Genomic DNA, 56,686 nt, shown 5'->3' on the forward strand with positions numbered 1-56,686 from the left:
ATGACCGCGGAGTCGGTCGAGTACCACACCCGCGGCTCCGGCGAGGAGGGCCCGGCATGGCCGCGGTGACGGCGGTCCTGCGCTCGGAGTGGACCAAGATCCGTACGGTCTCCTCGACGACCTGGACGCTGATCAGCGCCCTGGTGGTGACGGTGGCCCTGGGCGGTGCGCTGTCGGCGGTGGTGAACTCCCAGTTCGACTCGTTGCCGCCGGCCGAGCGGGCCGCCTTCGACCCGACGTACACCAGCTTCTCCGGGATGGTGCTGGGGCAGCTCGCGATGGTGGTCTTCGGGGTGCTGGTGGTGGGCTCCGAGTACAGCTCGGGGATGATCCGGGGGTCGCTGGCGGCGGTGCCGCGCCGGGGCACCTTCCTCTTCTGCAAGATCGCGGTGGCCGGGGCACTGGCGCTGGTGGTGGGGGTGGTCACCGGCTTCGCCGCGTTCTTCCTCGGGCAGGCGCTGCTGGGGTCCCACGGGACGGGCCTCGGCGAGCCGGGGGTGCTGCGGGCGGTGTTCGGGAGCGGGCTCTACATGGCGCTGATCGCGCTGTTCTCGATGGGGGTCGCCGCGATGCTGCGCAGCTCGGTGCTGTCGCTGGGCATCCTGATGCCGTTCTTCTTCCTGGTCTCGCAGATCCTGGCGGCGGTGCCGGGCACGAAGGCCGTCGCCCGCTACTTCCCGGACCAGGCGGGGCGCCAGATCACCCAGGTGGTGCCGGGCGGCCTCACCGGGGAGGCGGCGCCGTACGGGCCGTGGCAGGGGCTGGGGATCATGGCGCTCTGGGTGGTGGCGGCGCTGGCGGGCGGTTACGCGGTGCTCCGGCGGCGGGACGCGTGACGCGGCGGCGGAAGGCGTGACGCGACGGCGGGACGCGTGACGCGACGGCGGAACGGCTTGGCCGGAACCGTCAGCGGCTGGTTATCCTCCTAACTCCTACGGGGGTTTCTTCATGGGGGTTCGCCGGTCCGTGCCGGGCCACCGCCCCGACCACCTGACCTGTCGATGGGGCTGGAGCATAGGAGCATGATCGAGGCAGTCGGCCTGACGAAGCGCTTCGGCGCCAAGACGGCCGTGGACAACCTTTCCTTCCAGGTGCGGCCGGGCCATGTCACCGGCTTCCTCGGCCCCAACGGCTCCGGCAAGTCGACCACGATGCGGATGATCGTCGGGCTGGACCGCCCGACCAGCGGCACCGTCACGGTCGGCGGCCACCCCTTCCGGCGCCTCCCGAACGCCCCGCGCCAGGTCGGCGCGCTTCTCGACGCCAAGGCCGTGCACGGCGGGCGCAGCGCGCGCAACCACCTCCTGTCGCTCGCCCAGCTCTCCGGGATCCCGGCGGCGCGGGTCGAGGAGGTGCTCGGCGTGGTGGGGCTCCAGGATGTCGCCAAGCACCGTTCCAAGGGGTTCTCGCTGGGGATGGGGCAGCGGCTCGGGATCGCGGCGGCGCTGCTCGGCGATCCGCAGGTGCTCCTCTTCGACGAGCCGGTCAACGGGCTCGACCCGGAGGGGATCCTCTGGGTGCGGAGCCTGATGCGCCAGCTCGCGGCCGAGGGCCGTACGGTCTTCGTCTCCTCGCACCTGATGAGCGAGATGGCGCTCACCGCCGACCATCTCATCGTGATCGGCCGGGGCCGGCTCCTCGCCGACATGAGCGTGCCGGACTTCATCTCGGCCAACTCGGCCGACTTCGCCCGGGTCCGCACCCCGGACGGCGATCCGGCGCAGCGGGAGAAGCTGCACGGGGCGCTGGCCGGGGCGGGCGGCGAGGTGCTCCCGGAGCCGGACGGGGCGCTGCGGGTCACCGGGGTGCCGCTCCCCCGCATCAGCGAGCTGGCGCACGGCGCGGGCGTACGGCTGTGGGAGCTCTCCCCGCATCAGGCGTCGCTGGAGGAGGCGTACATGCGGCTGACGAACAGCGCCGTGGACTACCGCTCCACCGCCGACGAGCTGGCCGGCTTCGTGCCGCCGCCCCCGCCTTCGGGGTACGGGCCGCCCGAGGGGTACGCGGCGGCCCTGGCGGCCCAGCAGGAGGCGGAACGGGCGGAGGGGGCCCCGGTGGGCCCCGAGGTCCCGCAAGGGGGCTGGTTCCCCCCGCCACGGCCCGGCGCGCCCGCCGCCGAGCCGGACCGAAGCGACAGCAGCAGCGAGGACGCCCGATGACCACGCCGTACCAGCAGCCCCGGCACCCGGCCCCGGCACCGGCACCGGGCCCGGCCGCGCCCCGGGCCGCCGGCCCCGGCCGCACGGGGCCCGCCCCCGCGCCGTATGTCTCGCCGATCCCGGTCCGTGACGCACACCTCGGCGACGCCCTCGCCTCGGAGTGGACGAAGCTGCGCTCCCTGCGTTCCACGGTGTGGTCGCTGGGCGTGATGGTGGTCCTGATCGTGGGCCTCGGGGTGCTCTCGGCGGTGGTCCTCGCCCGTGACCGCGAGTCGGCGGGCCGGGTGGACATGGCCCTCCAGCCGGTCGACCCCGCGACCCTGCTCTTCCTCGGGGTCTTCGGGGTGATGATGGGCACCCTCTGTGTGATCACGCTCGGGGTGCTGACGATGTCGTCGGAGCACGGCACCGGGATGATGCGGACGACCCTCACCGCCTGCCCCAGCCGGGGCCGGGTGCTGGCCGCCAAGTCGCTGGTCTACTTCGCCCTGGTCTTCACGCTCACGACCGTGACGACCCTGCTCACCGCCGTGCTCCAGATCGCCCTTCTCGACGCCGCGACCCCCGCCCCGGGCGCGCTACTGCGGGCGACGGTCGGCGTCTCCTACTACGTGGCGATGGTCGGGCTGCTGTCGGTCGCGGTGGGCTCGCTGGTCCGGCACTCGGCGGCGGCGATCACCGTGATGATCGGCGTGGTGCTGCTGCCCCTGGTGATGTCCATGTTCATGGTCACCAAGGGGCTCAACGGCGTCCGGATGTTCCTGCTCTCGTACTCGATCCCGAGCATGATGGTGCCGCTCTACGGCCAGGAGTTCGGGTCCGGCCCCAGGGGCGCGACCCCGCTGTTGATCATCACCGGGATCGTGGCGGTGGCGATGGCGCTCGCGTACGTCCTCCAGGAGCGCCGCGACGTGTGAGCCGGCGGGCGCGGGTGCCGGGTCCGCCCGCGAGCCCTCAGTACCGGGGCGCGTTACGGGACCGCTGCACCCGGGAGGTGCGGCGGTCCTTCGCGTTCCAGCAGGCCTGGTGCCAGTGGCGCCGGTCGTCGACCCCGCCGTACTCGGGCCAGGCGACCACGTGCGGCACGGTGGAGGGGATCTCCTGGTCGCATCCGGGGCAGCGGTACCGCTTGCCCGCAGCACTTGCCCCGGCCACATGGCGAACTGACCAATTCTCGCCCTGCCAGGTTTCCGAGCGCTGGAAGCCGCCGTACCGGTCGCCTGGCTCGGCGGCTCGCTCGTTCGGATTCTCGCCGCCTCGGGGGCGGTTGCGGCGCGGGGACACGGGACACCTCACGGGGCCGACGGCACAGTTCTTTTCCAGCCTACGGCCAGCGCCACCGGGCAGACGCCTTCTGAGGCCCGGGAAAGGCCCCCGGACCCGGGCCGGGGACCGGTTCACGGACCGGCTCACGAACCACCCGGCGACAAAAGGCACTTAACAGACAATCGCATGAATTCTGCCGCTGGCCGTGCCTTTGGCACGTGTCAGGCGTTGTTGCCAGTAGGGGGAGTCGCGTCGGCCGCAAGGAGGCAGAAGGCGATGCGTGTGGGAGCTTTTGTACTGGCCGCCCAATTCCCTGGTCAGGGCCAGGGGGAGGCGCTGCACCGGGCGGTGCGCACGACGGAGCTGGCCGAGGAGTCCGGGCTCGACGCGGTCTGGCTCGCGGAGCACCATTTCGTGCCGTACGGCGTCTGCCCGTCGGCCGTGACGCTCGCCGCGCTGCTGCTCGGCCGGACGCGGCACATCCGGGTGGGTACGGCGGTCAGCGTGTTGCCGAACGTCCATCCGGTGGCCCTCGGGGAGCAGGCCGCGCTGCTCCACCTCCTCTCCGGCGGACGGTTCACCCTGGGGGTGGGGCGCGGCGGCCCCTGGGTCGACCTGGAGGTCTTCGGGACGGGTCTGGGCGCGTACGAGCGGGACTTCCCCGAGGCGCTCGACCTGCTGCTCCGCTGGCTGCACGGGGCACGGGTGGGGTACGCGGGCGACCGCTACGCGTTCCGCGAGGTGACCGTCGTGCCCCGCCCCGACGAGGGTCTGGCACCGGGCGGCAGACCCGAGACGATCATGGCCTGTACGAGCCCCCGGAGCGTCCGGCTGGCGGCCGAGCACGGGCTGCCGATGCTCCTCGGAATGCACTGCGGCGACGAGGAGAAGGCGGAGATGGTGGCGCTGTGGCGGAGCCACGCGCGGGCCGCGGGCCTGGCGGGCCCCCGGATCGAGCACGCCCCGCATGTCTCGGCGGGGGTGGCGCAGATCGCGGACGGGCGGGAGGAGGCGGTGGAGCGCCTGGTCAAGGCGATGCCCGGCTGGCTGCGCCAGGGGCTCGGTGCGCATGTCACGGTGGACGGCCGGGCGCGGCGGATGCGCGATCCGGAGGCGTACACACGGCTGCTCTGCGCCCTGCACCCGGTGGGCCCGCCCCGGCTGGCCGCCGACCGCCTCGCCGCGACGGCCGAGCGCACCGGCATCACCCGGTTCGCGCTGCTGGTGGAGGGGTCCGGGGAGCTGGCGGCGACGGAGGAGAACGTACGGCGGCTGGGGACGGAGGTGCTGCCGCTGCTGGGGTGAGGCCGACCGTCAGGGTGGCTGCCGCCCCGGCACCGAGTTGACCGTACGGCCGGTACGGCGGTACGAGCGGTACGGGGCGCGGTACGGGAGCGACAGCCGCAGGGCGTCAGCAGTCGCGCAGTTCCGGGGACTGGTTGAGCAACTGGGCCCGCACCGAGGTGAAGAGCCCCAGCCGCTCGTCGACCGAGGGGTCGAGCGGGAACACCGCGACGCGGTGGCAGTTCTGGAACGCGAGCCGCACTCCGAAGTGACGCTGGAGCGCACCGCGAATGGCGTCACTCGCGAGCGCGCGCAGCAATTGACCACGTGCCTGCTCGTCCGGCGGAGGCGTCTGGTTGTCGGCGAACTGTCCACCGTCCACCTTCAGCTGAGCCACCAGAGAACTGACCATCTCCCATGCGTAGGGCAGGGAGGTCCGGACGCAGTCGACGAAAGCCGCTTCGTCGACCTCGCCTCGCTCGGCCTGTTCCAACAGTGCCGGTGAGACGTCGAGCGACATGGGTTCTCCTCTCGCGACCCCGCGGGGCACGGGGCCTTACGGGCAGGGAAGGAGGCGGCGACGACGCAGCGTGCACGAGCGGCGACCTCCCGCATACACGTTAGGCGCGCCGCCGGACAGACACCAGGAGAATGGGACCACAACCGGCCAATAACGAACAGGGCTTCCAGGGCGAATCGCGCGCGGCGCCGGCCGTCGAGTAGCGTTGCCGACCATGCGTCTCGTCATCGCCCGCTGCTCCGTCGACTACGCGGGCCGGCTCACCGCCCATCTGCCCTCCGCTCCCCGTCTCATCCTGGTCAAGGCCGACGGCAGTGTCTCCATCCACGCCGACGACAGGGCGTACAAACCGCTCAACTGGATGTCGCCGCCCTGCACGTTGAAGGAGGGGGCGGACGCGGACGCCGGCGTCTGGACGGTCATCAACAAAGCGGGCGAGAAATTGATCATCACGATGGAGGAGGTCCTCCACGACTCCTCCCATGAGCTGGGCGTGGACCCCGGTCTGATCAAGGACGGCGTGGAGGCGCACCTCCAGGAGCTGCTGGCGGACCGCATCGAGACGCTGGGCGAGGGGTACACCCTGATCCGCCGTGAGTACCCGACGGCGATCGGCCCGGTGGACATCCTCTGCCGGGACGCGGACGGCGCCACGGTGGCGGTGGAGATCAAGCGGCGCGGTGAGATCGACGGGGTCGAACAGCTCACCCGCTATCTGGAGCTGCTCAACCGGGACCCGCATCTGGCGCCGGTGAAGGGCGTGTTCGCGGCGCAGGAGATCAAGCCGCAGGCGCGGGTGCTCGCCACGGACCGGGGCATCGGGTGCGTGGTGCTCGACTACGACGGGCTGCGCGGTATCGAGGACGACAAGCTGCGACTGTTCTGATCGCAGTTTCACGGCTGTTTCGATCGCAGACTCAACAGAAACGAACGGAAACGAAAGGGTCCGGCGGGCGCGGGTGCGCCTGCCGGACCCCTTCGTTTCCGTCAGATCTGCGTCGGTGAGGTTTGGTTCGCCGACGGTTCGTTCTCGTCGACCAGGCTCGGGGTCGCGTCGCTGACCGTGGTCTGCGGGGAGGACGGCGGGGTCCCGGTGTCCGCCGGGTCCGAGGGGGACTCCGGCGGGTCGTCCGTGGGCTCGGGGTCCGAGGGGGTGGGGTCCGTCGGCGGGTCCTCCGGGGTGGAGGACGTGGGGCTGCCGGTGGGCTCCGTGGGCCGCCCCGTGCCGGACGGGGAGGTGCCGGGGGAGGTGCTGGTGGAGTCCGACGGCGACTCCGAGGGGGACGGGGACTCGGAGGGGCCGGGGCTCTCCGAACTCTCCGTGGCGCTCGGGGAGGCGGGCGCGGCCGGGGCCCCCGGCTGCCTCGGGGCGGTGCCGGCGGGCTCGTCGGCGGGGAGCGGGGTGCCCTTCTCCGCGTCGTCCGGGCCGGTGGAGTGCCCGGTGCCGGGCCGGTCCGGGAGCGTGCCGTCGCCGCCCGAGGTCGCCCCGAGCGTCACGACCGTACCGAGGACGGCGGCGACGAGGGCGCCCGCGCCGGCGGCGACGAGGTTACGGCGCGCCCCGCCCAGCGGCGGGCGGCGGGCGTGCCCGGGGCCGCCGGGCCGGGGCGCGGCGACCGGGGTGCGCGCGGTCACCTGCGTACGGTACGGGTCCCCGCCCGGGTTGCCGGGCCCCATGGGGGCGGCGGCGGGGACGGCCCGGGTGCCGGTCGGACCGGCCGGGAGGGCCGGCCTGGCCGGCTTCGAGAGTCCGGGCAGCTCGGGCAGCGAGGCGCCCGCGAGCCGGGTCCCGGACTTCTCGTACCGTACGGTCGGCGCGTCGGCGCCCAGCGGCCTCGGTCCGTTCGGCGCCGCCTCGCGGTCGGTGACCAGGGCGAGCGCCCGGCGCCCCGCGACCGTGCCGATCTTGTCGGCGAGGGCGCCGCGCATCCCGATCGACGCCTCCAGCTCGGCGCGGGCCCAGTCGAGGCTGCCGACGCAGAGCGCGAGGACGCCCAGCTCGTGGTGGAAGTACGCCTCTTCGGCGACCTCCCCGGCGACCCTGGCGGCCTCGGAGCCGGTCCGCAGGGCGCGTTCCCAGGCGCCCCAGTGGAGCCCGGCGAGGAAGGCGGGGGCGGCGGAGCGGGCGAGCAGCACGGCGGCGCTGGCGTGGCCCGCCTCCGTGCCGGGCACCAGCGGCCCCATCGCGGCGAGGATGGCGCCCGCCTCGGCGGCGGCGCGCTCCGGGGTGACCGAGGGGTGCCCGGCCCACCAGGCGTAGTGCTGGGCGGCGGTGTGCGCGTGGGCCACCGCGTCCGCCCCGTACCCCTCCGCCTCCAACTGCGCGGCGACACCCGGCGCGAGCCGGTAGCGCCCGCCGACCGGGGTGAGGAGTCCGCAGCTCATCAGCTCGCCGAGGGCGGCGTCCGCGTGGGTGTCGCCGACCAGGGCCGGCAGATGGGCCTGGTGCGGGACCTCGCCGCCGAGCGCGACGGCGAAGCGCAGGGTGGCGCGGGCCGACTCGCTCAGCCGGGCGGCGAGCGGGGCGGCGGGCGCGGCGCCCTCGCCGAGAGTGGGCAGCGGCGGGCCGCCCGCCGTATCCGGGGAGGGTACGGCGGTGGCGAGCGCGCCCCGGGGGCCTTCGGCGGAGACCACCGCGCCGGAGGCTCCGGCGCCCTGCTCCGGCGCGGGCTCGTAGGGGTGCGCGTACGGCTCGAAGTCGCTGAACTCGCCCGCCGCCGCACGCGCCTGGTCGCGCTGGAGCAGCAGCGCGCCGGCCTGGACGAAGCGGAGCGGCAGCCCCTCGGACTCGAACCAGAGGTCGCCCGCCCAGTTCGCCTCCTCGTCGGTGAGCGCCCGTTCGACGACATGCTCCAGCAGCTCCAGCGAGGAGCCCCGGCCGAGCCCGCCGAGGGGGACCTCGGCGAGGAGCGCGCCCTCCGAGGGCGGCGGGGTCTCCGGGGTGGCGGCGCAGAGGTAGGCGCACTCCGGGGTGGCCGCGAGGAGTTCGTCCAGCGCCTCGCCGCCCAGCTCCAGGTCGTCGAGGAGGACGACGGCGCCGATCTCGCGGACCCGTTCGGCGACTTCGGCGCGGCTCGGGCGGACCAGGGGCGAGTGGTACACGGCCGCGTACAGGTCGTACAGCAGCTCGGTGGCGGTGCGGCGGTAGCCGGAGAGCCGTACGACCCCGTCCGGCGCGAGCCCCGCGCACTCCGCGCCGACGGCGGCCAGCAGGGCGGTGCGCCCGGAGCCGGCCGGCCCGGTCAGCCGTACGGAGAGACCGCGCCCCAGCAGCTCCGTCAACTGGGCGCGCTCGTCGCGCCGCTCCAGCAGCGGGAGGGCGGGCGCGGCGGGCCCCGGCGGGACCGGCGGGCGGCCCGCGCGCTGGTACTCGGTGCGCTCCTCGGCGGTGCGGCGGGCGGGCCCGGCGTGCGCGCGGCCCGGCGGGAGGAGTTCGATCTCGCTGCCGTCGACGGGGTTGACGGTGACGAGGAGGTCGCCGGAGACGAGCTGGACGGTACGGACGGGCTGCGCCGGGGTGATGGGGCCCGCGCCCTTGATGTGGGCGACGGCGGCCGGGGGCGAGGCGGGGGGAGGCGCCTCGCCGGGGGTGATCATCACCCGGGGCGGGCGCGGCGGTTCGGCCCGCGCGACGGCGACGGCGCCGTCCCCTTCGTGCACACTGACGCTGACGCCCGCGGGCTCCGCCGCGTACGGGGCGTCGGGGACGCCCGCCGCGCCGTCGGAACCGCTGTCCGTACGGGCGCCTCCGGCCCCGCTGTCACCACCGGCGCCGCGCGTCTCGTCGTCGTCCAGGCCGTGCTCCCGCGGCGCCCGGCTTATCGGGTCCATGCTGAAAAGCCCCCCAGATCATGGCGTGTCGTTGCCCCCGGTCTCACACGCCTCATCCTGTTGCTTCCGGTCCGGTCCGCTCCCCCGGGGTCCCCGTCGCCGCTCTCGGCCGGGTCCTGACCCCTCGCACAGTATCTACGAACAGCCGGGATGGCAGCGCTTCGGCCACATCACGGTCTCGTGAGGATTGTGCGAGCGGTGTGCGCGTGGCCTGGTGGGGCCCGCGCCGCCCCAGGTCAGACCCGGGGAAGCGATTCCGCCGCGATACCGCCCTCGATGGCGAGGATGCGGTGCAGCCGGGTGGCCACCAGCAGACGCTGCATCTGCGGGGGGACACCCCTCAGCACAAGCCTCCGGCCGCACCGCCCCGCGCGTCGGTGGGCTCCCATGATGACGCCGAGTCCGGTGGCGTCCCAGGAGTCCAGTTCGGTCAGGTCCAGCACCAGGTCGCCGGCTCCGTCGTCGACGGCCGAGTGCAGGACCGTACGGGCGTCCGCCGCGCTGCGGACGTCGAGGCGGCCCCCGACGACCAGCTCGGCGTGGTCGCCCCTGATATGCATGTGTACTCCCCGAGAGTTTCCGTGCTCCGGACTGCGTCTGGTCGGCTCTTCCGCTCTTCTGATCCGCCGTTCCGCGCTGCTGTTCTTCTCTTGTTCTTCCATCAACTGACACTCCGGCGGCCCGAGAAGTTGCCGTCCGTTGGCGAACCGATACCGAATTCACCCCGTGGAGTGACCGGTCGGCGCGCGCGTGGTCAGTGCGCGTGCTCCGGGCGGCCGGTCAGTGCGGGTAGAAGCCCTGCCCGCTCTTCCGTCCGATGTCACCGGCGTCCACCATCCGGCGCATCAGCTCCGGGGCGGCGAACTTCTCGTCCTGCGTCTCGGCGTAGATGTTGCCCGCCGCGTGCAGCAGGATGTCGATCCCGGTCAGGTCGGCGGTGGCGAGCGGGCCCATGGCGTGCCCGAACCCCAGCTTGCAGGCGAGGTCGATGTCCTCGGCGGTGGCGACGCCCGACTCCTTGAGCTTCACCGCCTCCACGACGAGCGCGGTGATCAGCCGGGTGGTGACGAACCCGGCGACATCGCGGTTGACGACCACACAGGTCTTGCCGAGCGACTCGGCGAACTCCCGTGCGGTGGCGAGGGTCTCGTCGCTGGTCTTGTAGCCGCGTACCAGCTCGCACAGGGCCATCATCGGCACCGGTGAGAAGAAGTGGGTCCCGACGACGCGCTCCGGACGCCCGGTGGCCGCCGCGATCTTGGTGATCGGGATGGCCGAGGTGTTGGAGGCGAGGACGGTGTCGTCCTTCACGAGCGTGTCGAGGGTGCGGAAGAGTTCGTGCTTGACGTCGAGCTGTTCGAAGACGGCCTCGACGACGATGTCCGCGTCGGCGGCGGCGTCGAGGTCGGTCGTCGTGGTGATACGGGCGAGCGCCGCGTCGGCGTCGGCCTCTTCGAGCCGGCCCTTGGCGACGAACTTCCCGTACGAGCCCCGGATCCGCTCGACGCCCTGGGCCAGCGCCGCCTCCGTGACGTCACGCAGGACGACATCCCAGCCCGACGCGGCCGCGACCTGCGCGATTCCGGCTCCCATGAGTCCGGCTCCGACGACGGCGAGCTTCCTGGCCACAAGGCACCCCACGTTTCCCGTTCGGCTTCTGTTCAGATGTCACGCGTATGTGCTCGCGCTGCCTGTGCGGGAGGTTAGCGGTCGCGGAGCGCCGTGTAACGGTGAAGAGATGCGCGTCACGTCTCACATGACGGACATCACACCGGCACGCCGGGGCGGTTACCCCCGTGACCGCTTTTCACACCTTCACGCCACGGGAACTTTCACCGGAACTTTCGGTGCGCCACAGCCGGGCGTAGGCGCCGCCCTCGGCGAGCAGCCGCTCGGGGGAGCCCTGTTCGACGATGCGGCCGTGGTCGAGGACGACGACCCGGTCGGCGCGGGCGGCGGTGGCCGGCCGGTGGGCGACGACGACGGTGGTACGGCGCGCCCCGGCACCCTCCCCGGCGCGCTCCCCCGCGCGCTCCCCGGCGCGGGCGATGGCCTCCTCGGTGGCCGGGTCGAGCGCCGCGGTGGCCTCGTCGAGCAGGAGCACGGCGGGGGCGACGAGTTCGGCGCGGGCGAGCGCGATGAGCTGGCGCTGCCCCGCGGAGAGCCCCCGGCCGCCCTCGCCGACGGGCTGCCGGAAGCCGTGCGGCTGGGCGGCGACGGCGGTGAGCGCGCCGACCGCGCGGGCCGCCGCCTCCACCTCGGCGTCGGTGGCCTCGGGCCTGCCGTACCGGATGTTGGCGGCGATGTCCCCGGTGAACAGATGGGGCTCCTGCGGTACGTAGCCGAGCAGCCGCCGGTAGCCGGAGACGGGCCAGCGGCGGATGTCCGTACCGTCGGCGAGGACGGTGCCCCGGTCCGGGTCGGCGAACCGGGCGAGCAGTTTGACCAGGGTGGACTTGCCGGCGCCGGTGGTGCCGACGACGGCGACGGTCTCGCCGGGCTCGATCCGCAGGTCGATCTCGCTCAGCGAGGGCCGGTCGGCGCCGGGGTAGGTGAGGGAGGCGCCGCGCAGTTCCAGCGCGCCGCGCAGCCGTCCGGGGAGCGGGTCGGGGTCGGCGGGGGCGGTCACGGAGGGGCGGAAGCCGAAGAGCTGGAGGGTGCGGCGGAGCCCCACCGACGCCTGCTGGTAGGCGTCGAAGGTGAGCGAGAGCTGCTGGACCGGCCCGAAGAACATGCCCAGGTAGAGCAGGAAGGCGACGAGGACACCCGGTGAGAGCCGGCCGTCGGCGACCCGGTGGACGCCGACGAGGAGCACGAGGGCGCGGGAGAGTTCGGCCGCGAGGCTGACGCAGGGGAAGTACACGGAGGCGTACCGCTGGGCGCGCAGCCGGGAGGCGCGGTACGCGTCGGAGAGCCGGCCGAAGTCGTCGGCGGCGCCCTGCTCACGGCCGTGCGCCTGGGCGGTGCGGAGTCCGCTGACGTTCTCCTGGAGCGAGGCGTTGACCTCTCCGATCCGGCGCCGGGCGTCATCGTACGCGGCCGAGGAGAGCCGCCAGAACACCACGGTGGCGCCGAGCACCAGCGGGAGCAGGGCGAGTGCGGCGAGGGCGAGCGGCGGGTGGACGACGGTCATGGCGCAGGCGGCGCCGAGGAGGGTGACCAGGGAGGCGACGGAGGTCAGCAGGCTGTTCTGGAGGAAGGCGGCGAGGGCGTCGATGTCGTTGACGACCCGGGTCATGATCTGGCCGCCGCGTTCGCGCTCGTAGAAGTCGAGGCCGAGCCGCTGGAGCTGGGCGAAGGTGCGGACGCGCAGCCCGTACAGGACCCGCTCGCCGGCCCGGCGGGTGACCCGTATCTGGGTCGTCGTCGCGCTCCAGCTCACCGCGACCGCGAGGGCGGCGAGCGCCACGCAGAGCGCGAGGACGCCGCCCTCCCCGGCGGAGACGCCGGAGTCGAGGCCGTGGCGGACGAGGAGCGGCAGCGCGGTGGCGGCGGCCGTGTCGGCGGCGAGGAGGGCGAGGCCGAGGAGCAGGGGCCCGCGTACGGGGCGGAGCAGCGCGCGCAGCGTGAGCCCGGCGGCGGGCGCGCGCAACTCCCCCTCGTCCAGGCCGGGTTCCTCGTCCAGGACCTCGCCGTCCGGGGCCTTGGCTGGCGCCGGGACGGGCCAGAGCTCCGGGGTGACGCCGGCCGCCGCCTCCCCGGTGGTGACGCGTTCGTCCACACTGCCGCTGGGTCCGGCGAGCAGTTCCCGGAAGAGGGCGCACCGCTCGGTGAGTTCGGCCTCCGTACCGCAGTCGACGAGGCGTCCGCCGTCGAGGACGGCGATCCGGTCGGCGAGGGCGAGGGTGGAGCGGCGGTGGGCGATGACGACGGTGGTGCGCCCGGCGGCGGCCTGGCGCAGGGCGCGCTGGATGACGGCCTCGGTGGCCGGGTCGACGGCGGAGGTGGCGTCGTCCAGGACGAGGATCCGGGGGTCGGTGAGGAGCGCGCGGGCGAGGGCGACGCGCTGGCGCTGGCCGCCGGAGAGCTGGGTGCCCCGCTCCCCCGCCTCGGTGGCGTAGCCGTCGGGGAGGGCGGAGATGAACCCGTGGGCGTCGGCGGCCCGGGCGGCGGCCTCCACCTCGGCGTCGGTGGCGCCGGGGCGGCCGTGGGCGATGTTGTCGCGGAGGGAGCAGGAGAAGAGGAACGGGTCCTCGAAGACGGAGCCGACGGCGGCGCGCAGCGAGTCGAGCCGTACGGTACGGAGGTCGGCGGGGTCGCCGGGGGCGCCGATCCGGACGCTGCCGCGCTGGGGGTCGTAGAAGCGGCTGAGCAGCAGGGAGACGGTGGATTTGCCGGAGCCCGGGGGGCCGACGACGGCGAGGGTCTCGCCGGGCCGCACGGTCAGCGACACCTCGCGGAGCACCGGGTCGCTGGGCGCGTATCCGAAGGTGGCGGCGCGGAGTTCGAGCTCCAGGGGGCCTTCGGGGAGGTCGCGGGCGTGCGGGTGGTCGGTGATGTCGGGGCGCGCGTCGATCAGTTCGAAGACCCGGTCGCAGGCGGCGCGGGCCTGCTGGGCGTTGACGGTGAAGCTCGCGAGGAGCCGGGCGGGCCCGGCGAGCAGCGTCAGATAGCCGGCGAAGGTGAGGAAGGTGCCGATGTCGATGGTGCCGCGCAGGACGAGCCAGCCGCCGAGCGCGAAGAGCGCGACCTGTCCGGCGGCGGGGAGCGCGGACAGGGTGGCGGTGGCGGTGGCCTGGAGGCGGGCGACGACGAGGCGGCGGCCGAAGAGGGTGCGGCAGGCGCGGGCCATCCGGTCGGTCTCGGCGTCCTCCTGGCCGAAGGCCTTGACGACCCGTACGCCGGTGACGGTCTGTTCGACGTGTTCGGCGACGGCCGCCGCCTGGGCCTGTCCGGCCCGGGTCCCGGGCACCAGCCGCTTCCTGCTGCGGGCGGCGGTGTACGCGAGGGCGGGGACGACGGTCAGGGCGACCAGGGTGAGCGGCGCGGAGAGCCAGAGCATGGCGGCGACGGCGACGAGGGACTGGGCGGTCACGCCGATGGGGACGGGGAGCATGCCGAGCATCGTCTGGATCTGCTGGAGGTCGCTGTTGGCGCGGGAGACGACCTGGCCGGTGCGCAACGCGTCCTGGCGGACCCCGTCGTACCGCTGGATCGAGGCGAACACGTCGGTACGGAGCCGGTGCTGGACGGCGAGGGCGAGTTTCCCGGCGACATAGCGGCGGGTGAACTCGGCGCCGAACTGGACGGCGGCGAGGGCGCAGAGGACGGCGGCGAGGACGCCGACCCGGTCCAGCCGGCCGGCCACCGCGTCGTTGACGGCGAGCCCGGTCAGCAGCGGCCCCACGGCTTCGAGGCCGGTGCCGAGGACCGAGCCGAGGACAAGTGCGGTGAGGAGGCCGGGGTGGTGACGGCAGGAGGCCAGGAGCCGTCGCATGCCGCCCGGTTGAGGTCGCGATCCCGTGGACATGAACTTAGCTTAGGCTAACCTAATCTCCCGTTCGGCGGCGCCCGGTCGCCGAGACCGTCAGCGACGAGAAGAGGAGACATGCGCGTCCTGCTTGCCGCCCCGCCGTTCTTCGGCCTCCTGTATCCCCTGATCCCCCTGGCCCACGGCCTCCGGGCGGCGGGGCACGAGGTCCTGGTCGCCACCTCCGGCGCGGCCGTGGGCCACACCGAGCGCGCCGGACTCGTCGCCGTCGACTGCGCGCCGGGGATCGACCCGGACGCGCTCTACGCCGAGATGGAGCGGAACCGGGGGAACCGCAGACCGCCGGCGCCGGGCGAGCGCGGGGCGGCACCGAAGGCACCGGGGAAGGGCGGCGGGTTCTCCTTCTTCGCCGCCGAGATGGCCGACCGTACGGTCGCCGTCGCCGAGGAGTGGCGCCCCGATCTCGTCGTCCACACCCCGCTCGGGGTCGCCGGCCAGGTGGCGGCGGCCCGTCTCCGGGTGCCGTCCGTGCTCCACGCGGTGGGCTTCGGGCACACGGCGGCCCATGTCGGGATGGTGAACGCCACCCTGGCCCCGGTCTACGCCCGGTACGGCCTCGAAGGCCCCGACCCGGTCGCCGCCTGGCTCGATGTCACCCCGCCGAGCATGAGTGTCACGGCGGAGCCGCGCCGCTGGTTCCTGCGGTACGTGCCGTACAACGGCGGCGGCCGGGTCCCCGACTGGCTCACGGCCCCGCGCGAGCGCCCCCGGGTGGCGGTCACCCTCGGTACGGTGCGGCCCGTCGTGGACGGGGTCTCGCCGGTGAAGTGGGTGGTCGAGGCGGCCCGCGAGACGGACGCCGAGTTCGTCCTCGCGCTCGGCGGCGGCGACCTCGCCGACCTGGGCGAACTCCCTGACAACGTACGGACCACGGAGTGGATCCCGCTGAGCCTGCTGCTCGCGCGGAGCGATGCCGTCGTCCACCACGGCGGCGCCGGGACCACCCTGACGGCGCTGGACTCCGGGCTGCCCCAGATCGTCCTCGGCGAGGGCGCCGACCGTCCGGCCAACGCCGCCGCGGTACGGGCCCGGGGGTGCGGCCTGGTCCCCGGGGACCCCGGCGACCTCACCCCCGCCCTGGTCGACCGGCTCCTGACCGACGAGGCCCTGCGCGCGGCGGCCCGGGACGTGGCCCGGGAGATGGCCACGACGCCCAGCCCCGGGGAGACCGTGCCCCGCCTCGTCGAACTCGCCCTCGGCCACGGGCGGCGCGGGCGCCGTAACCTGACCGCATGGTTCATCTGACGCGCATCTACACCCGCACCGGCGACCAGGGCACGACCGCGCTGGGCGATATGAGCCGTACCGCCAAGACCGATGTACGGATCGCCGCCTACGCGGACGCCAACGAGGCCAACGCCGCCATCGGCACGGCGATCGCCCTGGGAGACCTTTCCGAGGAGGTGGTGAAGGTCCTGGTCCGTGTCCAGAACGACCTCTTCGACGTGGGGGCCGACCTCTGCACGCCGGTGGTCGCCGAGCCCGAGTTTCCGCCGCTCCGGGTGGAGCAGGCGTACATCGACAAGCTGGAGGCGGACTGCGACCACTTCCTCGCCGGGCTGGCGAAGCTCCACAGCTTCATCCTGCCCGGCGGCACCCCCGGCGCCGCCCTGCTCCACCAGGCGTGCACGGTGGTGCGGCGGGCGGAGCGCTCGACGTGGGCGGCGCTGGCGGAGCACGGCGACACGATGAACGCGCTGACGGCGACCTATCTCAACCGCCTCTCCGACCTCCTCTTCATCCTGGCCCGCGTGGCCAACAAGGAGGTCGGGGACGTGCTCTGGGTCCCGGGCGGCGAGCGCTGAGGCGGGTACGGGACGGGTACGGGGTCAGCGCCGGGCGGACGCGGCCGTCCCGGCCGCCTCGCCCTGCCCGCCGTCCCGCCCCTTCGGGGGCTTCTTCGGCCAGAGCGTGTACGTCAGGGCGACCGCCCCGTGGACCCCGACGAGCTGGGCCGCGGAGAGCTGCCAGGCGGTGAGCGGCCCGGTGTCGTTCGCGCCGCCCACGTACCAGACGGCGCACTGGAGCAGGGCGACGGCGACGGCCGCCGCGAGGACGGTACGGAGCCAGAGCCTGCCCTCGTGGCGGGCGCGGGCCGCGCCGTACCGAGGGGGCTTCGCGGGGCGCGGGGCGCCCCCGAAGCGGTGGGCGGCGTGCCCGTCGAGCCAGGTCACCGTGGAGTGGCCGTAGGCGACGGTGTAGCCGATGTAGAGCGCCGCGAGGCCGTGCTTCCAGTCGGGCTCGGCGCCGTTCCTGAGGTCCACCGCCGTCGCCACCAGCAGGACCAGCTCCAGCACCGGCTCCATCAGCAGCACGGCGGCGCCCAGCCGCTTCCGCCCCGCGAGGTAGCGGAGCGCGAGCCCGGCGGCCAGCAGCACCCAGAAGCCGGCCTCACAGATGATGACCAGGGTGACGATCACGGCGTTCTCTTCTTCCTTCGTCGTACGAGGGGCGGGCCCCGAGGGGCGGGTACGGCGTCCAGCCTCCCGGCCCCGGGCCCGCGCCGCGTCGTCGCCGGTGAGGAGAGGGCACTGCATCCTTCGATGGAGTGCGGCTCCCCCGGGGTGAGGAGGACGCCGGGCCGCGCACCCTGTTGGATGGAACGGTGACCGCCCGTATCCGCCGGCTCCCCCGCCCGTACGCCGCCCGCCCGTACGCCCTCCGTCCGCACCGCCACGATGTGCTGATCGCGGCGGCCGGGCTCGTCGGCGGCCTCGCGCTCTGGGGCGTCGGGCTGCACATGCGCGGGGCCGCGCCGGCCCCCGGGGCATGGGTGCTGCTGCCGCTCGTGGTGACGGCCGGGACGGAGGTGCTGCGCAGGACGGCGCCGCGTACGGCGCTCACGGTCGCCACGGCCGCGCTGGCGGCGGACCTCTGCACCACGGGCAGTGTGGCCACCGTGCTGATGTTCACGGATGTCGTCTACGCCGCCGTGCTCTACGGAACCCCGGCCGCCGCCCGCCGGATCCCGCGCACCACCGTGTACCTCACGGTCGCGGTGACGGTCGGGTTCACCGCCTGGCTCCAGACCGTGGAGGCGCTGCTGATCGGTGTGGCCACCGCCCTGGTCACCTTCACCCCGGCCGCCACCGGCGCCGTCGTACGGAACCACCGCGACGCGGCCGAGGCGGCGCGGCTGCGGGCCGAGCAGACCGCGCTGCTCGCGGAGGTCGACCGGACCCAGGCGGTCACCGCCGAGCGGGCCCGGATGGCGCGGGAGCTCCACGACATGGTCGCCAACCACCTCTCGGCGATCGCGATCCACTCGACCGCCGCGCTCTCCCTCGACGACCCGGAGACCAGCAGAGAGGCGCTCGCGGTCATCCGGGAGAACAGTGTGGAGGGGCTGGCCGAGATGCGCCGGCTGATCGGGCTGCTGCGGGACGGCGCGGGCGGCACCGAGCGGGAGCCGGCCGCCCGGCCGACCCTGGAGACGGTGGACACGCTGGTGGAGCAGGCCCGTACGAACGGAGCCGCCAGCGGGCTCGGATTCACCCTGACCGGCCTGCCGCTCGGCGCGGACGGAGCACGCGACGGCGGGGCGCGGGAGGGCGGTGGCCCGCTGCCCGCCCCGGTCGAGCTGGCCGCGTACCGGATCGTCCAGGAGTCGCTGACCAACGCGCTCAAGCACGCGGCGCCCGGCACGGTCGCCGTCGACGTGGCGCGCACCGGCCGCGCCCTGACCGTCCGGGTCAGCAGCCCCTTCGGCCCCCGGCCGGGACCGCGCGCCCCCGGCTCCGGCGCGGGTCTGGTGGGGATGCGGGAGCGGGTGGCGCTGCTCGACGGGGAGTTCACCGCGGGCCCGGTCCCCGCGGCGGACGGCACGGGCACGGTGTGGGTGGTACGGGCGGAGCTGCCCGTCGGGGCCACCGGGGCCACCGGGGCATCGGAGACGGCCGGGGAAGGGGACGGTGGGCGATGACGACGGTCCGGGTGCTGGTCGCGGAGGACCAGGCGGCGGTACGGGCGGGACTGGTGCTGATCCTGCGCAGCGCCGCCGGGATCGAGGTGGTCGGGGAGGCCGGGGACGGCGAGCGGGCGGTGGCGCTCGCCCGGGAGCTCCGTCCCGATGTGGTGCTGATGGATGTGCAGATGCCGCGCCTCGACGGGGTGTCGGCGACCCGGCAGGTGGTCGCCGAGGGGCTGGCCGACGTCCTCGTCCTGACCACCTTCGACCTGGACGAGTATGTCTTCGGCGCGCTGCGCGCGGGCGCCAGTGGCTTTCTGCTGAAGAACACCGAGGCCGCCGGGCTGGTCGAGGCGGTACGGACGGTGGCGCGCGGCGAGGGTCTGATCGCCCCGGCGGTCACCCGGCGGCTGATCGCGGAGTTCGCCTCCGTACGCCCCGGACGGGCGGCCGGCGGGCGCGATCTCTCGGTGCTGGACGGGCTGACCCGCCGGGAGCGCGAGGTGCTCTCGTGTCTGGGCGAAGGGCTGTCGAACGCGGAGATCGCGGGCCGGCTCGCCATGGCGGAGGCGACCGTGAAGACCCATGTGAGCCGGGTGCTCGGCAAGCTCGGTCTGCGCAGCAGGGTCCAGGCGGCCGTACTCGCCCAGGAGTTGGGCATCTGACCGGCAGGCTCCCGGGACGGCCCGGCGCCACCCTCCAGCTTTGGTCTGGACCTATTGACGACTGGTCCAGACCTTCCTACTCTCACCGCACACACTGCGGTGAGCCTCGCAGCGTGAACTCACCACCGGTACGTACCCACCAGGTACTCACCCGAGGAGCACGCCTTGACCACCAGAAGTACCCCCCACAGACCCCGCCCCGGAGGCCGCGTCACCGCGGCGCTGACCGCCCTGCTGCTCCCCTTCGCCGCCCTCGTCGCGCTGGCCGCCCCCGCCCAGGCCGCCGCCTCCGCCACCGCCACGTACACCAAGGTCTCCGACTGGGGCACCGGCTTCGAGGGCAAGTGGACGGTGCAGAACACCGGCACCACCGCCCTCGACTCCTGGACCGTCGAGTGGGACTTCCCCTCCGGCACCGCCGTCACCTCCGGCTGGGACGCCGACATCACCGGCTCCGGCACCCACTGGACCGCCAAGAACAAGTCCTGGAACGGCACCCTCGCCGCCGGGGCCTCCGTCAGCTTCGGCTTCAACGGCACCGGCTCCGGCGCCCCCACCGGCTGCAAGCTCAACGGCGTCTCCTGCGACGGCGGTCCGGGCGTCCCCGGCGACAACCCGCCCACCGCGCCCGGCACACCCACCGCGAGCAACATCACCGACACCTCGGTCACCCTGAGCTGGACGGCCGCGACCGACGACAACGGCATCAAGAACTACGACGTGCTGCGCGACGGCGCGAAGGTCGCCACGGTCACCGGGACCACGTACACCGACACCGGACTCCGGCCCGGCACCGACTACTCGTACACCGTCCAGGCCCGTGACACCGCCGACCAGACGGGCCCGGTCAGCGGCGCCCGCGCGGTCCGTACGACCGGTACGAGCGACCCGGGCGGGCCCGGCACCGGCGACAAGGTGAAAATGGGGTACTTCACCGAGTGGGGCGTCTACGGCCGCAACTACCGGGTCAAGAACCTCGCCACCTCCGGCTCCGCCGCCAAGATCACCCACATCAACTACTCGTTCGGCAATGTCACCGGCGGCAAGTGCGCCATGGGCGACAGCTACGCCGCCATCGAGCAGGCGTACACCGCCGACCAGGCCGTCGACGGCGTCGCCGACACCTGGGACCAGCCGCTCCGGGGCAACCTCAACCAGCTCCGCAAGCTCAAGGCCCAGTACCCGCACCTCAAGGTCCTCTGGTCCTTCGGCGGCTGGACCTGGTCCGGCGGCTTCGGCGAGGCGATGAAGAACCCGACCGCCTTCGCCCAGTCCTGCTACGACCTGGTGAAGGACCCGCGCTGGGCCGATGTCTTCGACGGCATCGACCTCGACTGGGAGTACCCGAACGCCTGCGGCCTCTCCTGCGACACCAGCGGCCCGGCCGTCTTCAAGACCATGATGCAGGCGATGCGCGCCAAGTTCGGCACCGGCGCCCTGGTCACGGCGGCCGTCACGGCGGACGGCTCGTCCGGCGGGAAGATAGACGCGGTCGACTACGCGGGCGCCGCACCGTACATGAACTGGTTCAACGTCATGACGTACGACTTCTTCGGCGCCTGGGACGCCCAGGGCCCGACCGCCCCGCACTCCCCGCTCACCTCCTACACCGGCCTCCCGAAGCAGGGGTTCACCTCCGCCGACGCGATCGCCCGGTTCAGGGCGCAGGGCGTGCCCGCCGACAAGCTGCTGCTCGGCATCGGCTTCTACGGACGCGGCTGGACCGGGGTGAGCCAGGCGGCGCCCGGCGGTTCGGCGAGCGGGGCCGCCCCCGGCACGTACGAGCAGGGCATCGAGGACTACAAGGTCCTGAAGACCAGTTGCCCGGCGACCGGCACCGTGGCCGGGACGGCGTACGCGCACTGCGGGAGCAACTGGTGGAGCTACGACACCCCGGCGACCATCACCTCCAAGATGGCCTGGGCCAACCAGCAGGGCCTGGGCGGCGCGTTCTTCTGGGAGTTCAGCGGTGACACCGCCAACGGCGAACTGGTGTCGGCGGTCAACAGCGGGCTCGGCTAGCCGCTGACCGCACGACCGTACGGTCCGGCGGTACGGACCCGCTGATCCACCGGTACGGAGAAGGGGCGGCCCCGCACCCGCGGGGCCGCCCCTGAGCCGTACCCGCCGGTGTTTCAGGCGGCGTCGCCTCAGGCGACGTTGACCCGCTGCCCGGGCGGCGCCGCCTCCAGCCAGGCGAGGAACCCGGTGAGCGCGTCGTCGCTCATCGCCAGCTCCACCCGCACCCCGTGGTGCGTACACGCCAGGATCACCGCGTCGGAGAGGAGCGCCAGCTCCTCCTCGCCCTCGGGGGCACGGCGGGCCAGTACCTCGATCGCGGAGCGCTCCAGGGTGCGGCGGGGGCGGAGCGCGTACGAGAAGACCCGGAACCAGTTGATCCGGTCGCTGTTGTAGCGGGCCACCCCGTACACCCAGCCCTTGCCGGAGAGGTCCGGCTCCTCCGGGACATTCCACCGCAGACTACAGTCGAAGGTGCCCCCGGAGCGCTGGATCAGCCGCCGGCGCAGGGCGAAGACGAAGAGCCCTCCCGCAATCAGGACGACGACCAGTCCGCAGACAAGCAGAGCGAGGACCATCCGTACCGACCTCCTCGCTTCATCCAGTCAACCAGTCACCGGAACAGAACCGCACCGGAGCAGAACCGCACCCGCATCGCCTCAGCCGCGACCCGGTCCGGAGGGGTCCGGAGCGAGCCGCGGCTGAGGGTGAATCCGTTGTGCCGGCGCCTATCGCGCCGCCACCGCACGGAGCCGGACGGCGGCGCGACGCTCGGCGGCGTCGTCCTCCCCCGACTTCGCGCGCTCCAGCGCCAGCTCGGCGCGCTGGGTGTCGATCTCGTCAGCGAGCTCCGCGACCTCGGCGAGCAGCGAGAGCTTGTTGTCGGCGAACGACAGGAAACCTCCGTGGACGGCCGCGACGACCGTGCCACCGTCACTCGTACGAATGGTCACCGGGCCCGACTCCAGCACACCGAGCAGCGGCTGGTGACCGGGCATGACGCCGATGTCGCCGGAGGTGGTACGCGCGACGACCAGCGTGGCCTCGCCCGACCAGACCTGACGGTCCGCGGCGACCAGCTCGACATGCAGCTCAGCAGCCATGGGTGGCTCCTCGGGTCACCACCCGGCGAGGTCCGCCGGGTGTTGGCTTCAATTCTATGGGGTGTCGATGAGGGCATCGGAGGGGGGCGGGTCGAACCCGCCCCCCTCACGGCGCCGTGCGTCAGGAAACGCCGAGTTCCTTGGCCTTGGCCTTCAGGTCGTCCAGGCCACCGCACATGAAGAACGCCTGCTCGGGGAAGTGGTCGTACTCCCCTTCGCAGATCGCGTTGAACGCGGCGATCGACTCGTCCAGCGGCACGTCCGAACCGTCCAGGCCGGTGAACTGCTTGGCGGCGTGGGTGTTCTGCGACAGGAAGCGCTCGACACGGCGGGCCCGGTGGACGACGAGCTTGTCCTCCTCGCCCAGTTCGTCGATACCGAGGATCGCGATGATGTCCTGGAGGTCCTTGTTCTTCTGGAGGATCCCCTTGACGCGGCTGGCCGCGTCGTAGTGCTCCTGCGAGATGTACCGCGGGTCCAGGATGCGGGACGTCGAGTCCAGCGGGTCCACCGCCGGGTAGATGCCCTTCTCCGAGATCGGACGCGACAGCACGGTCGTCGCGTCGAGGTGCGCGAAGGTCGTGGCCGGGGCCGGGTCGGTCAGGTCGTCGGCGGGCACGTAGATCGCCTGCATCGAGGTGATCGAGTGGCCACGGGTCGACGTGATGCGCTCCTGGAGCACACCCATCTCGTCCGCCAGGGTCGGCTGGTACCCCACCGCGGACGGCATACGGCCGAGCAGCGTGGAGACCTCGGAACCGGCCTGGGTGAAGCGGAAGATGTTGTCGATGAAGAGCAGCACGTCCTGCTTCTGCACATCGCGGAAGTACTCCGCCATGGTCAGCGCGGAGAGCGCGACCCGCAGACGCGTCCCCGGCGGCTCGTCCATCTGGCCGAAGACCAGCGCGGTCTTGTCCAGCACGCCCGAGTCGGTCATCTCGTCGATGAGGTCGTTGCCCTCACGGGTGCGCTCGCCGACACCGGCGAACACCGAGACACCGTCGTGCAGCTTGGCCACACGCATGATCATTTCCTGGATGAGGACCGTCTTGCCGACGCCCGCACCACCGAACAGACCGATCTTGCCGCCCTTGACGTACGGGGTCAGCAGGTCGACGACCTTCAGGCCGGTCTCGAACATCTCGGTCTTCGATTCGAGCTGGTCGAAGGCCGGGGCCTTGCGGTGGATCGGCCACCGCTCGGTCACCTGCGCCTCGGCCTCCGGCTCGTTCAGGATCTGGCCGAGGGTGTTGAAGACCTTGCCCTTGGTGATGTCACCGACGGGCACGGTGATCCCGGTGCCGGTGTCGGTCACCGGGGCCTGGCGGACCAGACCGTCGGTGGGCTGCATCGAGACCGCGCGGACCAGGCCCTCGCCCAGGTGCTGGGCGACTTCGAGGGTCAGCGTCTTGAGCTTGCCGTCCTCGGCCGGGTCGGCCACCTCGACGTGCAGCGCGTTGTAGATCTCCGGCATCGCGTCGACGGGGAACTCCACGTCGACGACCGGGCCGATGACCCGGGAGACGCGGCCCGCGGCCGTGCTCCCCGGGGTGGCCGCCTCAACTGTGGTCGTCATTAATTTTCACTCCCCGCGGTCGCGTCGGCCAGGGCGCTCGCGCCACCGACGATCTCGCTGATTTCCTGGGTGATTTCGGCCTGGCGGGCCGCGTTGGCAAGCCGGGAGAGCGTCTTGATCAGCTCTCCGGCGTTGTCGGTCGCCGACTTCATCGCGCGGCGGGTCGCGGCGTGCTTGGACGCCGCGGCCTGGAGCAGCGCGTTGTAGATACGGCTCTCGACGTAGCGCGGCAGCAGGGCGTCGAGGACGTCCTCCGCCGACGGCTCGAAGTCGAACAGCGGAAGGACCCCGCCGCCCCGCATGAAGACCTCGGCGGACTCCTCGGCCGTGGACCGCTCAAGGGTGAGCGGCAGCAGCCGGTTCTCGATCGGGGTCTGCGTCATCATCGAGATGAACTCGGTGAAGACGATGTGGATCTCGTCCACCCCGCCCGCGGCCGTGTCCTTGGTGATCGCCTCGATGAGCGGGGCGGCCACCGCCTTCGCGTCCGCGTAGGTGGGGTTGTCCGTGAAGCCCGTCCACGAGTCCGCGACCGGACGCTCACGGAAGCCGTAGTACGCGACTCCCTTGCGCCCCACGATGTACGTGTCGACGTCCTTGCGCTCGGTGGTGAGCCGGGTCGTCAGGGCCTCGGCCGCCTTGATGGCGTTCGAGGAGTAGCCGCCGGCCAGTCCGCGGTCGCTCGTGATGAGCAGGACCGCGGCCCGGGTGGGCCGCTCGACCTCGGTCGTCAGCGGGTGCTTGGTCGTGGAGCCGGTCGCCACCGAGGTCACCGCGCGGGTGAGCTCGGTCGCGTACGGCGTCGATGCCGCCACCTGGCGCTGCGCCTTGACGATGCGCGAGGCGGCGATCATCTCCATCGCCTTGGTGATCTTCTTGGTCGCGGTGACGGATTTGATGCGACGCTTGTAGACCCGGAGCTGGGCTCCCATGAGTCAGGTCCCTTCCGTCGTCACTTGGAGACGTTGACGGCCGGCGCGTCGTCTCCGAGGAGCTGCCCGTCCGACGTCTCGAACTGTCGCTTGAAGGAGGCGATGGCGTCCCCGACCGACTGGAGCGTGTCGTCGGACATCTTGCCGCCCTCGGCGATGCTGGTCAGCAGCTCCTTGCGCTCGCGGCGCAGGTACTCCAGCAGCTCGCCCTCGAAGCGGCGGATGTCCTCGACCGGTACGTCGTCCATGCGGCCGGTGGTGCCCGCCCACACGGAGACGACCTGCTCCTCCATCGGGTACGGCGCGTACTGGGGCTGCTTCAGCAGCTCGACCATGCGCTTGCCGCGCTCCAGGGAGGCCTTGGAGGCCGCGTCCAGGTCGGAGCCGAAGGAGGCGAACGCCTCCAGCTCGCGGTACTGGGCGAGGTCCACACGGAGCCGTCCGGAGACCTGCTTCATGGCCTTGTGCTGGGCGGAGCCACCGACACGGGAGACCGAGATACCGACGTTCAGCGCGGGCCGCTGGCCGGCGTTGAAGAGGTCGGACTCCAGGAAGCACTGGCCGTCGGTGATGGAGATGACGTTGGTCGGGATGAACGCGGAGACGTCGTTGGCCTTCGTCTCGACGATCGGCAGACCCGTCATGGAACCGGCGCCCAGCTCGTCGGAGAGCTTGGCGCAGCGCTCCAGCAGACGCGAGTGCAGGTAGAAGACGTCGCCCGGGTACGCCTCACGGCCCGGCGGGCGGCGCAGCAGCAGGGAGACGGCGCGGTAGGCGTCGGCCTGCTTCGAGAGGTCGTCGAAGATGATGAGGACGTGCTTGCCCTGGTACATCCAGTGCTGGCCGATGGCCGAACCGGTGTACGGCGCCAGGTACTTGAAGCCGGCCGGGTCGGACGCGGGGGCCGCGACGATGGTCGTGTACTCCAGCGCGCCGGCCTCCTCCAGGGCGCCGCGCACGGACGCGATGGTGGAGCCCTTCTGGCCGATGGCGACGTAGATGCAGCGGACCTGCTTCTTCGGGTCGCCGGAGCGCCAGTTGTCGCGCTGGTTGATGATCGTGTCGACGGCCAGGGCGGTCTTGCCGGTCTGGCGGTCGCCGATGATGAGCTGGCGCTGGCCGCGGCCGATCGGCACCATGGCGTCGACGGCCTTGTAGCCGGTCTGCATCGGCTCGTGGACCGACTTGCGGACCATGACGCCGGGGGCCTGCAGTTCGAGGGCGCGGCGGCCCTCGGTCGCGATCTCTCCGAGACCGTCGATCGGGTTGCCGAGGGGGTCGACGACGCGGCCGAGGTACCCCTCGCCGACCGCCACGGAGAGGACCTCGCCGGTACGGGTGACCGTCTGTCCCTCCTCGATACCGCTGAACTCACCGAGGATGATCGAGCCGATCTCGCGCTCCTCGAGGTTGAGGGCGAGACCGAGGGTGCCGTCCTCGAACTTCAGCAGCTCGTTGGCCATGGCCGAGGGAAGTCCCTCGACCTTGGCGATACCGTCGCCGGCCACGCTGACCGTACCGACCTCCTCGCGCGAGGCCGCGTCCGGCTTGTACGACTGGACAAAGTTCTCCAGCGCGTCCCGGATCTCCTCCGGCCGGATCGTGAGCTCCGCCATCTGGGTTCCCTGCTCTCCTTGTTGGGCCCGAAGTTTCTTGGGGGTCTGCTTCTTGCCTCTGGGGGCGGCCCCCAGGAATCTTCCGCAAGTCTCTGCACGGCCCAACCGGGCCGCTTTCGTGCTCTGTCGCTCTGTAACTCTGACGCTCTGCAAACGTGCCGGCTTCAGCCGGCGAGCCGCCGGGTCGCCTCTTCGAGACGCTCCGCGACCGTGCCGTTGACGACCTCGTCGCCGACGCGTACCGACACCCCGCCGAGGACCTCGGGGTCCACTTCGAGGTTGAGGTGCATCGGGTGGCCGTACAGCCTGGCCAGTGCGGCGCCGAGGCGCTGCTTCTGGCCTTCGGTGAGCGGTACGGCCGAGGTGACGACCGCGACCATCCGGTCCCGGCGCGCGGCGGCGAGCCGGGAGAGGGTCTGGAGACCCGCTTCCAGGCTACGTCCCCGGGGCTGGGTGACCAGGCGGACGACCAGACGTTCGGTAGCCGGGTTGGTCCGGCCGCCGAGCAGGCTGTGCAGCAGCGCGGTCTTGGCGGAGACCGTCGCCGCCTGGTCGGTGAGCGCGGAGCGCAGCGCGGGGCTGGACTCGGCGATGCGGCCGAACCGGAACAGCTCGTCCTCGACCTCGTCCAGTCCGCCGGCCCGCTGGGCGTCGGTCAGCTCGGCGATCGTGGCCAGCTCCTCGATGGAGTCGACCAGGTCGCGCGGCTGCGACCAGCGGCTGCGGACCATACCGGTGACCAGGTCGGCGGTGGGACCGCCCACCTGGCCGCGGAGGAGCGAGGCGGCGAGCTCGGCCTTGGACTCCGCGCTCCGCGCCGGGTCGGTGAGGACCCGGCGCAGCGACACCTCGCGGTGGAGGAGCGCGGTGACGGCGGCCAGTTCGTCGGCGAGCTTCGCGGCGTCGACCGACGTGGAGTCGGTCAGCGCGTCGAGGCGCTCGCGGGCGGCGGACTGTGCCTCGCGGCTGGCACCGCGCACGGTCATCGGGTGGCCTCGGCCTTCGAAGCGCCGTCCTCGAGCTCGTCGAGGAAGCGGTCGATGGTGCGGCTCTGGCGGGCGGTGTCCTCAAGGGACTCGCCGACGAGCTTGCCGGCCAGGTCGGTGGCGAGCTTGCCCACGTCCTGGCGGAGCGCGGCGGCGGCTGCCTTGCGGTCGGCCTCGATCTGGGCGTGGCCGGCGGCGATGATCTCCTCGCGCTGCCGCTGACCTTCCGCCTTCATCTCCTGGATGATGGCGGTGCCCTGCTCGGTCGCCTCCTGGCGGAGCCGGGCGGCCTCGTGCCGGGCCTCGGCGAGCTGGGCCTTGTACTGCTCCAGGACGCTCTGGGCCTCGGTCTTGGCGGCCTCCGCCTCCTCGATCCCGCCCTCGATGGCCTCACGGCGCTCGTCCAGAACCTTGTTGATGTTCGGGAGGAGCTTCTTGGCGAGGAAGCCGAAGACGATGACAAAGGCGATCAGGCCGATGACGAGCTCGGGGATCGGCGGGATGAGCGGATTCTCCGCCCCTTCCGCCGCGAGCTGAACCAGAGGGTTCACATCAATGCCTTTCGTCTGAATAAAGCTGGTGGTCGCGGTTCGTCCTAGTAGACGAAGGGCATGACCAGGCCGATGAGGGCCAGCGCCTCACAGAACGCGAAACCGAGGATCTGGTTGGCGCGGATGAGGCCGGCGGCCTCGGGCTGACGGGCCAGGGCCTGCGTACCGTTACCGAAGATGATGCCGACGCCGACGCCGGGGCCGATGGCGGCAAGACCGTAACCGACGGAGCTGAGGGAGCCGGTGACGGCGGCAAGGGTCTCAGTGGCAGCCATGCTGATTCTTCCTTCTCTTTCACGGACCGGTGGGGGTTGGCCACCGGACGTCTGCGGGGTCTGAAGTGGTGGGCTTGTCAGTGGCTCTCGGCGAGCGCGCCCTGGATGAAGCTGCACGTCAGGAGGACGAACACATAGGCCTGGACGGCCTGGATGAACAGCTCGAAGGCGGTCATCACGAGCACCATCACGAACGAGACACCGGCGTAGGCGATGCCGATCCCGTTCAGCAGGTACCAGCTGGCGATCGTGAAGAGCAGCAGCAGGGTGTGGCCCGCGAACATGTTGGCGAAGAGCCGCACCGCGTGGGTGAACGGGCGGACCAGCAGGTTCGAGAAGAACTCGATGGTCATGGCGAGCGGGAGCACCGGGCCGAGCGACTTGTCGTAGCCGGTGAAGTTCTTGAAGGCGCCGACGAAGCCGTGGCGCTTGAAGGTCAGCGAGACCCACAGGACGTAGACGATCGCGGCCATGCCGACGGGGTACGCGATGATCGACGTCACCGGGAACTGCGCGACCGGGATGATCGACCAGAGGTTCATCATCCAGATGAAGAAGAAGAGCGAGACGACGAGCGGAACGTACTTCTCGCCTTCCTTCTTGCCGATCGTCTCGTGGACGATGCCGCGCCGGACGAAGTCGTAACCCGCCTCCGCGACCATCTGGAGCTTGCCCGGGACGACCTTCGGCTTCCGGAAGGCGGCCCAGAAGAAGCCGACGATGATGACCGAGCCGAGCAGGGCGAGCAGCATCGTCTTGTTGAAGTACAGGCTGCTGTCCGCGTCGCCGAAGATCGGCTCGAACATGAACGAGTGCAGGCCGGGTGCCGGAAAGCCACAACCGGAGAAGATGTGGCAGTCGGTCTCGAAGGCGAGCACCTGCGTCGGGTCAGCACTCACCGCGGGCTCCTTCAGCGTGGCGCATAGGTACGGCAACCTCGTTGTGTCGGCGCGGCGCACGGCCGCGGTTCGGCACTGGACTGGTGTTACGGATGGGGGAACAGCGGTGGGGCGGAGAGCCTCGCGTGAGAACCGGCGTCAGCTCGGATGCCCGCGCCCGCAATGCCGCAGTTGGCACCGGACGATAGCAGGATCCCGAACGGGCACTTATCCCGCCCCTACCCCTCACGCCGAGGACCCCGACTTCTCGGCCTTGGCGGCCGTCGAGGAGTCGGGTTCGACGTAGAGGATCTTGGCCTTCATGTGCGCACGCGCCTGTGCGGCGATCCACACGAGGGTCGCCACGACCAGGGTGAAGGCGAATGCCTTCGGTTCGAACAGCGTCGTGTCCTTGAACAGGCCGACGAAGATCACGAGCAGCAGGAGCTGGGCCGTGTAGAGCATCAGCCCCATGGCCTGGAAAAGGTGCGGAAGCGACTTGGCCGTGCGTTCGAGCACCATCAGCCCGATCCCCATGAAGACGATCACGACCACGGCGCCGACCACGGCCCCCAGTGCCCCCTTGCCGCCCGCGACCACACCGCTGACGGCCGCGGCGACGGCGCCGGCGGCGGCGGTGGGTACGGCGGCGTGAAGGAGGGTCCTGACGTCGTTGGACGGCATGGCGGCAGCTCCGCTGAATGGGTGGGGCAGGTGGTGTCGTCACAGACGAGCGTAGGCCCGGTCCGAGGGTGGGTTGCTCGGGCCAACGGACCGGCGCACTCCGGTCCTTCGGCTCTGTCGCCGGGTCTCGTGAACAGTATCACAAACTATTTGATGAGGTCTTTACCATGGTGGTGTGCTGACCGTCACACATGAGAGTGACCCTGCGCGTGTGTGCGGGACAGGGGTTCGGCTTGTCTGGTATTGGGGCTCGGCGGGCGAAATGGCGATCCGGTCACTGCCGGGTGCCGGCCTTCCGTCGCGCGGGTAGACGCGAACGAGCGCCCAGGGCGGTCGCCCCGTTGACGCCGGCGGGAACGGGCGTACGGACCTCGGCGGCCGGCTCGTTCTCCTGTGCGCACGCGAGGGCCGGTACGGGGTGTCCCGCGGGCCCCTCCACCGGGGCCGCCTGGTCCGCCCCGGGGTGCCCGGCGGACTCCCCGGCGCCTCGCCCGACGGACCCCTCGGCCGCCTCGGCCCCCTTCACGGACTCCACCGCCTCCCGGGCCACCGCCTCCGTGCGCCTGCGGCGCCGGTACCGGGGCGGCACGAAGGACTGCGCCCACAGCGGCGCCCTCGGCGTGAAGCGGGGCAGCAGCAGGAGCACCAGGCCCACCGCGCTCAGCACCACGACGACCAGCAGGATCCACATCGACGCCGAGTGCACCGAGTACGCGACCACGCCGAACGCGATCAGCGCCGACCAGAAGTACATGATCAGGACGGACCTGCTGTGCGAGTGGCCGATCTCCAGCAGCCGGTGGTGGAGGTGGCCCCGGTCGGCGGCGAACGGCGAGCGGCCGTTCCAGGTCCTGCGGACGACCGCGAGCACCAGGTCGGCGAAGGGGATCGCGATGATGGTCAGCGGCAGCAGCAGCGGGATGAAGACCGGCAGCGCGGCATGGGTGGCCTGCCGGGTGGAGCCCTCGAAGATCTTCAGCGCGTCCGGGTCGACCTGCCCGGTCACCGAGATCGCGCCCGCCGCCAGGACCAGCCCGATCAGCATCGACCCCGAGTCGCCCATGAAGATCCGCGCGGGGTGCATGTTGTGCGGCAGGAACCCGACGCACATGCCCATCAGGATCGCCGCGAAGAGCGTCGCCGGGGCCGCCGCCTCGATCCCGTACCCGTACCAGATCCGGTACGTGTACAGGAAGAACGCGGCGGCGGCGATGCAGACCATGCCGGCCGCGAGCCCGTCCAGGCCGTCCACGAAGTTGACCGCGTTGATGGTGATGACCACCAGCGCCACCGTGAGCAGCGTGCCCTGCCAGGAGGTGAGCGCGACGGTCCCGATGCCGGGCACCGGGATCCACAGGATCGTCAGACCCTGCATGACCATCACACCGGCGGCGATCATCTGCGCGCCGAGCTTGATCAGCGCGTCGATCTCGAACTTGTCGTCGAGCACCCCGATCAGCCAGATCAGCGCGGCCCCGGAGAGCAGCGCGCGCGGCTCGTTGGAGAGCTCGAAGACCCCGTTGAGGTTCTGCAAGTTGTCCGCGACGAGCAGCCCCGCGCACAGCCCGAAGAACATGGCGATACCGCCGAGTCTCGGGGTCGGTTCGCGGTGCACGTCGCGGGCGCGGATCTCCGGCATCGCTCCGGTCGCGATGGCGAACTTCCGCACCGGCCCGGTCAGCAAATAGGTCACCGCGGCCGTCACGCAGAGCGTCAGCAGGTAATCACGCACAGGCTGCCCCACAGGAATCGCTGGCCATCTCAGCCCCACAGACTAGCCGTCGTCGGACCCCCGATCGGAATTCCGGTCGCCTATGAGCCAGGACACCCGGAGGGAGCCGAATGGTTCCACGGGTACCCGGTACGGAAAGTTCCGCTCAGGAGACGTCCGGATACGGCGGGAAACGGACGGCCAGCTCACGCACCGCCGACCGCACGGCGCCGAGGCCCCCTGAGGCCCCCTCCGCGCCCTCCCGCACCGCCGAGGCGATCAGGGTGCCCACCCGGCCCATCTCCCCCTCACGCATGCCCTGGGTGGTCAGCGCGGCCGTGCCCAGCCGTACCCCGCGCCCCCGCGCGTACGGCAGCGCGCACGTGTCCACGACCAGGCCCGCCGCGGCGAGCCGGCCGCGCGCGGTCCCGGCGTCCACGCCGAGCGGGACCGGGTCGACGGTGAGCAGATGGGTGTCGGTGCCGTCGGTGGTGATCCCGAACCCCTGCTCGGAGAGCGCCTCGGCGAGCGCCCGCGCGTTGGCGACGACCTGGTGCGCGTAGGAGGCGAACGCGGGCGTGGCCGCCTCCCCGAAGGCGACCGCCTTCGCGGCGACCGTGTGCATCTGCGCGCCGCCCTGGGTGAACGGGAACACCGCCCGGTCCACCCGCTCCGCGTACCGCGCCCCGCACAGGATCATCCCGCCGCGCGGTCCGCGCAGCACCTTGTGGGTGGTCGCGCAGACCACGTCCGCGTACGGCACCGGGCTGGGCGCCGCTCCCCCGGCGACCAGGCCGATGGGGTGCGCGGCGTCCGCGATCAGATAGGCGCCCACGTCGTCGGCGATCTCCCGGAAGGCCGCGTAGTCGACATGGCGGGGATACGAGATCGAACCGCAGACCAGCGCCTTCGGGCGGTGTGTCCGGGCCATCCTGCGCACCTGGGCGTAGTCGATGAGCCCGGTCCGCGCGTCGACCCCGTACCCCACGAAGTCGAACCACCGTCCCGAGAAGTTGACGGGAGAGCCGTGCGTGAGGTGCCCGCCGTACGTCAGCCCCATGGCGAGCACGGTGTCCCCGGGGCGGAGCAGCGCGGCGTACGCGGCGAGCACGGCGGAGGAGCCGGAGTGCGGCTGTACGTTGGCGTGCTCGGCCCCGAAGAGCGCGCGGGCCCGCTCGACGGCGATCCGCTCGGCCGCGTCCACCAGCTCGCATCCCCCGTGGTGGCGGGCGCCCGGGTACCCCTCGGCGTACTTGTTGGCGAGCGGGGAGCCGAGCGCGGCGAGCACGGCGGGCGAGGTGAAGTTCTCGGCGGCGATGAGCTGGAGGCTGTCCGCCTGGCGCAGCGCCTCCCCCAGGACGACCTCGGCGACCTCCGGGTCCTGGCGCCGCAGCACGTCGTACGCGCCGGCGAGGGGGCCCGCGTACGAGCCGGCGCGGGGCTCGGCGAAGGGCTCGGTGCGGGACTTCACTGGGGGCTGGCTGACGACCGGCATGGCGCGCTCCGGGCCTCGGAGGAGGGCTGGACGCCTTCCAATGTAGGGCGCGGGCCCCTGGTGCGCCCGGTGACGGAACGGGGCGCGTGCGGGAGCATGGCCGCCATGACGACGATCCTGCGCGGGGAGCTGGTACGGCTCCGTCCCGCGGTGGCCGCGGATGTTCCGGCGCTGGCGGCGATCCGGGCCACGCCCGAGGTGGCGGCGCGGTGGCGGGGCGGCGAGGACCTGCGGGCGGCGGTGGCCGAGAGCCTGGCGGACCCGGCGACCGAGGTGTTCGCCGTGGAGTACGGCGGCCGGGTGGTGGGCGCGGTGCAGTGGGGCGCCGAGGAGGACCCGGAGTACCGGCACGCCAGCATCGACATCTACGTCGACCCGGCGGTGCACGGCCGGGGCGTGGGCACCGACACCGTACGGACCCTGGCCCGCCATCTCGTCCACGGCCATGGCTTCCACCGGCTGGTGATCGACCCGGCCGCCGACAACGCCGCCGCGATCCGGTGCTACCGGAAGGTGGGGTTCCGGCCGGTGGGCACCATGCGGCGGTACGAGCGGGGCGCCGACGGCACCTGGCACGACGGGCTGCTGATGGACCTGCTCGCCGAGGAGCTGACGTGACGGAGCCCTCAGGACCCCGTACCGGACGGGCTAGCCCGGCGGGGTCTTCGCCGGGACCCCGGTCAGCGCCGTCACCACCGGGTCCAGGGCCTGGTGGATCTCCTCGCCGATGGAGCGGAAGAACGTGATGGGTGCCCCGTAGGGGTCGTAGACCTCGTCCGCCTCCGCCGTCGGCGCCAGCAGCCAGCCGCGGAGCGCCGCCGCCGCCCGGACCAGGGCGCGGGCGCGCTCCACCACCCCGTCGTCGAGCGGGTCGGGGAGCGTCGCCGGGTCTATGGCCCGTACGAGCCGGGTGAACTCCTTCAGCGTGAAGGTGCGCAGCCCCGCCGAGTGGCCCATGGAGATGACCTGGGCGCGGTGGTCGCGGGTGGCGGTGAGGACCAGGTCGGCGCGGATGACGTGTTCGTCGAGGAGTTCGCGTCCGGTGAAGTCGGAGGCGTCGGCGCCGAAGTCGGCGAGGACGGCCTCCGCGTTGGCCTCCATGGGGGCGCCCTCGTGCCCCCAGGTTCCGGCGCTCTCCACGATGAGGCCGCCGGTCAGCCGCTCCCCCAGCCGCACGTCGAGGGCATGGCGGGTGAGCCGCTCGGTGATGGGCGAGCGGCAGACGTTGCCGGTGCTGACGTGGAGGATGCGGAAGGTGGTGCCGGTGGTGGAGTGCTCCGCTATGCCACGCCCCTCAGGGGCGGTCAATTGGCCACCTCAAGGTCGGGTACCACCTTGCGCAGCTCCTCGGCGTCGAGGGCGCCGGCCCGCAGCAGCACCGGGACCTTGCCGGTGACGTCCACGATCGAGGACGGCACGTTCCCGGGCGTGGGGCCCCCGTCGAGGTAGACGGAGACGGAGTCGCCGAGCATGTCCTGGGCGGCGTCGCAGGTCTCGGGGGCCGGGTGTCCGGTGAGGTTGCCGCTGGAGACGCCCATGGGGCCGACCTCGGTGAGGAGTTCGATCGCGACGGGGTGCAGGGGCATCCGGACGGCGACCGTGCCCCGGGTGTCGCCCAGGTCCCACTGGAGGGACGGCTGGTGCTTGGCGACGAGGGTGAGGGCGCCCGGCCAGAACGCGTCGACCAGCTCCCACGCCTGTTCGGAGAAGTCCGTCACGATGCCGTGCAGGGTGTTCGGGGAGCCGATGAGGACGGGGGTGGGCATGGAGCGGCCCCGCCCCTTGGCCCGCAGCAGGTCGGCGACGGCGTCGGCGCTGAAGGCGTCGGCGCCGATCCCGTACACGGTGTCGGTGGGCAGCACGACCAGCTCACCCCGGCGTACGGCCGACGCGGCCTCACGCAGACCGGTGATGCGGTCGGTCGCGTCGTTGCAGTCGTATCGCCGAGCCATCTTAGGAAGCCTCCTCGTGCACGTACACGGTCTGGGTCGCGGTCTGGGGCGCGGTCTGGGTCATCGAAGCGGACGGAGTGCGGGGAACGGAAGGGGCGCGCGTGTCCGCCCCGGGAACGGTCACGGCGCCGGTCACGGCAGCGCCTTGCGGGCCGTCGCGAAGCGCGGGCGCCGGTTGAGGTCCGGGTGGTCGGCGGCGTCCGCCCAGCCGGACTCCTCGCTGAAGATCCACGGGACCTGGCCGCCCTGGGTGTCCGCGTGCTCGATCACCACCAGGCCGCCGGGGCGGAGCAGCCGGTGCGCGGTGCGTTCGATGCCCCGGATGGTGTCGAGGCCGTCCTCGCCGGAGAAGAGCGCCATCTGCGGGTCGTGGTCGCGGGCCTCGGGGGCGACGTACTCCCACTCGGTGAGCGGGATGTACGGCGGGTTGGAGATGACCAGGTCGACCTGGCCGTCCAGCTCGGGGAGGGCGCTCAGGGCGTCGCCCTGGTGGACCACGACCCGGGAGCCCTCGGCGTTCTTCCGGGTCCAGACGAGGGCGTCCTCGGAGAGCTCCACGGCGTGCACCCGGGAGCGCGGCACCTCCTGCGCCATGGCGAGCGCGATCGCGCCGGAGCCGGAGCAGAGGTCGACCACGACGGGTTCGACGACGTCCATCGCGCGGACGGCGTCTATCGCCCAGCCGACGACCGACTCGGTCTCCGGGCGGGGCACGAAGACACCGGGCCCGACCTGGAGTTCCAGATAGCGGAAGAAGGCGCGTCCGGTGATGTGCTGGAGCGGTTCGCGGGCCTCGCGGCGCGCGACGGCCTCCCAGTAGCGGGCGTCGAAGTCGCCGTCCTTGACGCGGTGCAGCTCCCCCCGCTTCACGGCGTGCACGTACGCGGCGAGTTCCTCCGCGTCGAAGCGCGGCGAGGGCACGCCCGCGTCGGCGAGCCGCTGGGTGGCCTGGGCCACCTCCGCGAGCAGCAGGCTGCGCCGCTGGGAGTCGCCGGCCCCCCCAGATGGTGGCTGCACGCTGGTCTCCTCCGGAGTGCGAGTGGGTGGGTCCCGGGTGCGGTGGCCCACCGGTGGTCGTTACTGGGCGGCCGCCAGCTTGGCGGCGGAGTCGGCGTCGACACACGCCTGGATGACGGCGTCGAGCTCCCCGTCGAGGACCTGGTCGAGGTTGTACGCCTTGAAGCCGACCCGGTGGTCCGAGATCCGGTTCTCCGGGAAGTTGTACGTACGGATCTTCTCGGACCGGTCGACGGTGCGGACCTGGCTGCGGCGGGCGTCCGCCGCGTTCCGCTCGGCCTCCTCCTGGGCCGCGGCGAGCAGCCGCGAGCGGAGGATGCGGAGGGCCTGCTCCTTGTTCTGGAGCTGGCTCTTCTCGTTCTGGCAGGAGGCGACGACGCCGGTCGGCAGGTGGGTGATGCGCACCGCGGAGTCGGTGGTGTTGACGGACTGGCCGCCGGGTCCCGAGGAGCGGTAGACGTCGATACGGAGATCGTTGGCGTGGATCTCGACATCGACCTCCTCGGCCTCGGGGGTGACCAGCACCCCGGCGGCGGAGGTGTGGATACGGCCCTGGGACTCGGTGGAGGGCACGCGCTGCACCCGGTGCACCCCGCCCTCGTACTTGAGCCGCGCCCAGACGCCCTGGCCCGGCTCGGTGGCCCCGTTGCCGCCCTTGGTCTTCACGGCGACCTGGACGTCCTTGTAGCCGCCCAGCTCGGACTCGGTGGCGTCGATGATCTCGGTCTTCCAGCCGACGCGCTCCGCGTACCGCAGGTACATGCGGAGCAGGTCGCCGGCGAAGAGCGCGGACTCGTCGCCGCCCGCGCCCGCCTTGACCTCCAGGATGACGTCCTTGTCGTCGCTGGGGTCGCGCGGGACGAGCAGCAGCCGGAGCTTCTCGGTGAGCTCCTCGCGCCGCTTCTCCAGCTCCTTCGCCTCGGCGGCGAAGTCGGGGTCGTCGGCGGCGAGCTCGCGGGCGGTGGCGATGTCCTCGCCGGTCTGCTTCCAGGAGCGGTACGTCGCGACGATCGGGGTCAGCTCGGCGTAACGCTTGTTGAGCTTGCGCGCGTTGGCCTGGTCGGCGTGGACCGACGGGTCGGCGAGCTGCTTCTCCAGACCGGCGTGCTCGCCGATCAGTTCCTCGACCGCCTCGAACATCGGGGGCTCCTGGTCTCTCGCGTGAAGTAGGTGCTGCGAAGGTGCTGCGGGACGCCAAAAGCGCCGGTCCCGGCGCCCCGGTGCGGGGGCCGAGGACCGGCGCGGGTGGCTCGCTACTTCTTGGCGGAGCCGGCGCCCTTGCCGAAGCGGGCCTCGAACCGGGCCACGCGGCCACCGGTGTCGAGGATCTTCTGCTTGCCCGTGTAGAACGGGTGGCACTCGGAGCACAGGTCGGCACGGATGGTGCCGGACTCGATGGTGCTGCGGGTGGTGAACGACGCACCGCAGGTGCAGCTCACCTGGGTCTCGACGTACGCGGGGTGGATGTCGCGCTTCACGGGTTCTCCTAGTTCCGGGAGGGCACCGGGTCGCACGCGCTGATTGCGCGGACGTGAACCGGGGCCGACGTACCAGTCTGCCAGGACCGGCCGTATCTCCCAAAACCGGGGGGCGGCCGGAAGTATTCCGGGGGCTCGCGGGGCCCCGTCAGGCGCTCACACAGCGCTCGAACACGTCACCCGGCGCTACCCGGCGCGCTGCCCGGCGCCGTTTGCCGGCCGCTGACGACGCTGCCCGCGGGGCCCTGGTCGCCCGCGGAGTCCCGGGTGGCGGCGGCGGGGACCGGCCTGTCCTGCTTGAGGGCGCTCCAGACCTGCTGGGCGGCGGCCGGGAGGGGCAGCACACGGTTGGGGTCGGCGGGGTCGTAGCGGACCGGGAGGGTGACCGTGTGGATGTCGTCGGGGCCGAGCTTCTTGAGTCCGTCGGCGAACCCGATGAGCTTGTTCAGGGTGTCGAGCTGGGAGTCGGGGACGATCGCCCGGGTGGCGGTGTCCGCGAGGTCGTAGAGCTTCTTCGGGCTGCCGAACACGTCGACGCTCCTGACCTGCTGGATCAGCGCCTTGATGAAGGCCTGCTGGAGCTGTATGCGGCCGAGGTCGCTGCCGTCGCCGACGCCGTGCCGGGTCCGTACGAGGCCGAGCGCCTGCTCCCCGTCGAGGGTGTGGGTGCCGGCCGGGAGCTTCAGATGGCTCTGCGGGTCGTCGATCGCCCGGGTGGTGGTGATCTTCACCCCGCCGAGGGTGTCGACCATCTTCTTGAAGCCGGTGAAGTCGACCTCGATGTAGTGGTCCATGCGGAGCCCGGACATCCGCTCGACGGTCTTGACCGCGCAGGCGGGGCCGCCGACCTCGTACGCCGTGTTGAACATGGCCAGCGGCTGCCCCGCCACTGCGGTGCCCCTGCTGTCGGTGCACGCGGGGCGGTCGACGAGGGTGTCGCGGGGGATGGAGACCACGGTGGCCTTCTGGTGGCCGGGGTAGACGTGGACGACCATCGCGGTGTCCGAGCGGGCGCCGCCGCCGTCCTTGCCGTACGCGGCGTTGGCGCCGGAGCGCGAGTCGGAGCCGAGGACGAGGATGTTCTCCGCGCCGTCGCCGGATCCTGCCGGGCGGTCGCCGCCGAGCTGGGCGTTGATGTCGACGCCTCTGAGGTTGCCGTCGAGCGAGAAGTACACGTAGCCGAGGCCCGAGCCGCCGACCAGGACGAGTGCGGCGGCGGACCACGCGGCGACGACGGTGGCGCGCCGCCCGCGGCTCCGTTCGGCGCGGCGTCTGCCGCTGCCCCGTATTCGGCCGCTGGTCCGGTCGCTCATGGTCTCCCTCTGCCGCTCGGCTGTCGATCGGGCTGTCGATCGGGCTGTCGATCGGGCTGTCGATCGGGCTGTCGATCGGGTGATCACGTGATCGGGCGCATCTTGTCGCCACTTGTACTGACAGTGAAGCACCAAGGAGGGTTGCCCAGCATGCGGGGGGTATGTCCGGTCGGAAAACGCGCACCGCCCCGTCACGGTGGGTGACGGGGCGGTGCGGGGACGGGTTGCGGGATCCGGCCGGCTGTGTCAGTCGTTGCCGTTGGAGCCCGGTGTCGTCTTCTGGATCTGGAGCAGGAACTCCGCGTTGGACTTGGTCTTCTTCATCCGGTCCAGGAGGAGCTCGATGGCCTGCTGCTGGTCGAGCGCGTGCAGCACCCGGCGGAGCTTCCAGACGACGGCCAGTTCGTCGCCGCCGAGGAGGATCTCCTCCTTGCGGGTGGAGGAGGCGTCGACGTCGACCGCCGGGAAGATCCGCTTGTCGGAGAGCTTCCGGTCGAGCTTGAGCTCCATGTTGCCGGTGCCCTTGAACTCCTCGAAGATCACCTCGTCCATGCGCGAGCCGGTCTCGACCAGCGCGGTGGCGAGGATGGTCAGCGAGCCGCCGTCCTCGATGTTCCGCGCGGCACCGAAGAAGCGCTTCGGCGGGTAGAGCGCGGTCGAGTCGACACCACCGGAGAGGATGCGGCCGGAGGCGGGCGCCGCGAGGTTGTACGCGCGGCCCAGGCGGGTGATGGAGTCCAGCAGGACGACCACGTCGTGGCCGAGCTCCACGAGGCGCTTGGCGCGCTCGATGGCGAGTTCGGCGACGGTGGTGTGGTCCTCGGCCGGGCGGTCGAAGGTCGAGGAGATGACCTCGCCCTTGACCGACCGCTGCATGTCGGTGACCTCTTCGGGCCGCTCGTCGACGAGGACGACCATCAGGTGGCACTCGGGGCTGTTGACCGTGATCGCGTTGGCGATGGCCTGGAGGATCATGGTCTTGCCGGTCTTCGGCGGGGCCACGATCAGACCGCGCTGGCCCTTGCCGATCGGTGCGACGAGGTCGATGATCCGGGTCGTCAGCACCCCCGGGTCGGTCTCCAGGCGGAGCCGGTCCTGCGGGTAGAGCGGGGTCAGCTTCTGGAACTCCGGGCGGCCACGGCCGGATTCGGCGCCCATGCCGTTGGCGGAGTCGAGGCGGACGAGCGCGTTGAACTTCTCGCGGCGCTCGCCGTCCTTGGGCTGGCGGACCGCGCCGGTGACGTGGTCGCCCTTGCGCAGGCCGTTCTTGCGGACCTGGGCGAGGGAGACGTACACGTCGTTGGGGCCCGGCAGGTAGCCGGAGGTCCGGATGAACGCGTAGTTGTCGAGGATGTCGAGGATGCCCGCGACGGGGATCAGCACATCGTCGTCGGCGACCTGCGGCTCACCGGGGCCGAACTCGTCGCGGCCACGGCGGCCCCGGCGGTCGCGGTACCGGCCGCGCCGGCCGCGCCGGCCGCCCGGCTCGTCGTCGAAGTCGTCCTGGGGGCCGTTGTTGACGTGCTGGCCGTGCTGGCCGCCGCCGCCCTGGCCCTGGCGGTCGCTCCGGCCGCCGCCCTGCTGCTGGCGGCTGCCGCCGCCCTGGCCGCCCTGCTGGTCGTCGCCCTTGCCCCGGCGGTCGCGCTGGCGCTCCCGGCGGCCCTGCCGGCCGGACTCCTGGCGGTCACCGCGCCGGCCGTCGTTCTCGGCCTGTGTCACGGCGCCGGCCGAGGCCGCCACGGCGACCTCGGTGCGCTCCTCGACCTTGACGTCGGCCGGGGCGTCCGCCGGGGCCTCCGCCTTCGTCTCGGGCGATCCGGCCTGGGCGGTGGCCCTGCGGCGGCGGCGCTCGCCGGCGGGCTGGTCGTCGCTGGCGGGCTGGCCGGGGATCTCGATCTGCTGCTGGCTCACGGCCTGCTCGGCCTGGCCCGGCTGCTCGTTCTTCTCCTCGGCGGGGGCGGCGGCGTCGCCCGTACGCGCCTTCGAGGTCGCCCGGCGCTTGGGCTTGGTGCCGGCCTCGGCGCCCGCTTCGGCGGCCTTGGCCGCCGGGGCGCCGCCGCCTGCCTGCGCTTCCTTGATGACCTCGATCAACTGGCTCTTGCGCATCCGCGCTGTGCCCCTGATGCCGAGGCCCGACGCGACCTGCTGCAACTCGGCCAGGACCATGCCGTCGAGGCCGGTGCCGGAGCGGCGGCGCCGTGTGGTGGTGCCAGTGGCAGCACCTTCGGCGGGCGCGGCGGTGTCGACACTGCTGTCGGCGCTCACGCCCATCAGATCGGTGGTGTCGCTCACGAAGGGTCCTTCCCTGGAGCGGACGTCGGCCTTCTGGCTCGGCGACCGGTCGTGCTGCCGGCTGCGGTCCTCTCTGGTGGACCGTGCCGGGGCGGTGGTCCCGCCGGGTATACGGCGGAGAAATCTGCAAACGTGCGTACAAGCGAGGGCTCCGGCCCGAGATCCCCCTGCTCGCCCCGCGTGGGGATGAACGGGGGGTGTCGTGCCGGTTCCGGTGCGTGCTCAAAACTGCTCAGGCAGGCTGCTCAGGCAGTTGGGGAGGCTCCCGGAAGAAGGGCGGTCCCGAAGTGGGACACGAAGCACCGCGCCTCAATGACGGCGGTTGCAGAATTGAGGTTAACACTACCGGCTCCAACAAACATTCCCCCTCTCGCTCACCGGCAATCTCCTGTGGGCATGGGCACTAGGCACCCAAGGGCAGAACACTCGCCCCCGCGGCGTCCAGGGCGAGCCGGTGGGCGGCCCAGCCCTCGCCCGCCAGCCGTACGACCTTGTCGGCCGCACCGTCCTCGACCAGCGCGAGCACCGTGGGGCCCGCGCCGGAGACGACCGCGGGGACACCGTCCGTCCGCAGCCGGTTGACCAGGGCGATGCTCTGCGGCATCGCCGGTGCCCGGTACTCCTGGTGGAGGCGGTCCTCCGTGGCGGGCAGCAGCAGTTCGGGGCGGCGGGTGACGGCCTCGACGAGGAGGGCCGCGCGTCCCGCGTTGGCCGCCGCGTCCACATGGGGGACCGTACGGGGCAGCAGACCGCGCGCGGTCTCCGTCAGGACCGCCTTGGCGGGCACGAAAACCACCGGAACGATGGAATCGGCGGGATCCATCCTGATGGCGCGCGCCGCCCCGCCGTCCATCCAGGCGAGCGTGAAGCCGCCGAGCAGGCAGGCGGCGACATTGTCCGGGTGGCCCTCGATCTCGGTCGCCAGCTCCAGCAGCGCCGCGTCGTCCAGCCGGGCGTCCCCGCCTATGGTGACCGCGCGGGCGGCGACGATCCCGGCGCAGATCGCGGCCGAGGAGGAGCCCAGGCCACGGCCGTGCGGGATGCGGTTGGCGCAGACGACCTCCAGGCCGCGCGGCTGCCCGCCGAGCAGGTCGAAGGCGGTGCGCAGGGAGCGTACGAGCAGGTGGTTCTCGTCGCGGGGCAGCGTCTCGGCGCCCTCGCCCGCGATGTCCACATGGAGTCCTGAGTCGGCGACGCGGACCACCACGTCGTCGTAGAGCCCCAGCGAGAGGCCCAGGGCGTCGAAGCCGGGACCGAGGTTGGCGCTGGTGGCGGGGGTGCGCACCCGTACGGCGGCGGCGCGGAACGCGGGACCGGCCATCGCTCTGACGACTCCTTGTGACTGCGGTACCGGTGGTGACTGCGGTACTGGCTTGCTGAGGTGCTGAGTTGACGACGCCGGGGCCGGCGGTGCGGCGGGAGCGGCGTAGGGGTGTGCGGAGGGAGAGGGGACGGTGCGAAAAGGGATGAGAAACGAGAGACGTACGGATCGCCAGCGCCGAGAACGGCGAAGCGACGGCAGCACCGCGGCATATGCGGCGGGGCGGATGGGGACAGCTTATCGAAGGATGGATCGGTGGCGACATAGGGCGCACAGGAGGCGCACGATGCGTGTCGCGTGCCTGCCCGTGCGCCCATGTCAGGGGGAATCCGGGAACTTCTCCGGTGCCCTCGGAGTTCCCCCCGGGCCCCTCCGGAGACCCGCTTCCGCAGCGGGTCCGGATCGCCTCCGTACCGTCTCCGGGGTCAGGCGAGCCCGAGGCGGGTGGCGGCGGCGACCGCGTCGACCGGCACGGTGAGCGGCTGGGGTGCCCCGGCGACGGCCCAGTCGGGGTCCTTGAGGCCGTTCCCGGTGACCGTGCAGACGATGCGCTGGCCCGGGTCGACCTTGCCCTCGTCGGCCGCCTTGAGCAGACCGGCGACGGAGGCGGCCGAGGCGGGCTCGACGAAGACGCCCTCCTGGGCGGCCAACAGCCGGTAGGCGCGGAGGATCTGGCGGTCCGTCACCTCGTCGATGAAGCCGCCGGACTCGTCCCGGGCGGCGAGCGCGTACTGCCAGGAGGCCGGGTTGCCGATCCGGATCGCGGTGGCGACGGTGTGCGGGTCCTTGACGACCTCGCCGCGCACGATCGGCGCGGAGCCCGAGGCCTGGAACCCCCACATGCGGGGGGTGCGGGCGGCGACGCCGTCGGCGGCGTACTCGGTGTACCCCTTCCAGTACGCCGTGATGTTGCCGGCGTTCCCGACCGGGAGCACATGGATGTCCGGGGCGTCGCCGAGCGCGTCCACGATCTCGAACGCGGCGGTCTTCTGGCCCTCGATACGGACCGGATTGACCGAATTGACCAGGGCCACCGGGTAGTTGTCGGAGAGCGAGCGGGCGAGCGTCAGGCAGTCGTCGAAGTTCCCCTCGACCTGGAGGATCTTCGCGCCGTGCACCAGCGCCTGGCCCATCTTGCCGAGGGCGATCTTGCCCTGGGGCACCAGGACGGCGGAGACCATCCCGGCCCGTACCGCGTAGGCGGCGGCGGAGGCGGAGGTGTTGCCGGTGGAGGCGCAGATGACCGCCTGGGCGCCCTCCTCCTTGGCCCGGGTGATGGCCATGGTCATGCCGCGGTCCTTGAAGGAGCCGGTGGGGTTGGCCCCCTCGACCTTGAGATGAACCTCACACCCGGTACGTTCGGAGAGCACCTGGGCGGGGACGAGCGGGGTGCCGCCCTCGCGGAGGGTGACGACCGGCGTGGTGTCGCTCACCGGGAGGCGGTGCCGGTACTCCTCGATGATGCCGCGCCACTGGTGGACGCCCTCGCGGCGGTCGCTGTTGCTGGACATATGGCTCGCTTACTCCCCTTCAACACGCATGATGCTGGCGACACCGCGCACGGTGTCGAGCTGACGCAGCGCCGCGACGGTCCCCGAGAGGGCCGCGTCGGCCGCGCGGTGGGTGACGACGACGAGGGCGGCCTCGCCCGCACCGTCCTGGCGGCCCTTCTGGCGGACCGTGTCGATGGACACGCCGTGCTCGGCGAAGACCGCGGCGACCTGGGCGAGCACACCCGGTTTGTCGGCCACGTCGAGACTGATGTGGTAGCGCGTCACCACGTCGCCCATGGGGCTGACGGGAAGCCGGGTGTACGCGGACTCCCCGGGCCCGGTGGTCCCGGCGAGCCTGTTGCGGCAGACGGCGACGAGGTCGCCGAGGACGGCGGAGGCGGTCGGGGAGCCGCCCGCGCCGGGGCCGTAGAACATGAGCTGCCCGGCCGCCTCGGCCTCCACGAAGACCGCGTTGTACGCCTCGCGCACGGAGGCCAGCGGGTGGCTGAGCGGGATCATCGCGGGGTGCACCCGGGCGGTGACGGAGCGGCCGTCGGCGGCGCGCTCGCAGATCGCGAGGAGCTTGACCGTACACCCCATGCGCTGGGCGGAGGCGAGGTCGGCGGAGGTGACCTCCGTGATGCCCTCGCGGTGCACGTCGTCCAGGCGTACCCGGGTGTGGAAGGCGATCCCGGCGAGGATCGCGGCCTTGGCGGCGGCGTCGAAGCCCTCCACGTCGGCGGTGGGGTCGGCCTCCGCGTAGCCGAGGGCGGTGGCCTCGTCGAGCGCCTCGGAGTAGCCGGACCCGGCGGTGTCCATCCGGTCGAGGATGAAGTTGGTGGTGCCGTTGACGATGCCGAGGACCCGGTTGACCTTGTCCCCGGCGAGCGACTCGCGCAACGGCCTGACCAGCGGTATGGCACCGGCGACCGCCGCCTCGAAGTAGAGGTCGCGGCCGTGCCGGGCGGCGGCTTCGTAGAGCGTGGTGCCGTCCTCGGCGAGCAGCGCCTTGTTGGCGGAGACCACGGAGGCGCCGTGCTCGAAGGCGGTGGTGATGAGCGTACGGGCCGGTTCGATGCCGCCGATGACCTCGATGACGACGTCGATGTCACCCCGTTTGACCAGGGCGGTCGCGTCGGTGGTGACGAGAGCCGGGTCGATGCCGGCCCGTACCTTGCCGGGGCGCCGGACGGCGACCCCGGCCAGCTCCAGGGGGGCGCCGATGCGGGCCGTGAGGTCGTCGGCGTGCGTCGTCATGATGCGCGCCACCTCTGAGCCGACCACACCACAGCCCAGCAGCGCCACCTTCAGCGGACGCGTACGCATCATGCGACCTACGCCTTTCTTTCATCCAGCACAGTCATTCGGCACGTCATTCAGCACGGTCATTCAGCACAACGATCGTGGCAATGATTGCTCACCAGTCTCACTCACCGAACGGGACTTTCTGCCCCTCGTCCAGATTGCGAGACATGTATTTCAGTCTCCGACATCGAGACGCAGCAGATCTTCCTCCGTCTCCCGCCGGACGATGACGCGGGCCTCGCCGTCCCGTACGGCGACGACCGGCGGCCGGAGCGCGTGGTTGTAGTTGCTCGCCATGGCGCGGCAGTACGCGCCGGTGGCGGGCACCGCGAGCAGATCGCCGGGGGCGAGGTCGGCGGGGAGGAAGGCGTCCCGTACGACGATGTCGCCGCTCTCGCAGTGCTTGCCGACGACCCGGCTGAGCATCGCCTCGGCGTCGGAGGAGCGGGAGACCAGCGCCACGCTGTACTCGGCGTCGTAGAGCGCCGTACGGATGTTGTCGGACATGCCGCCGTCCACGCTGACGTACGTACGGAGCCCGTCGAGCGGCTTGATGGTGCCGACCTCGTAGAGGGTGAAGGCGGTCGGGCCGACGATGGCGCGGCCCGGCTCGACGGAGATACGGGGCGTGCGGAGCCCGGCGGCGCGGCATTCGCGGGTGACGATCTCGCTGAGCGCCTTGGCGATGTCCTGCGGCTCGCGCGGGTCGTCCTCGGAGGTGTACGCGATGCCGAGGCCGCCGCCGAGGTCGATCTCGGGGAGTTCGACGCCGTGCTCGTCGCGGACCTCGGCGAGGAGCTGGACGACGCGGCGGGCGGAGACCTCGAAGCCGGCCATGTCGAAGATCTGCGAGCCGATGTGGGAGTGGATGCCGGTCAGTTCGAGGCCGTCGAGGGTGAGGGCCCTGCGGACGGCCTCGGCGGCCTGTCCGTCGGCGAGCGCGATGCCGAACTTCTGGTCCTCGTGGGCGGTGGCGATGAACTCGTGGGTGTGTGCCTCGACGCCGACGGTGACCCGGATCTGCACGGGCTGCCGCCTGCCCAGCCGCTGGGCGATGTGGGAGACCCGGGCGATCTCCTGGAAGGAGTCGAGGACGATCCGGCCGACGCCGGCGGTGACGGCGCGCTCGATCTCCTCGACGGACTTGTTGTTGCCGTGGAAGGCGATGCGCTCGGCGGGCATCCCGGCGGAGAGCGCGGTGGCCAGTTCGCCGCCGGAGCAGACGTCGAGGTTGAGCCCCTCCTCGTGGAGCCAGCGCACGACGGCGCGGGAGAGGAAGGCCTTGCCCGCGTAGAAGACGTCGGCGTCCGGGCCGAAGGCGTCGGCCCAGGCGCGGCAGCGGGCCCGGAAGTCGGTCTCGTCCAGGAAGTACGCGGGGGTGCCGAACTCCTCGGCGAGCCGGGTCACCTCGATCCCGCCGACGGTGACGACCCCGTCGGGCTCGCGGCGTACCGTACGCGACCAGACCTTCTCGTCCAGGGCGTTGAGGTCGGCGGCGGGGGCGGTGTAGTGGCCCTCGGGGAGTACGTCGCCGTGGCGGGGGCCTGCGGGGTGTGCGGAACGGCTCATGTGCGTGGCTCTCTTGGCTTCTCTTCGGGTCTTCAGGGGGACGCGGTACGTGGCCCGCGGGTGCCCCGCGCGCTGTTCACAGGTGCTCCGGGGCGTCGACGCCGAGCAGGGAGAGGCCGCCGGCGAGCACCGTCCCGGCGGCGTCGGCGAGCGCGAGCCGGGCGCGGTGGGCGGCCGAGGGTTTCTCGTCGCCGAGGGGGAGCGGGCGGCAGCTCTCCTGGAAGCGGAGGAACGCGTCGGCGGTCTGTTCGAGGTGCCGGGCGAGCCGGTCGGGCGCGCGGAGCCGGGCGGCGGAGGCGAGCACGTCGGGGTACGCGCCGAGGAGCCGGACGAGCGCGGCGGCTTCCGGGGCGCGGAGGGGGTCGGCGGCGTCGGGGGCGGTCTCCGGGACGCCCGGGGCCGGGGGTTCCGGGAGTTCGGGGGTGATCCCGAGGTGGCGGGCGGCGCGGGCGAGGGCGCGGGTGCGGGCGTGGGCGTACCGGACCAGGAAGAGCCCGTTGGACTCGCGCTGTACGAGGAGAGCGAGGGCGCGGGCGGCCTCGGGCCCGGTGTACGGGCGGTCATGGGCGGCGGGGCGGAGCAGGGCCCAGTGGGCGGCGTCGGTGCCGAGGGTGCCGTACAGCGCTTCGGTGGTGGTGCCCGCGGCGACCGGGACGGGCCGCAGGGCCTCGGTGGCGCCCGGCACGGTCGCGGCGGCGGCGCCCTGGGTACGGAGCAGGGCGATGACCGTACGGGTCCACAGGGCGGCCCGTGGCTCGGTGGCGGGGGCGAGGGCGACGGTGGTCCCGGCGAGGGCGTCGCCGTGCCCGTACCGGGCCCCCTCGGCCCGTACCGCCCGTACCACGCCGGTGTGGGCGCCGGTCCGGACGGCGGGGGCGAGGGTGAAGTTGAGGAAGCCGGGCCCGGTGATCTCGACCCGGTCGATCCCGGCGGCGGGCGCGCTCTCCAGGAGGGCGGTGCGGAGGATCTCGGCGACCTCGCGGGGCGGGCGTCCGGCGGGGCCCGCGAGGCGGAGCGCGACGTTGGAGGCGTAGTCGCCCCGGCCGCCGGGGCGGGGGGGCCCGACCGCGACCCGGTCGGGCACGGGGCCCGGCAGGGTGTCGTCCGCGACCGCGCGGCGCACGGCGCGCAGCACGGTCCGGGAGAGTTCCGCGGGGGTCACGGGTCCAGCGTAGGCGGGTGCGGGGGTGCCCCGACACTCGGTATCGCCATGCGGTCAGCGAGGGGGCTGTGGCCCGGCCGGGGTCCGGGCCGGCTCAGCTCAGGGCGGAGCCCGCGTGCCCGGCGGCGCCGCGTCCGGCGGGCGGGGGCGGGCCGCCCTCCTGGTGGCTCAGGCGGCGTACGAGACGTACCAGGTCGGCCGGTTCGAACGGCTTGGCGAGGAACGCGTCCACCCCGGCGGCGACGCCGCCGTCCACCTCGTACTGCGTACAGGCGCTGACGACGGCGATGGGGAGGTGGCGGGTGCGGGGGTCGGCGCGGAGCCGGGCGGCGGTGCGCAGGCCGTCCAGGCGGGGCATGACCACGTCGAGGGTGATGACATCGGGGGCGACCTCGTGGACGACTTCCAGACACTCGGCACCGTCGGCAGCGGTCACGACCTCGAACCCCTCAAGTTCGAGATTGACCCTGATCAGTTGCCTGATGACCCTGTTGTCGTCGACAACGAGCACCCGGCCGGACGCTCCAGACACCTCTTGAGAGTAGGTCCGAAGCAGCCGCCGCGTCCGGGTTTTACGGACTTCCACGGCGTCCCGGGCCGCGCCGCCGCGCGCCCCGGGGCGGCCGGGCCGAGGCGTGCTGTCCGCCTGGGGCGCGCCGCCCTAGAGTCGGGCCCATGGAGCAGAACGAAGTCGTCCTCAGGGCCATCGGGATTCTCACGCAGTCCGCGGAGTGGATGCGGACGGCGGACCGCGAAGCGGCGTCGGGTACGGAGCCGGGGGCGCGCCCGGACGCGGGTCCCGCGGCGGGGCAGATCGGTTCGCTGGTGGCGGAGGTCTTCCCGTCGTTCACGGTCTCCCCGGAGGCCACCCCGCTGGAGGCGGCGCACTCGGTGACGGAGGCGGCGCTGCCGCCGGTGATGCAGCTCATCGGGGCGTTCTCGTTCGTCTTCACGGAGCTGGCCCGGGTGCATGACGCGGGCCGTACCGACATCACCTCGGAGGAGCTGCTGCGCGAGCTGGCGCTGCGGATGTCCCGTACCCAGGAGTGAGCTCCCCCGGGGGGCGTGCCGCCCTATGCCGCCGGGGGGCGCGGCAGCAGCGCGACGGCCGCCAGCGGCAGTACGGCGAGGAGCACCCAGGGCAGTGCCACGGGGAGCGCCGCGTCGAGGAGCGCCCCCGTGACCGCGCTCCCCACCAGCACCATGACCCCGGAGACCGAGGAGAGGGCGCCCATATAGAGCCCGAGGCGTCCCTCGGCGGCCATTTCCGGGACCCAGGCGCGGGCGGCCGGGGCGATGAGCATCTGACCGAGGGTGAGCAGGGCGACGAACCCCGCGAGGGGTACGAGTCCGGCGGCACCGGTGAGCGCGGCGGGGCGGGCCGCGGCGACGGCCGCGAACCCGGCCGCGAGGACGACGAGCCCGGCGGCCATGGAGCGGCGCGGGTCGAGCCGGGGCGCGGCCCAGCGGGTGACGGGGAGCTGGGCGGTGACGACGAGCAGCGAGGAGAGCGCGAAGAGCCAGGCCAGCGGCGCCTGTGACCCCGCCACGCGCTCGACTTCGGCGGGGACGGCCAGATAGAGCTGGTTGTAGCCGAGCAGGTACGTGCCGTACGCGAGGCAGAGCGCGAGGAACCGCCGGTCGCGGAGGAGCCCGCGCACCCCGCCGGGTTCCCGGGTGGGGGCGCGCCCCGGGATGTGCTGCGGCAGCAGCCACGCGTGGCCCGCCAGGACCAGGACGAAGATCCCGGCTCCGGCGAGGCAGACGGCGCGGAAGTCGACGGCGAGCAGCACCGAGCCGAGCAGGGGCCCGACGAAGGCGCCCGCCTGCCCCGCCACGGTGAAGAGCGCGAGCACCTCGGTCCGGGGCCCCTTCCCCGCCTCCTCCCTGACCACGGCCTGCCGGGCCACCTCCGACTCGACGGCGGGCGAGAAGAGCGCGGCGGCGAAGCCGATGAGCAGTACGGCCCCGATGACGCTCCAGGCCCGCTCGGCGAACCCGAGCCACCCGAACCCGGCGATCCGCAGCGCGCACCCCGCGAGCACCACGGGCCGCACCCCGTACCGGTCGGCGAGCGCCCCGCCGACCACGAACAGCCCCTGCTGGCTGAAGGTCCGCACCCCGAGCACGAGCCCGACCAGCCAGCCGGCCAGACCGATGGCACCGCCGAGGTGATCGGAGAGAAAGGGCAGGACGGCGAAGAAGCCGACGTTGAAGGCGAGCTGGGTGAGGACGAGGAGCCGGAGGAGCGGGCCGAGCTCCGACCAGAGTCCGAGGCGGGGGCGGAGCCGGGACGGGAGGCGGACGGCCGGGTGGGTGGGCGGTGCCGGGTCGGGGTCGGTCATTCCGGGTTCCCGGGGGTTCCCGGGGCGCTTCGCAGGCTCGCTCCACCACGTACCGCCTCCGCCGTCGTGACGGCCAGCGCGCCCAGGAGGGCCAGGACGGCGGCCGGGGCGAGGACGGTCCAGGGGGCGCGTTCCGCGTAGGGAAGGTTCTCGGCGAGGAGGAGGCCCCATTCGGGGGAGGGCGGCTGGGCGCCCAGGCCCAGGAAGCTCAGGGAGGCCAGGGCGAGGGCCATGGAGGGGAGGCGGAGCAGGGCGTGGCGGGTCACCGGGGGGACCACGGCGGGGAGCAGGGCGCGGCGCAGGAGGTGGAGCCGGCCGGCGCCCAGCGCCCGGGTGGCGGCGAGGTGCGTGGTGGCGCGTTCCTGGAGCAGCAGCGCGGAGGTGTGCGCGGCGAGCGGCGCCCAGGCGACGGCGGCCACCGCCAGCGCGGGGGTGGCGGGGCCCGGCCCCGCGACGCCCGCGACGAGGAGTCCGGCCAGGACGGGCGGTACCGCGTTGACGGTGTCCACGGCCGCGCCCGCCACCCTCGGTACGAGGCCGAGCAGCACCCCCGCGAGGAGCGCGGCGGCGGTGACGGCGAGCGCGAGGACGAGGGTGGTGAGCGCGCCGTGTCCGATCCTGGCCAGGACGTCGCGGCCCAGGGCGTCCGTGCCGAAGGGGTGGGCCCAGGACGGCGTCCCCAGCCGCGCGGCCGGGTCCAGGGCGAGCGGGTCGCGCGGCAGCCCCGCGCCGATGGCGGCGAACAGGGGCGCCCCGTAGAGGAGGGGCAGCGCGCGGCGGGCCCGGGATGGCGCGCGGGGCGCCGGGCGGTGGAGCGTCTGGAGGGCGCCGTCGCGCAGGACGGGGCCCAGCAGCAGGCGCCCCGCGCCCCGGGCCGCCGCGCCCGCCACGGCGGCCAGCAGCAGGAGGGCCAGGGCACCGGTCTGGAGGACGGGGAGGTCCTGGGCGAGCGCGGCCTGGAGGGTGAGCCGGCCGAGCCCGGGGATGTCGAAGATCTGCTCGACGGCGACCGCGCCACCGGTGAGGCCGGCCACGAAGAGCCCGAGGTTGGGCAGGAGCCCGGGGAGACAGCGGAGCACGGCCTGACGGGCGATCCGGCCGCCCGGGATACCGCGTGCGGCGGCGGCCGTGGCCCAGGGTTCGGTGAAGGCACCGGGCAGGGTGTCGTCGAGGAGCCGGCCCAGCAGCGCCCCCGCGGGCAGGCCGAGCGCGAGCGCGGGGAGCACCAGCCACCGGGGCCCCTCCCAGCCGAGCGCGGGCAGCCACCCCAGATGGACGCCGACCACGGTGGCCAGCACCGACGCGGTCAGGAACTCGGGCAGCGCGGCGAGCATGGCCGCCGCTCCCCCGGTACGCCGCGCGGCCGGCGCACGCCGGGCGCCCAGCCGTACCGTACGGGCGCAGAGCGCGGCGGCGGTGACGGCGGCGACGCCCAGCGCGGTCGCCATGAGGAGCAGGGAGGCGCCGAGGGCCTGCCCCACGGCGGGCAGCACGGCGGCCCCGGAGATCCAGGAGTGCCCCGCGTCGCCGCGCGCGAGGCCGAGCATCCAGTGGAGGAGGAGACGGCCGGGCCCGTCGTCCAGCCCGAGTTGGTCCCGTACCGCCGCCAGGACCTCGGGGGCGGGGTCGCGCTCGGCGGACCGCGCCTTGAGCACGGTGAGCGCGGGGTCGGTACGGGAGAGCCAGGGCAGCACCCCGATAGCGCAGAGCAGCCCGCCGACGAGAGCGGCACGCCACAGAGCGCCCACCGCCACGAGGCGTACGGCGGCGGGGCGCGCGGTACGGGGCGAGGTGGTGCGGCCGGGGGACGCGACCCGGCCGGGGAGCACGGCGCTCTCCGGCGCGGACGGGCCGGGGGGCCGGGTACCGCCCGGTATGACGCGGCCGGGGGCCGGCGCGGATGGGCCGGAGACCCCGGCCCCGCTCGGTGTGGCGCCGCCGGGGGCCTGCGTGGGCGGGCCCGGAGGTCCGGCACGGTCCGGCACGGCCGGATCGGCGGGCGCGGCCCCGCTCGGTATGGCGCCGCCGGGGGTCGGTGCAGGCGGACCCGAAGACCCGGTACGGGCCGGCGCTGCCGGGCCCGGGGGCGTGGGCCCCTGGGGCCGGGCGGGCGGGGGTCGGTTCATGTCGGGGGTGGTCAGGGGCGGGTGCCGGGGGCGACGAGGGTGCGCTCGTACGGGTCGAGCAGGGCGCCCCGTACGGACGTGGCGACGCCGACGATGTTGCGCTGGTGGACCAGGGGGACGACGGCGTCCGTGGCCAGGATCTTCGCCTCGGCGGCGAGCGCCGCGCGCCGCCGCTGGCCCGGGTCCGCCACCGCTTCGGCGGATGCGACCGCGCGGTCCACGTCCTTCGCGCAGAGCTGCGCGATGTTGTACGTACCGTCGCACGTGTAGTCGCTCGCGAGGACGGAGACGGGGTCCCCCGTGTCCAGCATGGTGTTGCGGGCGCCGATGAACGCGTCGAACTTCCCGGCGAGCGCGTCGCCCTCGATACGCGAGGACTCACGGACCGTCAGCTTGACGGTGAACCCCGCCTTCTCCAACTGCTGCTGCACGACCTGGGCGACCTCCGGCAGCTCGGGCCGGTTGTCATACGTGGCGAGGGTGATCGCGGCGCCCTTGACCTCGGCGGGGGTGGCCGCCTCCGCCCGCCCCGCGGGCCGCTGCCGCCCGCCCGCAGCCCAGGTGAGCGCGGGGCCGAAGATGCCCTGGCCCGCATCGGCGTACCCCTCGTAGACGTTCTTGGCGAGGACGGCGGTGTCGAGGGCCTCCCGCGCGGCGGCCCGTACCGCCGGATCGGCGAAGGCGCCGGTGCGGGTGTTGAGGACGAGGCTGGTGGTGCGCGCGGTGGGCACCTCGCGGGCGACGCCCTTGGGGAGGGCCGAGGCCTGCGAGACGGGTATCGCCTCCGCGATGTCCTCCTCGCCGGAGCGCAGGGCGTTGGCACGGGCGGTGCCGTCCGCGATGAACTTCGCGTCGATCCCGGCCGCCTGGGCCCGCCCGCCCCAGTAGTCGTCGAAGCGGTCGAGGGTGGCGGAGGAGGCGCCGTCGACCTTGGTGAGCGTGAAAGGACCGGTGGCGTGGCCGACCGGATCGGGCCCCCGCGCGGCCTTCCCCTGGGCGGAACCATCCGTTCCGTACGCCTGCGATCCGTACGCCTTCGGGGAGAGCACCGCCAGGCTGGGGCCCGCGAGCCGGAGGGGCAGGACCGGGTCGGGGGCGGCCGTGGTGATACGGACCGTGTGGGCACCCTCCGCCTTCACCGTCAGCCCGGTGCCCGAGAGCGCGGCGGGGGCAGGGCGCGCCCGGGTCGCGTGCGTGAGCGCGGCGGCGGCCGACGCCGCGGTGACCGGCTCCCCGTCCTGGAACGTGGCCTCGCGCAGGGTGAAGACCCAGCCCCGGTCGCCCTCCTGGCGCCACGACTCCGCGAGCGCGGGCACGGCGGAGCCGTTGCCGTCCAGCCGGGTCAGCCCCTCGGTGACGCCGAGCCGGCTGAGGAGGGTCGCGTCGGCGCCGTACGGGGAGAAGTTCTCGGACGGCGGGAACGCGAGCGCGACCCGCAGCCGCGAACCGGCGGCGCCGGACCCCGAGCCGTCGGTGCCGCCTCCGCCCCCGCCCCCGGCGAAGCAGCCGGTGAGCAGCGGGGCGAGCAGGGGAACGAGCAGCAGACCGGCGGCCGGGCGGCGGCGGAGGGCAGGGCGCATGGTCCTTCTTCTCGGTGGCGGCAAGACAGTTCGGTGGCGGGCAAGACAGAAAAAGAGGTTACCTGATAATCATTTTCACCAGGTCATGGGGATCTCGAAGTGCACCGTCCCCGCCGGGACCCCGGGGACCCCCTCCGCCGGCTCCCGCTCGTCGCAGACCACCTTCCCGAGCGACCGCCAGAAGGGCTCGGCGCCGGTGACCGCCGGGTCGGTGTGGAGGTAGACGGAACGGTAACCGCCGTCCGCCACCGCGAATTCCAGCAGCTCGCGGACGAGCGCCCGCGCGAGCCCCTGGCGCCGGTGGTCCGGCCGTACGTACACCCGGCGCAGGTGCGCGGTCTCGCCGGAGGGGTAACGCTCCGCGAGCCAGCGGGGGTTGGGCGGGTGCGCGGGCCCCCGGGAGTCGAGCGCGGCGGTGGCGACGACCTCCGCGCCCTCCATACCCTCCGCGCCCTCCGCGCCTTCCGCCACGGCGACCAGCAGCGTGTGGCGTACGGGGGTGAGATAGGCGGCCTCGATGTCGATGATGTCGCCGTGCCAGCGCGGCACGTACCCCGAACCGAAGTCGTGGTACACGGTGTCGAGCATCACGGCTCGGGCGGCGTCGGCGTCCTCGGGGGTCGCCGTTCGGATGCGGTAGGCAGGCACTTGCGCATCATATGCAACAAGGGGTGGGGAAGGGCAGACCGGAGGCGGGGTCCGGTTGGTGGGATGGATCACCTTGCCCCGACGCCCTGTTACGGCATGACGGTGTCAGGACGGAAAGGCACCCTGTCGGGCGCGCGGCACCGTGCCCAGGAAGCGGACATGCGGGCGGCCCTCCGCGTCCTCGTCCCGGGTGACGGCGGCCCGTACCCCGTAGACCTCCGCGATCAGCGCCTCCGTGATCACCTCGCCGGGGGTGCCGCCCGCGACCACCCGGCCCCGGGAGAGGACCACGACCTCGTCGCAGTACATCGCGGCGAGGTTGAGGTCGTGCAGGGCGATGACGGTGGTGACGGGGAGGGCCGCGACCAGGCCGAGCAGCTCCAACTGGTGCTGGATGTCGAGGTGGTTGGTCGGCTCGTCCAGAAGGAGTTCGCGGGGCGCCTGGGCGAGGGCCCGGGCGATCTGGACGCGCTGGCGCTCCCCGCCCGAGAGGGTGTGCCAGGACTGCCCGGCGCGGTCGGTGAGCCCGGTGCGCTCCAGGGCGGTCCCTACGGCCTCCTCGTCCTCGCCGGACGGCGGCGTCCAGGCCCTGCGGTGCGGGATGCGGCCGAGGCGTACGACATCACGGACGGTCAGGTCGACCTGGGTGTCCGTCTGCTGCTCCACCACGGCGACCCGGCGCGCCACCGCCCGGCGCCCCACGGCGGCCAGCGGCTCGCCGTCCAGGGTGACCACACCGGAGGCGGGGGCCAGGACGCCGGAGAGCAGCCGGAGCAGGGTGGACTTGCCGGAGCCGTTCGGGCCGAGCAGCCCCACGGTGGAGCCGGGCCGGGGCGCGAGGGAGACCCCGTCGAGGATCAGCCGCCCCGCCGCCGTACGGGAGACCCGGTCGGCGGCGAGGCCGGGGCCGGGCCCCTCCCCCGTCGTCGCCGCCTCCGACTCCGTCTTCTCCCCGTACGTCATCGGACCCGCCTCCCCCGGTACAGCACCAGCACGAACGCCGGGACCCCGATCAGCGAGGTCACCACCCCCACCGGGACCTCCTGCGGGTCGAGCACCGTACGGGCCAGGGTGTCGACCCAGACCAGGAAGATCGCCCCGGCCAGCGCGGTGACCGGGAGCAGTCTGCTGTGCGCGGGGCCGGCCAGGGCGCGCGCCGCGTGCGGCAGGACCAGGCCGACGAAGCCGATCGCCCCCGCCGAGGAGACCAGCGCCGCCGTCAGCAGCGCGGTGACGCAGAGCAGCACGACGCGCGTACGGGCGACGGAGACGCCGAGGTGCCCCGCCGCCTCCTGCCCGAAGGCGAAGGCGTCCAGCGTCCGTCCGTACCCCAGGCACACCGCCAGCGCCACCAGGAGCACCGCCGCGCAGATCCGCACATCGCCCCACCCCGCGCCGCTGAGCGAGCCGAGCAGCCAGAAGAGCACCCCGCGCGTCGTCTCGGCGTCGGCGGCGGTGAGGACGACGAACGAGGTGAGCGCCGAGAAGAGCTGCATCGCCGCGACCCCGGAGAGCACCACCCGGTCCACCGTCCCGCCCAGCGTCTGGCTGAGCAGCAGCACCATCGCGAACGAGCAGACCGCGCCGGCGAACGCCCCGCCGGAGACGGAGAGCGCCCCTCCGCCGACCCCGAGCACGACCACCAGGACCGCCCCGGTGGACGCCCCCGAGGAGACGCCGAGCACGAAGGGGTCGGCGAGCGGGTTGCGGAGCAGCGACTGCATGACCGCGCCGCAGACCGCGAGCCCGGCGCCGCAGACGGCGGCGAGCAGGGTGCGCGGCAGCCGCAGGTTCCAGACGATGCCGTCGCGGATCGGGGTGAGCGTGGACTCGCCCCACCCCAGATGCGCGGCGACCACCGACCAGACGTCCGGGACCCGGATGTCCGCCGGGCCGATGGTGATCGCGACGGCGACGGAGAGGACGAGCGCCACGATCCCCCCGGCCCATCCCACCCATCCGGTCCGCCCGGACCAGGCGGACCGGCCGGCCCCGGGGCCGGGGGTGGGGCGGGGCGCCCGTATGAGCGGCACCGTGGTCACGCGGCGGGCGCGTAGGCGCGCAGGGCCGCGGCGACCCGCTCCACGCCCTCGACCGTACGGATGCTGGGGTTCATCGCCTGCCCGCTGACCTTGA

The 56,686-nt window shown here is 73.0% G+C and carries 52 protein-coding genes (2 of these 52 cut by a window edge); 13 read left to right on the forward strand and 39 right to left on the reverse strand.

What is annotated here, in order from left to right:
* The 4 genes from AB0O07_RS14010 to AB0O07_RS14025 form a co-directional block, all read left to right on the forward strand.
* A protein-coding gene (locus AB0O07_RS14010) for an ATP-binding cassette domain-containing protein (protein ID WP_365631709.1) crosses the window boundary here: on the forward strand, positions 1-69 show its final stretch. 867 nt of this gene lie to the left of the window's left edge; 69 of the gene's 936 nt are visible here — the last part of the coding sequence; its start codon lies off the left edge, out of view; it ends in the stop codon at positions 67-69.
* Positions 57-836 carry an ABC transporter permease subunit gene (locus AB0O07_RS14015; RefSeq protein ID WP_365631711.1) on the forward strand — a complete coding sequence of 260 codons (780 nt, stop codon included), beginning with the start codon at positions 57-59 and terminating at the stop codon, positions 834-836. The genes AB0O07_RS14010 and AB0O07_RS14015 overlap by 13 nt, the downstream gene beginning before the upstream one ends.
* Before the next feature lie 186 nt (positions 837-1,022).
* Complete coding sequence (locus tag AB0O07_RS14020) at positions 1,023-2,159, forward strand: ABC transporter ATP-binding protein (protein ID WP_365631713.1); 1,137 nt, start codon at positions 1,023-1,025, stop codon at positions 2,157-2,159.
* The gene (locus tag AB0O07_RS14025; protein ID WP_365631715.1) at positions 2,156-3,076 is read left to right on the forward strand and encodes an ABC transporter permease subunit; all 921 of its coding nucleotides are present in this window, start codon (positions 2,156-2,158) and stop codon (positions 3,074-3,076) included. Before AB0O07_RS14020 ends, AB0O07_RS14025 begins: the two co-directional genes overlap by 4 nt.
* Before the next feature lie 37 nt (positions 3,077-3,113).
* Here the strand turns inward: AB0O07_RS14025 and AB0O07_RS14030 are convergent, their stop codons facing one another.
* Positions 3,114-3,443: an ATP/GTP-binding protein gene (locus AB0O07_RS14030; RefSeq protein WP_365631717.1), complete on the reverse strand. Its 330-nt coding sequence runs from the start codon at positions 3,441-3,443 to the stop codon at positions 3,114-3,116.
* Positions 3,444-3,701: 258 nt separating this feature from the next.
* Here AB0O07_RS14030 and AB0O07_RS14035 point away from each other — a divergent pair, with 258 nt between their 5' ends.
* On the forward strand, positions 3,702-4,730 hold the full coding sequence (locus AB0O07_RS14035; protein ID WP_365631719.1) for an LLM class flavin-dependent oxidoreductase: 1,029 nt from the start codon (positions 3,702-3,704) through the stop codon (positions 4,728-4,730).
* 106 nt (positions 4,731-4,836) lie between these two features.
* Here the strand turns inward: AB0O07_RS14035 and AB0O07_RS14040 are convergent, their stop codons facing one another.
* The gene (locus AB0O07_RS14040) at positions 4,837-5,229 is read right to left on the reverse strand and encodes an SCO5389 family protein (RefSeq protein ID WP_365631721.1); all 393 of its coding nucleotides are present in this window, start codon (positions 5,227-5,229) and stop codon (positions 4,837-4,839) included.
* A 214-nt stretch (positions 5,230-5,443) separates the two neighbouring features.
* Here AB0O07_RS14040 and nucS point away from each other — a divergent pair, with 214 nt between their 5' ends.
* Complete coding sequence (gene nucS / locus AB0O07_RS14045; RefSeq protein ID WP_365631723.1) at positions 5,444-6,115, forward strand: endonuclease NucS; 672 nt, start codon at positions 5,444-5,446, stop codon at positions 6,113-6,115.
* A 101-nt stretch (positions 6,116-6,216) separates the two neighbouring features.
* Here nucS and AB0O07_RS14050 read toward each other — a convergent pair whose 3' ends face one another.
* The 4 genes from AB0O07_RS14050 to AB0O07_RS14065 all read right to left on the reverse strand — a co-directional run bounded on the left by AB0O07_RS14050 (position 6,217) and on the right by AB0O07_RS14065 (position 14,530).
* Positions 6,217-9,060, reverse strand: coding sequence for an ATP-binding protein (locus AB0O07_RS14050; RefSeq protein WP_365631725.1), 2,844 nt, complete (start codon positions 9,058-9,060; stop codon positions 6,217-6,219).
* Between the two features lie 236 nt (positions 9,061-9,296).
* The gene (locus AB0O07_RS14055; RefSeq protein ID WP_066956508.1) at positions 9,297-9,620 is read right to left on the reverse strand and encodes an STAS domain-containing protein; all 324 of its coding nucleotides are present in this window, start codon (positions 9,618-9,620) and stop codon (positions 9,297-9,299) included.
* 220 nt (positions 9,621-9,840) lie between these two features.
* Positions 9,841-10,689: a 3-hydroxyacyl-CoA dehydrogenase family protein gene (locus AB0O07_RS14060; protein ID WP_365631727.1), complete on the reverse strand. Its 849-nt coding sequence runs from the start codon at positions 10,687-10,689 to the stop codon at positions 9,841-9,843.
* Positions 10,690-10,867: 178 nt separating this feature from the next.
* Positions 10,868-14,530: an ABC transporter ATP-binding protein gene (locus AB0O07_RS14065; protein WP_365631729.1), complete on the reverse strand. Its 3,663-nt coding sequence runs from the start codon at positions 14,528-14,530 to the stop codon at positions 10,868-10,870.
* Positions 14,531-14,608: 78 nt separating this feature from the next.
* Between AB0O07_RS14065 and AB0O07_RS14070 the strand changes: the two genes are divergently transcribed.
* The gene (locus AB0O07_RS14070) at positions 14,609-15,796 is read left to right on the forward strand and encodes a nucleotide disphospho-sugar-binding domain-containing protein (RefSeq protein WP_365631731.1); all 1,188 of its coding nucleotides are present in this window, start codon (positions 14,609-14,611) and stop codon (positions 15,794-15,796) included.
* Entirely contained in the window at positions 15,784-16,356 is a 573-nt protein-coding gene (locus AB0O07_RS14075; protein WP_365631733.1) for a cob(I)yrinic acid a,c-diamide adenosyltransferase, read from the forward strand. The genes AB0O07_RS14070 and AB0O07_RS14075 overlap by 13 nt, the downstream gene beginning before the upstream one ends.
* Positions 16,357-16,380: 24 nt before the next feature.
* Here AB0O07_RS14075 and AB0O07_RS14080 read toward each other — a convergent pair whose 3' ends face one another.
* Positions 16,381-16,971, reverse strand: a complete 591-nt coding sequence (locus tag AB0O07_RS14080; protein ID WP_365632981.1) for a hypothetical protein — start codon at positions 16,969-16,971, stop codon at positions 16,381-16,383.
* A gap of 185 nt (positions 16,972-17,156) precedes the next feature.
* Here AB0O07_RS14080 and AB0O07_RS14085 point away from each other — a divergent pair, with 185 nt between their 5' ends.
* From AB0O07_RS14085 to AB0O07_RS14095, 3 genes are all read left to right on the forward strand, one after another.
* A complete protein-coding gene (locus AB0O07_RS14085) occupies positions 17,157-18,473 on the forward strand; it encodes a histidine kinase (RefSeq protein ID WP_365631736.1) in 1,317 nt (438 codons plus the stop codon).
* Complete coding sequence (locus AB0O07_RS14090; RefSeq protein ID WP_365631739.1) at positions 18,470-19,123, forward strand: response regulator transcription factor; 654 nt, start codon at positions 18,470-18,472, stop codon at positions 19,121-19,123. Before AB0O07_RS14085 ends, AB0O07_RS14090 begins: the two co-directional genes overlap by 4 nt.
* A 165-nt stretch (positions 19,124-19,288) precedes the next feature.
* Positions 19,289-21,145 (forward strand): glycoside hydrolase family 18 chitinase, encoded by a 1,857-nt coding sequence (locus tag AB0O07_RS14095; RefSeq protein ID WP_365631742.1) that lies wholly within the window; start codon positions 19,289-19,291, stop codon positions 21,143-21,145.
* A gap of 128 nt (positions 21,146-21,273) precedes the next feature.
* Here AB0O07_RS14095 and AB0O07_RS14100 read toward each other — a convergent pair whose 3' ends face one another.
* The 12 genes from AB0O07_RS14100 to glyA form a co-directional block, all read right to left on the reverse strand.
* On the reverse strand, positions 21,274-21,720 hold the full coding sequence (locus AB0O07_RS14100) for a DUF2550 domain-containing protein (RefSeq protein WP_365631745.1): 447 nt from the start codon (positions 21,718-21,720) through the stop codon (positions 21,274-21,276).
* Positions 21,721-21,870: 150 nt separating this feature from the next.
* Positions 21,871-22,245 carry a F0F1 ATP synthase subunit epsilon gene (locus AB0O07_RS14105; protein WP_365631748.1) on the reverse strand — a complete coding sequence of 125 codons (375 nt, stop codon included), beginning with the start codon at positions 22,243-22,245 and terminating at the stop codon, positions 21,871-21,873.
* 121 nt (positions 22,246-22,366) lie between these two features.
* Positions 22,367-23,821, reverse strand: coding sequence for a F0F1 ATP synthase subunit beta (gene atpD / locus AB0O07_RS14110; RefSeq protein WP_365631751.1), 1,455 nt, complete (start codon positions 23,819-23,821; stop codon positions 22,367-22,369).
* Positions 23,821-24,753 carry a F0F1 ATP synthase subunit gamma gene (locus tag AB0O07_RS14115; RefSeq protein WP_365631754.1) on the reverse strand — a complete coding sequence of 311 codons (933 nt, stop codon included), beginning with the start codon at positions 24,751-24,753 and terminating at the stop codon, positions 23,821-23,823. The genes atpD and AB0O07_RS14115 overlap by 1 nt, the downstream gene beginning before the upstream one ends.
* A gap of 20 nt (positions 24,754-24,773) precedes the next feature.
* Positions 24,774-26,369, reverse strand: coding sequence for a F0F1 ATP synthase subunit alpha (atpA, locus tag AB0O07_RS14120; protein ID WP_365631758.1), 1,596 nt, complete (start codon positions 26,367-26,369; stop codon positions 24,774-24,776).
* Positions 26,370-26,533: 164 nt separating this feature from the next.
* Positions 26,534-27,349 carry a F0F1 ATP synthase subunit delta gene (locus AB0O07_RS14125; RefSeq protein WP_365632984.1) on the reverse strand — a complete coding sequence of 272 codons (816 nt, stop codon included), beginning with the start codon at positions 27,347-27,349 and terminating at the stop codon, positions 26,534-26,536.
* A 2-nt stretch (positions 27,350-27,351) separates the two neighbouring features.
* Positions 27,352-27,906, reverse strand: a complete 555-nt coding sequence (locus AB0O07_RS14130) for a F0F1 ATP synthase subunit B (RefSeq protein WP_365631761.1) — start codon at positions 27,904-27,906, stop codon at positions 27,352-27,354.
* Between the two features lie 44 nt (positions 27,907-27,950).
* Positions 27,951-28,181 carry an ATP synthase F0 subunit C gene (atpE, locus tag AB0O07_RS14135; RefSeq protein ID WP_365631763.1) on the reverse strand — a complete coding sequence of 77 codons (231 nt, stop codon included), beginning with the start codon at positions 28,179-28,181 and terminating at the stop codon, positions 27,951-27,953.
* Positions 28,182-28,258: 77 nt separating this feature from the next.
* Entirely contained in the window at positions 28,259-29,095 is an 837-nt protein-coding gene (gene atpB, locus AB0O07_RS14140; RefSeq protein ID WP_365632987.1) for a F0F1 ATP synthase subunit A, read from the reverse strand.
* A gap of 210 nt (positions 29,096-29,305) precedes the next feature.
* On the reverse strand, positions 29,306-29,743 hold the full coding sequence (locus tag AB0O07_RS14145; RefSeq protein ID WP_365631766.1) for a hypothetical protein: 438 nt from the start codon (positions 29,741-29,743) through the stop codon (positions 29,306-29,308).
* Positions 29,744-30,017: 274 nt separating this feature from the next.
* Positions 30,018-31,475 (reverse strand): MraY family glycosyltransferase, encoded by a 1,458-nt coding sequence (locus AB0O07_RS14150; RefSeq protein ID WP_365631769.1) that lies wholly within the window; start codon positions 31,473-31,475, stop codon positions 30,018-30,020.
* A 145-nt stretch (positions 31,476-31,620) separates the two neighbouring features.
* Entirely contained in the window at positions 31,621-32,949 is a 1,329-nt protein-coding gene (gene glyA / locus AB0O07_RS14155) for a serine hydroxymethyltransferase (RefSeq protein ID WP_365631772.1), read from the reverse strand.
* A 105-nt stretch (positions 32,950-33,054) separates the two neighbouring features.
* Between glyA and AB0O07_RS14160 the strand changes: the two genes are divergently transcribed.
* The gene (locus tag AB0O07_RS14160; RefSeq protein WP_365631775.1) at positions 33,055-33,567 is read left to right on the forward strand and encodes a GNAT family protein; all 513 of its coding nucleotides are present in this window, start codon (positions 33,055-33,057) and stop codon (positions 33,565-33,567) included.
* A 30-nt stretch (positions 33,568-33,597) separates the two neighbouring features.
* On the opposite strand, the gene AB0O07_RS14165 is transcribed toward AB0O07_RS14160, so the two are convergent.
* From AB0O07_RS14165 to AB0O07_RS14225, 13 genes are all read right to left on the reverse strand, one after another.
* A complete protein-coding gene (locus AB0O07_RS14165) occupies positions 33,598-34,257 on the reverse strand; it encodes a protein-tyrosine-phosphatase (RefSeq protein ID WP_365631778.1) in 660 nt (219 codons plus the stop codon).
* Positions 34,254-34,901 (reverse strand): L-threonylcarbamoyladenylate synthase, encoded by a 648-nt coding sequence (locus AB0O07_RS14170; RefSeq protein WP_365631781.1) that lies wholly within the window; start codon positions 34,899-34,901, stop codon positions 34,254-34,256. Before AB0O07_RS14170 ends, AB0O07_RS14165 begins: the two co-directional genes overlap by 4 nt.
* Positions 34,902-35,033: 132 nt before the next feature.
* Positions 35,034-35,918: a peptide chain release factor N(5)-glutamine methyltransferase gene (prmC, locus tag AB0O07_RS14175; protein ID WP_365631784.1), complete on the reverse strand. Its 885-nt coding sequence runs from the start codon at positions 35,916-35,918 to the stop codon at positions 35,034-35,036.
* A 60-nt stretch (positions 35,919-35,978) separates the two neighbouring features.
* Complete coding sequence (gene prfA / locus AB0O07_RS14180; RefSeq protein ID WP_365631787.1) at positions 35,979-37,058, reverse strand: peptide chain release factor 1; 1,080 nt, start codon at positions 37,056-37,058, stop codon at positions 35,979-35,981.
* Between the two features lie 113 nt (positions 37,059-37,171).
* A complete protein-coding gene (rpmE, locus tag AB0O07_RS14185; protein WP_365631790.1) occupies positions 37,172-37,396 on the reverse strand; it encodes a 50S ribosomal protein L31 in 225 nt (74 codons plus the stop codon).
* A 176-nt stretch (positions 37,397-37,572) separates the two neighbouring features.
* Positions 37,573-38,709, reverse strand: a complete 1,137-nt coding sequence (locus AB0O07_RS14190) for an LCP family protein (RefSeq protein WP_365631793.1) — start codon at positions 38,707-38,709, stop codon at positions 37,573-37,575.
* Between the two features lie 246 nt (positions 38,710-38,955).
* The gene (gene rho, locus AB0O07_RS14195) at positions 38,956-41,001 is read right to left on the reverse strand and encodes a transcription termination factor Rho (protein ID WP_365631796.1); all 2,046 of its coding nucleotides are present in this window, start codon (positions 40,999-41,001) and stop codon (positions 38,956-38,958) included.
* 403 nt (positions 41,002-41,404) lie between these two features.
* Positions 41,405-42,322 (reverse strand): homoserine kinase, encoded by a 918-nt coding sequence (thrB, locus tag AB0O07_RS14200; protein ID WP_365631798.1) that lies wholly within the window; start codon positions 42,320-42,322, stop codon positions 41,405-41,407.
* Between the two features lie 425 nt (positions 42,323-42,747).
* Positions 42,748-43,833 (reverse strand): threonine synthase, encoded by a 1,086-nt coding sequence (thrC, locus tag AB0O07_RS14205; RefSeq protein WP_365631801.1) that lies wholly within the window; start codon positions 43,831-43,833, stop codon positions 42,748-42,750.
* A gap of 9 nt (positions 43,834-43,842) precedes the next feature.
* On the reverse strand, positions 43,843-45,144 hold the full coding sequence (locus AB0O07_RS14210) for a homoserine dehydrogenase (protein ID WP_365631803.1): 1,302 nt from the start codon (positions 45,142-45,144) through the stop codon (positions 43,843-43,845).
* Between the two features lie 150 nt (positions 45,145-45,294).
* A complete protein-coding gene (gene lysA / locus AB0O07_RS14215; protein WP_365631806.1) occupies positions 45,295-46,689 on the reverse strand; it encodes a diaminopimelate decarboxylase in 1,395 nt (464 codons plus the stop codon).
* Between the two features lie 76 nt (positions 46,690-46,765).
* Complete coding sequence (gene nrtL, locus AB0O07_RS14220; RefSeq protein WP_365631809.1) at positions 46,766-47,851, reverse strand: ArgS-related anticodon-binding protein NrtL; 1,086 nt, start codon at positions 47,849-47,851, stop codon at positions 46,766-46,768.
* 94 nt (positions 47,852-47,945) lie between these two features.
* On the reverse strand, positions 47,946-48,383 hold the full coding sequence (locus AB0O07_RS14225; RefSeq protein WP_365631812.1) for a response regulator: 438 nt from the start codon (positions 48,381-48,383) through the stop codon (positions 47,946-47,948).
* Positions 48,384-48,526: 143 nt separating this feature from the next.
* On the opposite strand from AB0O07_RS14225, the gene AB0O07_RS14230 reads away from it, so the two are divergent.
* Complete coding sequence (locus tag AB0O07_RS14230) at positions 48,527-48,901, forward strand: hypothetical protein (RefSeq protein ID WP_365631815.1); 375 nt, start codon at positions 48,527-48,529, stop codon at positions 48,899-48,901.
* A 23-nt stretch (positions 48,902-48,924) separates the two neighbouring features.
* Here AB0O07_RS14230 and AB0O07_RS14235 read toward each other — a convergent pair whose 3' ends face one another.
* From AB0O07_RS14235 to AB0O07_RS14265, 7 genes are all read right to left on the reverse strand, one after another.
* Positions 48,925-50,196 (reverse strand): MFS transporter, encoded by a 1,272-nt coding sequence (locus tag AB0O07_RS14235; protein WP_365631818.1) that lies wholly within the window; start codon positions 50,194-50,196, stop codon positions 48,925-48,927.
* A complete protein-coding gene (locus AB0O07_RS14240) occupies positions 50,193-51,950 on the reverse strand; it encodes an ABC transporter permease subunit (RefSeq protein ID WP_365632990.1) in 1,758 nt (585 codons plus the stop codon). The genes AB0O07_RS14235 and AB0O07_RS14240 overlap by 4 nt, the downstream gene beginning before the upstream one ends.
* A 383-nt stretch (positions 51,951-52,333) precedes the next feature.
* Entirely contained in the window at positions 52,334-53,902 is a 1,569-nt protein-coding gene (locus AB0O07_RS14245) for an ABC transporter substrate-binding protein (protein ID WP_365631821.1), read from the reverse strand.
* Between the two features lie 75 nt (positions 53,903-53,977).
* Positions 53,978-54,550: a GNAT family N-acetyltransferase gene (locus AB0O07_RS14250; RefSeq protein ID WP_365631824.1), complete on the reverse strand. Its 573-nt coding sequence runs from the start codon at positions 54,548-54,550 to the stop codon at positions 53,978-53,980.
* 105 nt (positions 54,551-54,655) lie between these two features.
* Positions 54,656-55,513: an ABC transporter ATP-binding protein gene (locus tag AB0O07_RS14255; protein ID WP_365631827.1), complete on the reverse strand. Its 858-nt coding sequence runs from the start codon at positions 55,511-55,513 to the stop codon at positions 54,656-54,658.
* Positions 55,510-56,505 carry an iron chelate uptake ABC transporter family permease subunit gene (locus tag AB0O07_RS14260; protein WP_365632993.1) on the reverse strand — a complete coding sequence of 332 codons (996 nt, stop codon included), beginning with the start codon at positions 56,503-56,505 and terminating at the stop codon, positions 55,510-55,512. Before AB0O07_RS14260 ends, AB0O07_RS14255 begins: the two co-directional genes overlap by 4 nt.
* Positions 56,506-56,588: 83 nt before the next feature.
* A protein-coding gene (locus AB0O07_RS14265; RefSeq protein WP_365632997.1) for an ABC transporter substrate-binding protein crosses the window boundary here: on the reverse strand, positions 56,589-56,686 show its final stretch. 952 nt of this gene lie beyond the right edge of the window; the window shows 98 of its 1,050 coding nt (coding positions 953-1,050); the start codon falls outside the window, past its right edge — the gene reads right to left on this strand; it ends in the stop codon at positions 56,589-56,591.

Source organism: Streptomyces sp. NPDC093085, from assembly GCF_040683935.1.
In the GTDB taxonomy this organism is placed as follows: domain Bacteria; phylum Actinomycetota; class Actinomycetes; order Streptomycetales; family Streptomycetaceae; genus Streptomyces.

Bases quoted from the DNA above. Each gene is read 5' to 3' on its own strand.
- AB0O07_RS14065 (WP_365631729.1), bottom strand. From the start codon at position 14,530: ATGTCCACGGGATCGCGACCTCAACCGGGCGGCATGCGACGGCTCCTG.
- AB0O07_RS14020 (WP_365631713.1), top strand. From the start codon at position 1,023: ATGATCGAGGCAGTCGGCCTGACGAAGCGCTTCGGCGCCAAGACGGCC.
- AB0O07_RS14210 (WP_365631803.1), bottom strand. From the start codon at position 45,144: ATGATGCGTACGCGTCCGCTGAAGGTGGCGCTGCTGGGCTGTGGTGTG.
- AB0O07_RS14105 (WP_365631748.1), bottom strand. From the start codon at position 22,245: ATGGCTGCTGAGCTGCATGTCGAGCTGGTCGCCGCGGACCGTCAGGTC.
- thrB (WP_365631798.1), bottom strand. From the start codon at position 42,322: ATGGCCGGTCCCGCGTTCCGCGCCGCCGCCGTACGGGTGCGCACCCCC.
- AB0O07_RS14035 (WP_365631719.1), top strand. From the start codon at position 3,702: ATGCGTGTGGGAGCTTTTGTACTGGCCGCCCAATTCCCTGGTCAGGGC.
- atpE (WP_365631763.1), bottom strand. From the start codon at position 28,181: ATGGCTGCCACTGAGACCCTTGCCGCCGTCACCGGCTCCCTCAGCTCC.
- AB0O07_RS14075 (WP_365631733.1), top strand. From the start codon at position 15,784: ATGGTTCATCTGACGCGCATCTACACCCGCACCGGCGACCAGGGCACG.
- AB0O07_RS14230 (WP_365631815.1), top strand. From the start codon at position 48,527: ATGGAGCAGAACGAAGTCGTCCTCAGGGCCATCGGGATTCTCACGCAG.
- AB0O07_RS14015 (WP_365631711.1), top strand. From the start codon at position 57: ATGGCCGCGGTGACGGCGGTCCTGCGCTCGGAGTGGACCAAGATCCGT.
- atpA (WP_365631758.1), bottom strand. From the start codon at position 26,369: ATGGCGGAGCTCACGATCCGGCCGGAGGAGATCCGGGACGCGCTGGAG.
- AB0O07_RS14115 (WP_365631754.1), bottom strand. From the start codon at position 24,753: ATGGGAGCCCAGCTCCGGGTCTACAAGCGTCGCATCAAATCCGTCACC.
- thrC (WP_365631801.1), bottom strand. From the start codon at position 43,833: ATGTCCAGCAACAGCGACCGCCGCGAGGGCGTCCACCAGTGGCGCGGC.
- AB0O07_RS14050 (WP_365631725.1), bottom strand. From the start codon at position 9,060: ATGGACCCGATAAGCCGGGCGCCGCGGGAGCACGGCCTGGACGACGAC.
- AB0O07_RS14170 (WP_365631781.1), bottom strand. From the start codon at position 34,901: ATGGCTCGGCGATACGACTGCAACGACGCGACCGACCGCATCACCGGT.
- AB0O07_RS14055 (WP_066956508.1), bottom strand. From the start codon at position 9,620: ATGCATATCAGGGGCGACCACGCCGAGCTGGTCGTCGGGGGCCGCCTC.
- AB0O07_RS14145 (WP_365631766.1), bottom strand. From the start codon at position 29,743: ATGCCGTCCAACGACGTCAGGACCCTCCTTCACGCCGCCGTACCCACC.
- glyA (WP_365631772.1), bottom strand. From the start codon at position 32,949: ATGCCGGTCGTCAGCCAGCCCCCAGTGAAGTCCCGCACCGAGCCCTTC.
- lysA (WP_365631806.1), bottom strand. From the start codon at position 46,689: ATGAGCCGTTCCGCACACCCCGCAGGCCCCCGCCACGGCGACGTACTC.
- AB0O07_RS14255 (WP_365631827.1), bottom strand. From the start codon at position 55,513: ATGACGTACGGGGAGAAGACGGAGTCGGAGGCGGCGACGACGGGGGAG.
- AB0O07_RS14070 (WP_365631731.1), top strand. From the start codon at position 14,609: ATGCGCGTCCTGCTTGCCGCCCCGCCGTTCTTCGGCCTCCTGTATCCC.
- AB0O07_RS14025 (WP_365631715.1), top strand. From the start codon at position 2,156: ATGACCACGCCGTACCAGCAGCCCCGGCACCCGGCCCCGGCACCGGCA.
- AB0O07_RS14160 (WP_365631775.1), top strand. From the start codon at position 33,055: ATGACGACGATCCTGCGCGGGGAGCTGGTACGGCTCCGTCCCGCGGTG.
- AB0O07_RS14100 (WP_365631745.1), bottom strand. From the start codon at position 21,720: ATGGTCCTCGCTCTGCTTGTCTGCGGACTGGTCGTCGTCCTGATTGCG.
- AB0O07_RS14245 (WP_365631821.1), bottom strand. From the start codon at position 53,902: ATGCGCCCTGCCCTCCGCCGCCGCCCGGCCGCCGGTCTGCTGCTCGTT.
- atpD (WP_365631751.1), bottom strand. From the start codon at position 23,821: ATGACGACCACAGTTGAGGCGGCCACCCCGGGGAGCACGGCCGCGGGC.
- AB0O07_RS14235 (WP_365631818.1), bottom strand. From the start codon at position 50,196: ATGACCGACCCCGACCCGGCACCGCCCACCCACCCGGCCGTCCGCCTC.
- nucS (WP_365631723.1), top strand. From the start codon at position 5,444: ATGCGTCTCGTCATCGCCCGCTGCTCCGTCGACTACGCGGGCCGGCTC.
- AB0O07_RS14090 (WP_365631739.1), top strand. From the start codon at position 18,470: ATGACGACGGTCCGGGTGCTGGTCGCGGAGGACCAGGCGGCGGTACGG.
- AB0O07_RS14040 (WP_365631721.1), bottom strand. From the start codon at position 5,229: ATGTCGCTCGACGTCTCACCGGCACTGTTGGAACAGGCCGAGCGAGGC.
- prfA (WP_365631787.1), bottom strand. From the start codon at position 37,058: ATGTTCGAGGCGGTCGAGGAACTGATCGGCGAGCACGCCGGTCTGGAG.
- AB0O07_RS14190 (WP_365631793.1), bottom strand. From the start codon at position 38,709: ATGAGCGACCGGACCAGCGGCCGAATACGGGGCAGCGGCAGACGCCGC.